The sequence below is a fragment of the Pseudomonas sp. GW821-FHT09C10 genome (assembly GCF_059418085.1).
Window position 1 is genome coordinate 56,698 of the sequence record NZ_JBWKPE010000005.1, and the last position, 55,001, is coordinate 111,698.

Here is a 55,001-nt window from a genome sequence, read left to right on the forward strand (position 1 = left end):
CTGTCACTTGAAGCCTGCAGCTGCTTCTATCAGATATCCAGCAGCAGACGAGCCGGGTCTTCCAGCAGGTTCTTGATGGTCACCAGGAAAGTCACGGCTTCTTTACCATCGATCAGGCGGTGATCGTAAGACAGCGCCAGGTACATCATTGGGCGGATCACGACTTGGCCGTTGATGGCCATCGGACGCTGGATGATGTTGTGCATGCCCAGGATCGCGGCTTGTGGCGGGTTAACGATCGGCGTCGACATCATCGAACCGAAGGTACCACCGTTGGTGATGGTGAAGGTACCACCGGTCATCTCGTCGATGGTCAGCTTGCCGTCACGGGCTTTCTTGCCGAAGCCGGCGATGCCGCCTTCGATTTCGGCCAGGCTCATCAGTTCGGCGTTACGCAGGACCGGGACCACCAGGCCACGGTCGCTGGACACGGCAACGCCGACGTCTGCATAACCGTGGTAAACGATGTCGCCGCCGTCGATGGAAGCGTTGACTGCCGGGAAGCGTTTCAGCGCTTCGGTGGCCGCTTTCACGAAGAACGACATGAAGCCCAGGCGCACGCCGTTGTGGGACTTCTCGAACAGATCCTTGTACTTCGAACGCAGGGCCATGACTTCGGTCATGTCGACTTCGTTGAAAGTGGTCAGCATCGCCATGTTCGACTGTGCTTCAACCAGGCGCTTGGCCACGGTGGCACGCACGCGGGTCATCGGTACACGCTTCTCGGTGCGGTCGCCGGCAGCGAACACAGGCGCAGCGGCAGCCGGGGCAGCAGCCTTGGCAGGCGCGGCAGCCGGAGCGTTTTTCTTGGCTTCAACAGCAGCGACCACGTCTTCCTTGGTCACACGGCCGTCTTTGCCGGTGCCTTTGATGGACGCCAGGTTGATGCCGTTTTCTTCAGCCAACTGGCGAGCAGCCGGTGCAGCGATTGGATCTTCTGCGCCAGCAGCCGGAGCGGCGGCAGGTGCCGAAGCGGCGGCCGGTGCAGCAGCGGCAGCAGGAGCAGCGGCAGCGCTGCCCTCTTCGATCGAGCCCAGTACCTGGTTCGACAGAACGGTGGCGCCCTCTTCGGCAACGATTGCGCCCAGCACGCCGTCAGCTTCGGCCAACACTTCCAGCACGACTTTGTCGGTCTCGATGTCGACGATCAGGTCGTCACGCTTGACGGCCTCACCTGGTTTCTTGTGCCAGGTGGCAACGGTGCCATCGGCAACCGATTCCGGGAATGACGGGGCTTTGATTTCGATAGCCATTATCTGTGGGTCCTTAAAATTCGGTTTCAGTCAGCGCGAAGGCGTTAAACAGTGAAAGCATCTTGCAGCAGTTTTTCCTGCTGCTCGGCGTGCATCGACGCATAACCACACGCAGGTGCAGCGGAAGCATCACGGCCGGCGTACTCCAGGCCCAGGGCCTTGTTGTGGTTACCGATGCTGCGACGCAGGTGATGCTGGCTGCTGTACCACGCGCCCTGGTTCATCGGCTCTTCCTGACACCACACCACGTTAGTGAGGTTGGTGTAAGGCGCGATGGCCTCCATCAGGTCGTCTTCCGGGAACGGATAAAGCTGCTCGATACGCACGATGGCGATGTCTTCGCGGCCTTCGGCACGGCGTTTTTCCAGCAGGTCGTAGTAAACCTTGCCGCTGCACAGCACCAGGCGAGTCACCTTGGCCGGGTCCAGCGTGTCGATTTCTGGAATAACGGTCTGGAACGAGCCATCGGCCAGATCTTCCAGGGTCGAGATGGCCAGTTTGTGACGCAGCAGCGACTTCGGCGTCAGTACGACCAGCGGCTTGCGCAGCGGGCGGATTACCTGGCGACGCAGCAAGTGGTAGATCTGTGCCGGGGTAGTCGGCACGCATACCTGGATGTTGTGCTCGGCGCACAGCTGCAGGTAACGCTCCAGACGAGCCGAGGAGTGCTCAGGACCCTGACCTTCATAGCCATGTGGCAGCAGCATGGTCAGACCGCACAGGCGACCCCACTTGTGCTCGCCGCTGGTGATGAACTGGTCGATAACCACTTGGGCGCCGTTGGCGAAATCGCCGAACTGGGCTTCCCAGATCACCAGCGCATTCGGCGTGGTGGTCGAGTAACCGTATTCGAACGCCAGTACCGCTTCTTCGGACAGGAACGAATCGTACAGGTCGAAACGTGGCTGGCCTTCGTAGAGGTGCTTCAGCGGAACGTAGGTGCTTGCGTCTTTCTGGTTGTGCAGAACCGCGTGACGGTGCGAGAACGTACCACGGCCGATGTCCTGGCCAGTCATGCGGATCGGGTGACCTTCGAACGCCAGGGTCGCGTACGCCATGGTTTCGGCATAGCCCCAGTTGATCGGCAGGCCGCCGGCTTGCATTTTCTGACGGTCTTCGTAGATCTTCGCAACCTGGCGCTGCACCACGAAGCCTTCCGGAATTTCCAGCAGCTTGGCGGACAGTTCCTGCAGGGTCTTCAGATCGAACGAGGTGTCGTGACGTGCCGTCCAGGTGTGACCCAGGTACGGACGCCAGTCAACGAACAGCTCTTTGTTCGGCTCCTTGACCAGGCTTTTTACGACATGCAGACCGTTGTCCAGCGCGTTGCGGTATTCATCGATCTTCGCCTGAACGCGCGCATCATCAACGATACCGGCCTTGGTCAGGCTTTCGGCATACAGCTCACGGGTGGTGCGCTGCTTAGTGATCTGCTGGTACATCAATGGCTGGGTGCCGCTTGGTTCGTCGGCTTCGTTGTGACCGCGACGGCGGTAGCAAACCAGGTCGATCACCACGTCACGCTTGAACTGCATGCGGTAGTCGACAGCCAGTTGGGTCACGAACAGCACGGCTTCCGGATCATCGCCATTCACATGGAGGATCGGCGCCTGGATCATCTTGGCAACGTCGGTGGCGTACTCGGTGGAACGCGCGTCCAGCGGGTTGCTGATGGTGAAGCCCACCTGGTTGTTGATGACGATGTGAACGGTACCGCCGGTCTTGAAGCCGCGAGTCTGCGACATCTGGAACGTTTCCAGGACCACGCCTTGACCGGCGAATGCCGCGTCACCGTGGATGGAAATCGGCAGGACCTTTTCACCGGTAGTGTCGTTACGACGATCCTGGCGAGCACGGACCGAACCCTCGACCACTGGAGAAACGATTTCCAGGTGGGATGGGTTGAAGGCCATGGCCAGGTGAACTTCACCGCCGGTGGTCATCACGTTGGACGAGAAACCCTGGTGGTATTTAACGTCACCGGAACCCAGCTCGACCTTCTTCTTGCCTTCGAACTCGTCGAACAGCTCACGCGGGTTCTTGCCGAAGGTGTTGACCAACACGTTCAAGCGACCACGGTGGGCCATGCCGATCACGATTTCCTTGGTGCCGTAGGAACCGGAACGCTGGATCAGTTCGTCGAGCATCGGAATCAGGCTCTCGCCGCCTTCCAGGCCGAAACGCTTGGTGCCCGGGTATTTGGTACCCAGGTATTTTTCCAGGCCCTCGGCTGCGGTCACGCGCTCAAGCAGGTGGCTGCGCACGTCGGCGGACAATACCGGACGGCCACGCACGCCTTCCAGGCGATGCTGGAACCAGTGGCGTTGCTCGGAATCGGTGATGTGCGTGAACTCAGCGCCGATGGTGCGGCAATATGTCTGCTGCAATGCTTCGTGAATTTCGCGTAGGCTCGCTTCCTCTTTGCCGATGAACAGGTCGCCGGCACGGAAGGTCGTATCAAGATCGGCATTGGTCAAGCCGTAATGATTGATCGACAGGTCTGCAGGTGCAGGACGCTGCCAGAGCCCCAGCGGGTCAAGCTGGGCTGCCTGGTGGCCACGCATACGGTAGGCCTGGATCAGTCGCAGTACTTCAACTTGCTTCTTCTCGTGCTCACTGCTCACGCTGCCGGCGGAAACCGGTTGGGCGCGGCGCTGGTTCTTTGCCAGCAGCACGAACTGATCGCGAATTGTTGCGTGCGATACATCGGTGGCAGCGTTGCCGTCTGAAGACAACGTCTGAAATTTGGTGCGCCATTCTTCTGGCACAGCGTTAGGGTCGTGCAGGTAGAGCTCATAAAGCTCTTCCACATAGGCAGCGTTACCACCTGAAAGATAGCCGCTGTTCCACATGCGCTGCATCACGCTTTCTTGCATGCTTGGTCACCCTCGATTTGGGGACACCACCGGCGAAAACACCGAGTTTGCTTGCAAAAGGCCAAGTGCAGCGACCAAAACAAGCCACTTAGGATCACGCTGATAGTTCGGGTACCAACCCGAATGCCCCTGCTTGTCTCATTTCTTCAAAATAAGAGCTGCGGCTTTGTAAGTCGCTGCTCAAGTTAAAACTACGGCGCCGGTTGAAGCCTGCGCCGTAGCATTTACGGGCACAACGGTCCTGCTTTGTTACAACGTCAGTTACACACCGCTTTGCAGCAGCATGTTACGGATGTGACCAATGGCCTTAGTCGGGTTCAGGCCTTTAGGACATACGTTGACGCAGTTCATGATCCCGCGGCAGCGGAATACGCTGAACGGGTCATCCAGCGAAGCCAGGCGCTCGGACGTCTTGGTGTCACGGCTGTCTGCCAGGAAGCGGTACGCTTGCAGCAGGGCAGCTGGACCCAGGAACTTGTCCGGGTTCCACCAGAAGGACGGGCACGATGTCGAGCAGCAGGCGCACAGGATGCACTCGTACAGGCCATCGAGCTTTTCACGTTCTTCAGGGGACTGCAGACGCTCGATGGCCGGAGCCGGCGTGTCGTTCTGCAGGAACGGCTTAACTTTCTCGTATTGCTTGTAGAAGATGCTCATATCGACGACCAGGTCACGGATAACCGGCAAACCTGGCAGAGGACGAACGATCAGCTTGTTGCCTTTGACAACGGCGGACAGCGGCGTGATGCACGCCAGGCCGTTTTTGCCGTTGATGTTCATGCCGTCGGAACCGCACACACCTTCACGGCAAGAGCGACGATAGGAGAAACCTTCGTCCTGCTCTTTGATCAGTGCCAATACATCCAGCACCATCAGGTCTTTACCACCGGTATCGACCTGGAACTCCTGCATGAACGGCGCAGCGTCCTGATCAGGGTTGTAGCGATAAACACTGACTTTCAACATGGCAGCCACCCTTAGTAAGTCCGAATCTTCGGTTCAAACGTCGGAACCGTCTTCGGCGAGAAGTTCACGGCACGCTTGGTTACGCGCTTGTCACCCGGGAAGTACAGGGTGTGGCACAACCAGTTTTCGTCATCGCGATCTTCAAAGTCTTCACGAGCGTGGGCACCACGGGATTCCTTACGAACCTCGGCGGCGATCGCAGTCGCTTCAGCCACTTCCAGCAGGTTTTGCAGTTCAAGGGCTTCGATACGAGCAGTGTTGAACGCCTGGCTCTTATCGTTGATCTTGACGTTGGCGATGCGCTTGCGCAGATCGGCCAGCTGGGCAATACCCTTCTGCATGTATTCGCCGGTACGGAATACACCGAAGTAGTTCTGCATGCAGCTTTGCAGCTCGCGACGCAGGGTTGCCACGTCTTCGCCATCAGTGCGCTCGTTCAGAGCGTTCAGGCGCGCCAGGGCGGCCTCGATGTTGGCGTCGGTGGCGTCATCGTATTCGATGCCGTCGGTCAGGGCTTTTTCCAAATGCAGGCCAGCCGCGCGGCCGAATACCACCAGGTCGAGCAGCGAGTTGCCGCCCAGACGGTTGGCACCGTGTACCGATACGCAAGCCACTTCGCCTACCGCGAACAGACCGTGGATGATCTCGTCCACGCCTTCGGCGTTCTGGGTGATCGCCTGGCCATGAATGTTGGTCGGAACACCGCCCATCATGTAGTGGCAGGTTGGAACAACCGGAACCGGAGCAACCACCGGGTCCACGTGGGCAAAGGTCTTGGACAGCTCACAGATACCCGGCAGGCGGCTGTGCAGCACTTCTTCACCCAGGTGATCGAGCTTCAGCAGTACGTGGTCGCCATTCGGGCCACAGCCGTTACCGGCGATGATTTCCTTGACCATCGAACGGGCAACGACGTCACGACCCGCCAGGTCTTTCGCGTTCGGAGCATAACGCTCCATGAAACGCTCGCCGTGCTTGTTGATCAGGTAACCACCTTCACCACGGCAACCTTCGGTGACCAGTACACCGGCGCCGGCGATGCCGGTCGGGTGGAACTGCCACATTTCGATGTCCTGCACCGGCACGCCGGCACGCAGTGCCATGCCGACGCCGTCACCGGTGTTGATCAGGGCATTGGTGGTGGAAGCGTAGATACGACCTGCACCGCCGGTCGCCAGAACGGTAGCCTTGGCGCGGATGTAGGTGGTTTCACCGGTTTCGATGCAGATGGCGATCACGCCAACGAATGCACCGTCGGCGTTCTTCACCAGATCCACTGCGTAGTATTCGTTCAGGAACGTGGTGCCGGCTTTCAGGTTGCCCTGATAAAGCGTGTGCAGCAGCGCGTGACCGGTACGGTCGGACGCGGCGCAGGTACGGGCAGCCTGGCCGCCTTTACCGTAGTCCTTCGACTGGCCGCCGAATGGACGCTGGTAGATGCGACCCTGTTCGGTACGGGAGAACGGCAGACCCATGTGGTCCAGCTCGAACACCGCGGCCGGGCCTTCCTGACACATGTATTCGATAGCGTCCTGGTCACCGATGTAGTCGGAACCCTTGACGGTATCGTACATGTGCCAGCGCCAGTCATCATTCGGGTCGGCGGACGCGATGGCGCAGGTGATGCCACCCTGGGCCGATACGGTGTGGGAGCGAGTCGGGAATACCTTGGTGATCACGGCAGTCTTGTGACCGCCTTGGGCCAGCTGCAGCGCTGCGCGCATGCCGGCACCGCCGCCACCAATAATGATGGCGTCGAAGGAAATAGTTGGAATGTTAGCCATGAATCAGATACCCCAAAGAATCTGCACACCCCAGACGAAGTAAGCGAACATCGCGACGCCGCATACTGCCTGGAAGAGGAAACGGACTGCGGTCGCGGACTTGCCCAGCGCCATCGGCGTCAGGTAGTCGGTCGCGATGGTCCACATGCCGACCCAGGCGTGAGCGCCCAGGGCTACAAGGGCCAGCAGGCTGAAGATTCGCATCGCATTGTGGGAAAACAGCCCGTGCCATTGCTCGTAGCCAATGCCCGGGTTTGCGACGAGGTATCCGATCAGGAAAATGAAATAAGCCGCGAGAACGACCGCAGACACACGCTGCGCCATCCAGTCATAGAGGCCCGAACGCGATAGGTTCGTAACGCTGGTTACCATATCCAAACTCCTGCCAGAACGATCAGCACCACGGAAATGGCGATGATGATTTTCGAGCCCAGGCGGCCGCCTTCCAGCGTCTCACCGATGCCCATGTCCATGATCAAGTGGCGCACACCGGCTACCAGGTGATACAGCAGAGCGGACAGGAGGCCCCATGCTACGAACTTGGCCAGCGGGCTGGTCAAGCATGCCTTCACCTCGGCGTATCCTTCCTCGGAACCCAGGGATTTGCTCAATGCATAAAGCATGATGCCCAAGCCCAGGAACAGGATGATGCCGGAAACACGGTGCAGGAACGACGTAACGCCGGTGATGGGGAGTTTGATGGTCCTTAGGTCTAGGTTTACAGGTCGTTGGCTATTCACGGCTTTTTTTCACACTGAAGAGCCCCTAACAATCAGGGCAAAGTTGTTGGGGAGTGCGACTGGTCAGGTAAGCACCACCCAGGGAGTGCGACCCCCAATGAAAGCAAGCCCAAAAGCCCTTGGCGGTCGGTGGCCGAGTATAGACAGTTAGGTTACTAATGACAACGCGCGCACCTCACCCTAATAGCGGATTGCGCTGGCGGGATAAAAGGCGTAAATGGCAGGCAATTTCGAGGAAAAAGTCCGGTTAAAGCCTTCTGGGGCAAGACTTTAGGCAAATTGACATCTGAATTTATCTCACTATAGTGGTGCGGGCCCTGCGTGGGGGGTCTGTCTGATGATTTGAAGCATAAATAGGAGGCCACATGGCTGACAAAAAAGCGCAGTTGATCATCGAGGGCGCAGCCCCCGTCGAGCTGCCCATTTTAACCGGCACCGTTGGTCCCGATGTTATCGACGTACGGGGCCTGACGGCCACGGGCCGTTTCACTTTCGACCCAGGCTTCATGTCGACCGCCTCTTGCGAGTCGAAGATCACCTATATCGACGGCGACAATGGCATCCTGCTGCACCGGGGCTACCCGATCGAGCAACTGGCGGAAAAATCGGACTATCTGGAAACCTGCTACCTGCTGCTAAATGGCGAATTGCCAACAGCCGAGCAAAAAGCCCAGTTTGTCAGCACCGTGAAGAACCACACCATGGTTCACGAGCAGTTGAAGACCTTCTTCAACGGCTTCCGTCGCGACGCCCACCCGATGGCCGTTATGTGCGGCGTGGTCGGCGCCCTGTCGGCCTTCTATCACGACTCCCTCGACATCAATAACCCGCAGCATCGCGAAATTTCCGCGATCCGCCTGGTTGCCAAGATGCCGACCCTGGCCGCAATGGTTTACAAGTACTCCATGGGCCAACCCATGATGTACCCGCGCAACGACCTGACGTACGCGGAAAACTTCCTGCACATGATGTTCAACACCCCGTGCGAGATCAAACCGATCAGCCCGGTGCTGGCCAAGGCAATGGACCGGATCTTCATCCTCCACGCCGACCACGAGCAAAACGCCTCGACGTCCACCGTGCGCCTGGCAGGCTCTTCGGGTGCCAACCCGTTCGCCTGTATCGCCGCCGGTATCGCCGCACTGTGGGGCCCTGCCCACGGCGGTGCGAACGAAGCCGTATTGACCATGCTCGATGAAATCGGCGATGTGTCCAACATCGACACGTTCATCGCCAAGGCCAAGGACAAGAACGATCCGTTCAAGTTGATGGGCTTCGGTCACCGGGTCTACAAGAACCGCGACCCACGCGCCACCGTCATGAAGCAGACCTGCGACGAAGTGCTGAAGGAACTGGGGATCAAGAACGATCCGCAACTCGAACTGGCCATGCGCCTGGAAGAGATCGCCCTGACCGACCCGTACTTCATCGAACGCTCCCTGTACCCGAACGTCGACTTCTACTCGGGGATCATCCTCAAGGCGATCGGCATTCCAACCAGCATGTTCACCGTGATCTTCGCCCTGGCGCGGACCGTGGGCTGGATCTCCCACTGGAAAGAAATGCTCTCCAGCCCGTACAAGATTGGCCGTCCACGCCAGCTGTACACCGGCTACGAGTCGCGTGACATTACCAAGCTGGAAGATCGCAAGTAAGCACCTTTCAGCAGCACCGAAAACGGCCTCCCTCAGTGGAGGCCGTTTTTATTTGTGTCGACTGATCTACCACCATCGGGGGCAAGCCCCCTCCCACATTTGAACGTGTTCATAGATCAAGTGTGGGAGGGGGCTTGCCCCGATGAGGCCAGTAGCAGCCCCCCCCATAAACCCAAGGCAAAAAAATACCCCGACCTTTCGACCGGGGCATTTCTTTATCCAGCTACAACCTTAGTGATTAACCGCCCCACTCGCCCCCAGGCCAGTCTGCGAACGCACAAACTGCGGGAAGTACAGCGCGCGCTCTTTCTCTGCCGCCGCCGACTTGTCGGTGATGGAGAAGAACCAGATACCGATGAACGCAATGATCATCGAGAACAGCGCCGGGTATTCGTACGGGAAGATGGCTTTTTCGTGATGCAGGATCGAGACCCAGATGGTCGGACCCAGGATCATCAGGCCAACGGCACTGATCAGGCCCAGCCAGCCGCCAATCATCGCGCCACGGGTGGTGAGGTTTTTCCAGTACATGGAAAGCAGCAACACCGGGAAGTTACAGCTGGCGGCAATCGAGAACGCCAGGCCGACCATGAACGCGATGTTCTGGCTTTCGAACAGGATGCCCAGGCCAATCGCCAGCACTGCCAGGGCGATGGTGGTGATCTTCGATACGCGAATCTCATCCTTCTCGTTGGCCTTGCCTTTCTTGATCACACTGGCATACAGGTCATGGGACACCGCCGAAGCACCGGCCAGGGTCAAACCGGCAACCACGGCCAGGATGGTGGCGAAGGCCACCGCCGAGATGAAGCCCAGGAAGATACTGCCACCCACCGCGTTGGCCAGGTGCACCGCCGCCATGTTGTTACCGCCCAGCAAGGCGCCTGCTGCATCCTTGAACGCCGGGTTGGTGCTGACCAGCAGGATCGCGCCGAAGCCGATGATAAAGGTCAGGATATAGAAGTAGCCGATGAAGCCCGTGGCATACAGCACGCTCTTCCGCGCTTCCTTGGCATCGCTTACGGTGAAGAAGCGCATCAGGATGTGCGGCAGGCCGGCAGTACCGAACATCAGTGCCAGGCCCAGGGAGAACGCGGAGATCGGGTCTTTCACCAGGCCGCCGGGGCTCATGATCGCTTCACCTTTAGGGTGAACCTTGATCGCCTCGGAGAACAGCGTGTTGAAGTCGAAGTTGACGTGCTTCATCACCATCAGCGCCATGAACGAAGCACCCGACAGCAACAGCACCGCCTTGATGATCTGCACCCAGGTGGTCGCCAGCATGCCGCCGAACAGCACATACAGGCACATCAGGATCCCGACCAGGATCACCGCCACATGGTAGTCGAGGCCGAACAGCAGCTGGATCAGCTTGCCCGCCCCCACCATTTGCGCGATCAGGTAGAACGCCACCACCACCAGGGAACCACAGGCCGACAGGCTGCGGATCTGGGTTTGCCCGAGGCGATAGGACGCCACGTCGGCAAAGGTGTACTTGCCCAGGTTACGCAGGCGCTCGGCGATCAGGAACAGAATGATCGGCCAGCCCACCAGGAAGCCGATCGAGTAGATCAGGCCGTCGTAGCCGGAGGTGAACACCAGTGCGGAAATACCCAGGAAGGACGCGGCCGACATGTAGTCGCCGGCAATCGCCAGGCCGTTCTGGAAACCGGTGATCTTGCCGCCGGCCGCATAGTAGTCGGCCGCCGACTTGTTGCGCTTGGACGCCCAGTAGGTGATGCACAGGGTGGCGCCGACGAACGCGACGAACATCACGATCGCCGAGATATTCAGCGGTTGCTTGTGCACTTCACCGGTCAATGCGTCCGCCGCCCAAACGGCAGGAGCAAACAGCGAAGCGCCGAATACAGCCAATAGACGCCGGATCATTGCGCAGCCTCCTTGAGAATCGCATTGTTCAGGTCGTCAAACTCGCCGTTGGCCCGGCGCACATAGATGCCGGTCAGGATGAAGGCGGACACAATCAGGCCGACGCCCAAGGGAATGCCCCAGGTAATCGACGAACCGGGACTGAGCTTGGCACCCAGTACTTGTGGCCCGTAGGCAATCAACAGGATGAATCCGGAGTACAGCCCTAGCATGATCGCCGAGAGAATCCAGGCGAACCTTTCCCTTTTTCTCACCAGCTCCTTGAAACGCGGGCTGTTTTGAATCGAGAGGTAAATGCTGTCGTTCATTGTTTTTATCCTCGCAGCACAGCTTTTTTATTATTGGTACGTATCCACTGTATGCGGCTACGGAACAGGTTCCAGACGACCTTAGTATTAGACGGAGTGTAGCGAGGGATTGAGAGGGCGCAGAAACATTTGCGGGTGACGAAAATAATGTGGGAGGGGGCTTGCTCCCGATAGCGGTGAGCCAGTCAGATCATTGACGACTGACGCACCGCAATCGGGGGCAAGCCCCCTCCCACTGGGGCTGTATCAAGGCATTGGGGAGTTATTTAGCGGTCCACTCGGCAACGCGCTCAGGGTGCTTGGCAACCCAGTCCTTGGCCGCTGCATCAGGCTTGGCGCCTTCCTGGATAGCGAGCATGACTTCGCCGATCTCATCCTTGGAGGCCCACTGGAATTTCTTCAGGAACGCCGCGACTTCCGGCGCTTTCTTCTCCAGGCCCTTGCTGCCGATGCTGTTGACGGTTTCAGCAGCACCATAAATCCCTTTTGGATCGTCCAGGAAACGCAGTTTCCACTTGGCGAACATCCAGTGTGGCACCCAGCCGGTGACCGCAATGGATTCCTGCTTGTCTTCGGCACGGGTCAGCTCGGCGATCATCGCCGCACCCGAACTGGCTTGCAGTTTGTAGTCGAGGCCGTACTGCTTGATGGCTTCGTCGGTCTTGAGCATCACGCCTGAACCGGCGTCGATGCCGACGATCTTGTTCTTGAAGGTGGTATCGGTCTTGAGGTCTTCGATGGACTTGGCCTTGACGTACTCCGGCACGATCAAGCCGATCTTCGCATCCTTGAAGTTAGGGCCGTAGTCGACCACCTTGTCCTTGTTCTTGGTCCAATACTCGCCGTGGGTCACGGGCAGCCAGGCGGAGAGCATGGCATCGAGCTTGCCGGTGGCCACGCCCTGCCACATGATCCCGGTGGCAACCGCTTGCAGTTTGACGTCATAACCGAGCTTTTCCCTGATCACCTCTGCCGCCACATGCGTGGTGGCAACGCTGTCGGACCAGCCATCTACATAACCGATGCTCAGGGTTTTGCTGTCGGCGCTGGCCAGTGTGGAGCTCATCGCAACTACCAGAGTGGCAGCTGCGCCCAAGAGTCGTCGCATCTTCATCGTACTTCCCCGAAAGTGCTGCGCCCGACGGATGTCGAGCGACGTCAACCTGTTGTTATGTGGTGCGCCGCGCCCCCTTCACGCGCATCGATCCGGCTGCTGCGACATCAGTGGAGTGCTGACACCTCGATCATCAACCTGCCGCAGCCTTCGACCTGCTCTGTCAGCGACCTCATGCAAGCAAGAAACGACATCACATCGCCAGTAGGACTTTTTGTAGGACTTAACCCCACGATCCCGCCTGAACTTTGCATGTCAAAATTATGCAGCCCCACTGGGATAGCGCAAATCCGGGTAAGATGCGCGCCTTTGCTCCCCCAGATAAGCCGACCATGCCCGCCACTGCCCGCTTCCCTGCCTTGCCCTATTGCTTCGCTTTGATCCTCGGCCTGCTGGCCCTTGTCGGTTACTGGTATGGCCTCGGCCGGCCGGTGGTGCTGCCGGATGTGGCCAGTGCCAGTCACAAACTGCAATGCGCGTCGTACACACCGTTCGACAAGGACCAATCGCCCTTCGACCAACCGTTCACACTGCGCCCCGCGCGCATGGACGCCGACCTCGCCCTGCTGGCCACCCGCTTCGAGTGCATCCGCACCTACTCCATGACCGGCCTGGAAGCCTTGCCGGACCTGGCGCGTAAGCACGGCCTGAAGGTGATGGCGGGCGCCTGGGTCAGCAGCGACCCGGTCGCAACCGAAAAAGAGGTCGACCAACTGATCGCCTCGGCGAATGCCAACCCCGATGTGGTTACCTCGGTGATCGTCGGCAACGAAGCGCTGCTGCGCAAGGAAGTCACCGCCAAACAGCTGGTGGCGCTGATCCAGAAAGTTAAAAGCCAGATCAAGCAGCCGGTTACCTACGCCGACGTCTGGGAGTTCTGGCTGCAGCACCCGGAAATCGCTCCGGCGGTGGACTTCCTGACCATCCACCTGCTGCCCTACTGGGAAGATGACCCCTCCGGTATCGACCAGGCCCTCAAGCATGTGGGCGATGTACGCCAGACTTTTGGCAACAAATTCGCGCCCAAGGACATATTGATCGGCGAGACCGGCTGGCCCAGCGAAGGCCGCCAACGCGAAACCGCGGTACCGAGTCGTGTCAACGAAGCCAAGTTCATGCGTGGCTTCGTGGCCATGGCCGAGGCCAATGGCTGGCACTACAACCTGATCGAAGCGTTTGACCAGCCGTGGAAGCGCGCCAGTGAAGGTGCCGTGGGCGGTTACTGGGGCCTGTTCGATGCCGACCGTCAGGACAAGGGCATCCTCGCCGGGCCGGTGACCAATGTGCCGCACTGGCCGCTGTGGCTGGGGGTCGGCGGGATTATCCTGCTGGGCACGCTGGTGCTCGGTGGTCGCGTCCGCACCACGCGCGCCGCGATGGCCCTGCCCATGCTGGGTGCAGTGGCGGCCTGTTCCATCGGCACCTGGGCCGAACTGACCCGCGTGACTGCGCGCTTCAACGATGAATGGGCATGGGCCGGTTTACTCGTGGCGCTGAACCTGCTGGTACTGGCCCACGCGGCCCTGGCCCTGAGTGCCCGTGAAGGCTTGCGCGAACGCCTGTTCAACTGGCTGGAACACCGTGCCGGCTGGCTGGTGGCAATCGCCGGGTTCGCCGGTGCGGTGATGATGCTGGCACTGGTGTTTGACCCACGCTACCGCAGCTTCCCGAGTGCGGCGCTGCTGCTGCCGGCGTTGGTGTATCTGATTCGTCCGGTGGCCGGGCCACGCCGGGAGATTGCCTTGCTGACCTTTATCATCGGGGCCGGCATTGCGCCACAGCTGTACCGTGAAGGCCTGCTGAACCAGCAGGCGTGGGGTTGGGCGGTGGTCAGTGGGTTGATGGTTGTGGCTTTGTGGCGGTGCTTGCGGATGCGCAAGGCTTAAGAGCGCCATCGGGGGCAAGCCCCCTCCCACCTTTGGACTGCGTTCTCATGTGGGAGGGGGCTTGCCCCCGATTGGCCTGATCAGGCGCGCCGCGACTGCCTGACCAACCGCAACCCCGCAATCACCACCGCAAACACCGCAAACGAGGTGTTGTACAACGCCAGGGCCGGCAGCCCGAACACCAGCCCCAGCACCGCCAAGCCCCATCCCGCACGGCCCGGTACGAAAAACGCCAGCACCGAGGTCACCAGCGCGGCCCAGCCCAGCACCTTGAAGTGAATCATCAAGCCCAGGTTCGAACGTACCTGGCATTCCCAGCGGCTGGCCTCGTCGGCACAGATGCCGACCCACTGGCCATCTTCCATAAAGCCGTAACGCGCGCCATAACTGGCAGCCAGCCATAACGGCAGGGCAATAAGCAGCAAAATCAACGGCAAGCGGCGGGACATGGAGCACTCCGATAGGCAAAAACGGCGCTCAGCTTAATGCGCCAGCGGCCGTTAGCAAGGTGCATACACACAATTAGTGTTCACTAATGCATGGCAAAGTGTATCGTCTCGCTACTATTACCCCGAATCCGACGTTATTTTCCGACTTTTCGTGCCGAGAGCTGGCACTTCGGTGGCAACGCGGTGGTCATAGCCTGCGAACTTCATTTAGCACGTTTCCTCTTAGGGATTAAGTCATGCTCCGTTCCTTGCGCTGTGCTGCCTTACTGGGCAGCCTTTTTTTGAGTGCGTCAGCACTGGCCGTCGATATCGACCAAGCCAGCTATGGCTACCCTTTGACCAACCCGTTCGAAGCGACCATCGCCACCACCCCGCCCGACCTTCGGCCGACATTGCCGACCGACGACCAGATCAACCAGTCCGACTACACCCTGAACATGCGCCCCGAGCGCGAGTTCAGCCTGCCGGACAATTTCTGGGCAGTGAAGAAGCTCACTTACCGCATCGCCAAGCAGGACCGCGCCGCGCCGCTGATCTTCCTGATCGCGGGCACCGGTGCGCGGTTTGACAGCAGCATCAACGAATACCTGAAAAAACTGTATTACCAGGCCGGCTACCACGTGGTGCAACTGTCGTCGCCCACCAGCTTCGACTTCATCGCCTCGGCATCGCGCTTCGCCACCCCCGGCATCAGCCAGGAAGATGCCGAAGACATGTACCGCGTGATGCAGGCCGTGCGTGCCCAGAATGCCTCGCTGCCGGTGACCGACTTCTATCTCACCGGCTACAGCCTCGGTGCGCTGGATGCGGCGTTTGTCAGCAAGCTCGACGAGACCCGCCGCAGCTTCAACTTCAAGAAAGTGCTGCTGCTCAACCCGCCGGTCAACCTCTACACCTCGATCACCAACCTCGACAAGCTGGTACAGACCGAGGTCAAGGGCATCAACAACACCACCACCTTCTATGAACTGGTGTTGAACAAGCTGACCCGTTACTTCCAGCAAAAGGGCTACATCGACCTCAACGACGCCCTGCTCTACGACTTCCAGCAATCCAAGCAGCACCTGACCAACGAACAGATGGCCATGCTGATCGGCACCTCGTTCCGCTTCTCAGCGGCCGACATCGCCTTTACTTCGGACCTGATCAACCGCCGTGGCCTGATCATCCCGCCGAAGTACCCGATCAGCGAAGGCACCAGCCTCACGCCGTTCCTCAAGCGTGCGCTGCAATGCGACTTCGATTGCTACCTCACCGAACAGGTGATCCCGATGTGGCGCGCCCGCTCCGACGGCGGCAGCCTGTTGCAACTGGTTGACCAGGTCAGCCTGTACGCCCTCAAGGACTACCTGCACGCCAGCCCGAAAATCGCCGTCATGCACAACGCCGACGACGTGATCCTCGGCCCGGGCGACCTCGGCTTCCTGCGCAAGACCTTCGGCGATCGCTTGACCGTCTACCCCCTGGGCGGCCATTGCGGCAACCTCAATTACCGCGTCAACGCCGACGCCATGCTGGAGTTCTTCCGTGGCTAAATATCTTCTGCTGCTTGCCGCCCTGATGTGCGCAGGCGTTGCCAATGCCGACAACAGCAAGGCTCACGCGCCTGTGGTGATGGACTCCGACGGATTCAAGGAGCCGTTGAGCAAACTCAAGTTCAACCCGGGCCTGGACCAACGCGAATTCGAACGCTCGTCGGTCAACGCCCTCAACGTGTATGACCCGCTCGAATCGTGGAACCGCCGCGTGTACCACTTCAACTACCGCTTTGACCAATGGGTGTTCCTGCCGGTGGTCGACGGTTACCGCTACGTCACGCCAAGCTTCCTGCGCACCGGCGTGAGCAACTTCTTCAACAACCTGGGCGACGTGCCCAACCTGTTGAACAGCCTGCTGCAACTCAAGGGCCACCGTTCCCTGGAAACCACCGGGCGCCTGCTGCTCAACACCACCGTCGGCATCGCCGGCCTGTGGGACCCGGCGACCGCCATGGGCCTGCCGCGCCAGAGCGAAGACTTCGGCCAGACCCTGGGCTTCTACGGCGTGCCCGGCGGTGCCTACCTGGTGCTGCCGATCTTCGGCCCGTCGAACCTGCGCGACACTGGCGGCTTGCTGGTGGACTACACCGCCGAGTCCCAGATCAACTTCCTCAACGTCTCCGAAGTCAGCTCCAACCACCCGGAAATCTGGGCCCTGCGCGCGGTGGACAAGCGCTACCAGACCAGCTTCCGCTACGGTCAGATGAACTCGCCGTTCGAGTATGAGAAGGTGCGGTATATCTATACGGAATCACGCAAGTTGCAGATTGCCGAGTAAATAACGCCGACAAAAAAGGCCATTCGAATGAATGGCCTTTTTTTGCGCGCAGTGGCGGTAACAGCAGCATGACGGGAACCAGCCGCACAGCCACGCCACACAGAGTCCAGGTCCCCCCACAGACAAGCCTGACAAATATCGGGCGGATGAGGCGGTTACCCACCTTGAACTTTGAGTGGATATTTCAATATGACGCAATCTATTTCCTCCAGCCCTTCCTCCACCCCTTCTGCGTATAGCCCTCAAGCAGCCGAACCGCAGGCATCGAAGAACGCTGGCACGGGCGCTCCCACAGGTGCTTATGGCAGGCCTGCCGGCGATCACCGCGGCGCAGAAAAAATCCTCAGTGATAATCCGGCGCTCAAAGACGTGCTCAAGCAGGACGGCCCTTTCTCCAACGACTTTCTTAACAAGCTCAAACAGCAGACCGGCGATTGGGGCCCTGCCAACGAAAATCCTGAATCCCGTGCGGATGCGGCCTATAACCTGTCGGAAGTGGTGAACCACATCGATGGTCGCGAAGGCCTCAAGCGGCAGGGCTCATCGCAACAAGGCGATCACCGCATGCAGGGCTTTGGCCAGTTCGGCAGTGTGTCCACCGGTTCCGAAGCGCAGTTGCTAAAGGCTTTCAGCGAAAAAGGTTACAGCGCCTTGCAATACCCCTCCTGAAGCAAACACGGCGGGGGTACCTCTGAACTCAAGCCTTCAGGGTACGCCTGGTGCCCGTGTACACCGATACTCACGAGCTTGACGTAAACCGGTAATTTCCCCGACACGCAGACCACTAGATTTCCTAGGTCTACGGGAACCGTTTCATTCGGGAAAACCACTTAAGGCGCGAACCCACGGGTTCCCAATCAGACGCCTAATCATTGAAAAACGGAAAACCTTGATGGATGTAAACAACTCCAGCGGCTCCAATCAATACAATACCGGATACGCCCAGGCAAACGGCCCGGCAGGCTCCCAGTCGTCGACAGGCCAGCAGGGGCACGCCTCTATCAGTGCGCCTACCGGCAATACGGGCAGGGCACCTGGCGATCATCGCAGCGTCGACGCCATTACCAACACCCCGCTTTTTGCGAGCGCGCGCGAAGCGCTCAAGGATGACAAACTGACGGGGATCAAGTCTCAGACAGGCGATTGGGACGACATGAATGCGTCGAACGATACTCGGGCCGACCGGGCCGCAAATGCCGAGCGCGTATTCCAATACGCCGATGCCAAGGGCGGCACCGAGTCGACACCCAATAACAACCAGATAGAAGGGACGCTTTACACCCGACCAATGACTGCAAGCGCCTCCTCTGACAGTAGCTATGACTACGTGAAAGGTTCAGAAGCAAACACGCTTTACAACTTCGAGCAGAATGGCTACAAGGCCTTCGCCCAGTAATCGGCAAGGTTGCAGGCGGCGGGCGTGACGACGCGCGCTGCGCTGATACACGTCGGTGGCCTGACCGAAATGTCAGGCCCTCGCAGTACGCCACAACCGACCGACCACCGACACCACCACCAATACCGCCGCCCCGGCGACAATCCCCACACCCGCGTTCAACAGGGTCGGCATCAGCCACGCCACCCCACCGACACTCTGGCTCACCGTTTCCACCCAATGATGCACCACCGGCACACCATGGGTAAGGATGCCACCGCCGACCATGAACATCGCCGCCGTGCCGATCACCGACAGGCTCTTCATCATGTACGGTGCCGCGCGCAGAATGCCGCCACCGATACTGCGAGCCATCTGGCCAGGCTTCTGGGTAAGCCACAGGCCCAGGTCATCCAGCTTGACGATGCCAGCTACAAGCCCGTAGACGCCGATGGTCATGACGATGGCGATGCCCGACAGGACAATCACTTGCTGCATCAACGGCGCATCGGCCACGGTGCCGAGGGTGATGGCGATGATTTCCGCAGAGAGGATGAAGTCAGTCCGGATCGCGCCTTTGATCTTGTCCTTTTCAAAAGCCACCAGATCAGTAGCCGGGTTAGCCACCGCTTCAACCAACTGCGCATGGTCGGCCTGGACTTCAGCCTTGCTGTGCAGGAATTTATGCGCGAGCTTCTCGAAACCTTCGAAACACAGGTAGGCGCCGCCGAGCATCAACAACGGTGTCACGGCCCAAGGAGCGAAGGCGCTGATCAACAACGCGGTGGGCACCAGGATCAATTTGTTGATAAACGAGCCCTTGGCAACGGCCCATACCACCGGGATTTCCCGCTCGGCACGCACACCGGAAACCTGCTGGGCGTTGAGCGCCAGGTCATCGCCCAGCACGCCGGCGGTTTTCTTGGCGGCCATCTTGGTCATCAGGGCGACATCGTCGAGGACGGTGGCGATGTCGTCGATCAACACCAGCAAACTGCTTCCTGCCATGAAACGCACTTCCGTAAGAGAAAAGATGACGCGAGCATAGCGCGGCGCAAGGCGTTGCGGACACATTGTTGAGGCTCGCGGATAGCCGGTGCTAACATGCCCGACCGCCTGCACTGGCAAGGAAAACCCTGGTTTATGAGCACCATTCGCGAGCGCAACAAAGAAAAGATCCTGCGGGCGGCAAGCGAGGAGTTTGCCGACAAGGGCTTCGCCGCGACCAAAACCAGCGACATCGCCGCCAAGGCCGGGCTGCCCAAGCCCAACGTGTATTACTACTTCAAGTCCAAGGACAACCTCTACCGCGAGGTGCTCGAAAGCATTATCGAGCCGATCCTGGCGGCGTCCACGCCGTTCAACCCCGAGGGCGAGCCTTCAGCGGTGCTGAGCAACTACATCCGCTCGAAAATCCGCATCTCCCGCGACCTGCCCTTCGCCTCCAAGGTGTTCGCCAGCGAAATCATGCATGGCGCACCGCACCTGAGTGCCGAGCAGGTCCAACAACTCAATGCCCAGGCCAAGCACAACATCGACTGCATCCAGAGCTGGGTGGATCGCGGGTTGATTGCAGCTATCGACCCTCATCACCTGATGTTCAGCATCTGGGCGGCGACGCAGACCTATGCGGATTTCGACTGGCAGATTTCCGCGGTGACCGGCAAAGCCAAGCTGGATGAGGCCGATTATGAAGCGGCGGCGCAGACGATTATTCGGTTGGTGCTCAAGGGCTGTGCGCCGGACTGATGCACCGAGATGCCTGTGCCAATCGGGGGCAAGCCCCCTCCCACCTATTGAACCGTGAATACGCTCAAGACTGTGGGAGGGGGCTTGCTCCCGATGAGGCCCTTACAGTCACACGCGACTCACGCTGACACCCCCGCATCCGCCCTCAGCCCCAGCCCCTCGATCGCCGTGATCGCACACTGCTCATCAATATCCGACGTATCCCCGCTGATCCCGATCGCCCCCAGTACCGCCCCCGCCTGATCCCGAATCAACACCCCACCCGGCGCCGGCACCACGCTACCCTGCCCCAGGCTGTTCAACGCCGCGATAAACGCCGGCCGTTGCTGTGCGTCCAGCGCCAGCAAGCGCGAGCCCTTGCCCAGCGCAATCGCGCCCCAGGCCTTGCCGATGGCGATTTGCGGGCGCAACAGGCTGGCGCCGTCTTCGCGCTGCACGGTGATCAAGTGGCCACCGCTGTCGAGCACCGCAACGGTCAGCGGTGCAGCTGAGATCGTGCGCCCTGCGCTGAGGGCCTGGCTGGCCAGTTGGGTGGCAATCTTCAAGGTTAAAGCGCTCATGGTGCCGTCCTTCTTTTGTTATTGGGAAAGCGGTGGAGGTCTGTTTGATCAGATGCTCGATCAAACAAATAGAACACAATGATATTTATTTTTGTATACAATATTTTCAAACAAAGGCTCCATACGTCGAAAAAAGCGGTTCCGACGAACGCAAAGACCAACCAATAAAATGGATTGACCTGTGCCTCCCGCCGTGAATACACTTTGGACAGACACCACTTGTATACAATTACAAAACGCAAGAGGCACCAAAATCATGAGCAAAATGAGAGCAATCGAAGCCGCCGTCCTCGTCATGCGCCGTGAAGGCGTGGACACCGCCTTCGGTATCCCAGGCGCTGCGATCAACCCGCTGTACTCAGCCTTGCAGAAGGTGGGTGGCATCGATCACGTCCTTGCTCGCCACGTTGAAGGCGCCTCGCACATGGCCGAGGGTTACACCCGCACCAAGGCCGGCAATATCGGCGTGTGCATTGGCACCTCGGGCCCGGCGGGCACCGACATGGTCACCGGCCTCTACAGCGCCTCGGCGGACTCGATCCCGATCCTGTGCATCACCGGCCAGGCACCACGGGCCCGCCTGCACAAGGAAGATTTCCAGGCCGTGGACATCACCAGCATCGTCAAGCCGGTGACCAAATGGGCGACCACCGTCCTCGAGCCGGGCCAAGTGCCGTACGCGTTCCAGAAAGCCTTCTATGAAATGCGCTCCGGCCGCCCTGGTCCGGTGCTGATCGACCTGCCGTTCGACGTGCAGATGGCCGAGATCGAATTCGATATCGACGCCTACCAGCCGCTGCCACTGGCCAAGCCATTGGCCACCCGCATCCAGGTCGAAAAGGCCCTGGCCCTGCTGGATCAGGCGGAACGCCCGTTGCTGGTGAGCGGCGGCGGCGTGGTCAACGCCGACGCCAGCGAGCTGTTGGTGGAGTTCGCCGAACTGACCGGCATCCCGGTGATCCCGACGCTGATGGGCTGGGGCACCATTCCCGACGATCACCCACAGATGGTCGGTATGGTTGGCCTGCAAACCTCCCACCGCTACGGCAACGCGACGCTGCTCAAATCGGACGTGGTACTGGGTATCGGTAACCGTTGGGCCAACCGCCACACCGGTTCGGTCGAGGTCTACACCGAAGGGCGTAAATTCATTCACGTCGACATCGAGCCGACGCAGATTGGCCGCGTATTCACCCCGGACCTGGGCATCGTGTCCGACGCCGGCTCCGCGCTGACGATGTTCATCGAAGTCGCCCGCGAGTGGAAAGCCGCCGGCAAGCTCAAGGACCGCAGCGCCTGGCTGCATGACTGCCAGCAGCGCAAGGCGACCCTGCAGCGCAAGACCCACTTCGACAACGTGCCGGTCAAGCCGCAACGGGTGTACGAAGAGATGAACCAGGTGTTCGGCAAAGACACCTGCTACGTCAGCACCATCGGCCTGTCGCAGATTGCCGGCGCGCAGTTCCTGCATGTGTACAAGCCCCGCCACTGGATCAACTGCGGCCAGGCCGGCCCGTTGGGCTGGACCATTCCGGCGGCGCTGGGCGTGGTCAAGGCCGACCCTAGCCGCAAGGTGGTGGCGCTGTCCGGCGACTATGACTTCCAGTTCATGATCGAAGAACTGGCCGTGGGCGCGCAGGTCAAGCTGCCGTACATCCACGTGGTGGTGAACAACTCTTACCTGGGGCTGATCCGCCAGGCCCAGCGCGGGTTTGAAATGGACTACTGCGTGCAGTTGTCTTTCGACAACCTCAACGCACCAGAGCTGAACGGCTATGGCGTCGACCACGTTGCCGTCGCTGAAGGCCTGGGTTGCAAGGCCCTGCGCGTGTTCGAACCGGGACAGATCGCGTCGGCGCTGCGCAAGGCCGAACAGATGATCGAAGAATTCAAGGTGCCGGTGATCGTCGAGATCATTCTGGAGCGCGTGACCAATATTTCCATGGGCACCGAGATCAACGCCGTCAACGAATTCGAAGACCTGGCCCTGGTCGGCAACGATGCGCCGACCGCCATTTCCCTGCTCGATTAAGGAGAACCCTATGCCACGCTTTGCCGCCAACCTGTCCATGCTGTTTACCGAGCAGGACTTTCTCGCGCGCTTCAAGGCCGCTGCCGATGCCGGCTTCCAGGGTGTCGAGTACCTGTTCCCCTACGAATTCAGCTCGGCTGAAATCAAGGCCCAGCTCGATACCCATGGCCTGACCCAGGTGCTGTTCAACCTGCCGGCCGGTGACTGGGCCAAGGGCGAACGCGGCCTGGCGTGCCACCCGGACCGGGTCGAGGAATTCCGCGCCGGGGTCACGCTGGCCATCGCCTACGCCCAGGTGCTGGGCAATACCCAGATCAACTGCCTGGCGGGGATTCGGCCCCAGGGTGTGGATGATGAAACCGTGGAGAGGACCTTTGTCGCCAACCTCAAGTACGCCGCCGGCAAGCTGCAGGCGGCGGGCATCAAGCTGGTGATGGAAGCGATCAACACCCGCGACATTCCGGGTTTCTACCTCAACAACACTGCACAGGCCCTGTCGATTCGCGAACAGGTGGGCAGTGACAACCTGTTCCTGCAGTACGACATCTACCACATGCAAATCATGGAAGGCGACCTGGCCCGGACCATGGCGGCGCACCTGGAGGAGATCAATCACATTCAGCTGGCGGACAACCCTGGGCGCAATGAGCCGGGAACCGGGGAGATCAACTACCGCTTCCTGTTCGAACATCTGGACCGCATCGGGTACGCGGGCTGGGTCGGCTGTGAGTACAAGCCGCTGACCACCACCGAAGCGGGTTTGGGCTGGCTTAAAACCCACAACGCCGTCTAACCGACACCACACAAAACCTTGTGGGAGGGGGCTTGCTGTGGTGAGGGGGGCTTGTCCCCCGACGGGTTTACCACTGACCCCATGGGGCTGCTACGCAGCCAGCGCGGGACAAGCCCGCTCACCACTGCAAGCCCAGCGCCCACAGAGCATAAAAAGAGGATTTCATCATGGCTAAAATCGGATTTATCGGCACCGGCATCATGGGCCAACCCATGGCCGCAAACCTGCAGAAAGCCGGTCATCAACTGTTGCTTTCCGAACACCACGGCAAGGCACCGGCCGAGCTGATCAGCGCCGGCGCAGTGGCCCTGGCCACCCCGCAGCAAGTGGCCCAGGAAGCCGAGTTCATTATCGTCATGGTCCCCGACACCCCGCAGGTCGACGACGTGCTGTTCCGCGCCGACGGTGTGGCGGCGGGCCTGTCGCCGAACAAGGTGGTGATCGACATGAGTTCGATCTCTCCCACGGCCACCAAGGCGTTTGCGGCAAAGATCAACGAGCACGGCGCGCAGTACCTCGACGCCCCGGTGTCCGGCGGTGAAGTCGGCGCCAAGGCCGGGACCTTGAGCATCATGGTCGGTGGCGAACCACAGACCTTCGAACGTGCCCTGCCGCTGTTCCAGAGCATGGGCAAGAACATCACCCTGGTGGGCGGCAATGGCGATGGCCAGACCGCCAAAGTGGCCAACCAGATCATCGTCGCGCTGAATATCCAGGCGGTGGCCGAAGCACTGCTGTTCGCCTCCAGGAACGGCGCCGACCCGGCCAAAGTACGTGAAGCGCTGATGGGCGGCTTTGCCTCGTCGAAGATCCTCGAAGTGCATGGCGAACGCATGATCAAGGGTACCTTCGATCCGGGTTTCCGCATCAACCTGCACCAGAAGGACCTCAACCTGGCCCTGGCCGGTGCCAGGGAACTGGGGATCAACCTGCCGAATACGGCCGGCACCCAGCAAGTGTTCAGCACCTGCGCGGCGCTTGGTGGCGGGAATTGGGACCACTCGGCGCTGATCAAGGGGTTGGAGCATATGGCGAACTTCTCGATTCGCGATAAATAACCCCCCTTTGAAATGGCTGCACCTCTAATAACAAAAATACCCGGGAGCCCGCTTATGTCGGTCGATCCGCAACACCTGCTTCGCGAGCTGTTTGCCACAGCCATCGACGCCGCCCATCCCCGGCACGTCCTCGAACCCTGCCTGCCCGCCGACCGCAGCGGCCGCGTGATCGTGATCGGCGCCGGCAAGGCGGCGGCCGCCATGGCGCTGGTCGTCGAGAATTGCTGGCAAGGCGACGTCTCAGGCCTGGTGGTCACCCGCTACGGTCACGGCGCCCCTTGCCAGAAAATCGAAGTGGTCGAAGCCGCCCACCCGGTGCCCGATGCCGCCGGCCTTGCAGTGGCCAAGCGCGTGCTGGAACTGATCAGCAACCTGAGTGAAGACGATCGCGTGATCTTCCTGCTCTCCGGCGGCGGCTCGGCACTCCTGGCACTGCCTGCCGAAGGCATCAGCCTGGCCGACAAGCAGGCCATCAACAAAGCCCTGCTCAAATCCGGCGCCACCATTGGCGAGATGAATTGCGTACGCAAGCACCTCTCGGCAATCAAGGGCGGTCGGCTGGCCAAGGCGGCCTGGCCGGCCACGGTCTACACCTACGCGATTTCCGATGTGCCGGGTGACCAGGCCACGGTCATCGCCTCCGGCCCCACGGTCGGCGACCCCAGCACCTCGCAACAGGCCCTGGCGATCCTCAAGCGCTACGACATCGACGTACCGGCCGCCGTGCGCAGCTGGTTGCAGAATCCGGCCTCGGAAACCGTCAAGCCCGGCGACCCGGTGCTCGCCCGCAGCCACTTCCAGCTGATCGCGCGCCCGCAACAATCCCTGGAAGCGGTGGCGGTGAAAGCGCGCCAGGCCGGTTTCAGCGCGCTGATCCTCGGCGACCTGGAAGGCGAAGCGCGGGAGGTGGCCAAAGTGCACGCCGGCATCGCGCGGCAAATCGTGCAGCACGGCCAGCCGTTGGCGGCGCCGTGCGTGATCCTCTCCGGTGGGGAAACCACCGTCACCGTGCGCGGCAATGGCCGTGGCGGGCGCAACGCCGAATTCCTGTTGAGCCTGACCGACAGCCTCAAAGGTCTGCCGGGCGTGTACGCCCTGGCCGGCGACACCGACGGCATCGACGGCTCGGAAGACAACGCCGGCGCAATCATGACCCCGTGCAGCTATGCACGCGCCGAAGCCCTGGGCCTGTCGGCCAGCGACGAGTTGGATAACAACAACGGTTATGGCTACTTCGCCGCCCTCGACGGCTTGATCGTTACCGAGCCGACCCGCACAAATGTCAATGACGTGCGCGCCATCCTGATTCTTGAGACTGCCCACCATGACGCCTGACAAGAAGGTCAAGATCCTCGCCACCCTGGGCCCGGCCACCGACGGTATCGACGATATCCGTGAGCTGGTGCAAGCCGGGGTGAATATCTTTCGCCTCAACTTCAGCCACGGTGAGCATGCCGATCACGCCCGGCGCTACCACTGGATTCGCCAGGTGGAGCGCCAGCTCAACTACCCGCTGGGCATCCTCATGGACCTGCAGGGACCGAAGCTGCGCGTCGGGACGTTTGCCGAAGGCAAGGTGCAACTGGTGCGTGGCCAGGCCCTGCGCCTGGACCTGGACCCGACGCCGGGTGACCAGCGCCGGGTCAACCTGCCCCACCCGGAAATCATCGCCGCCCTGGAACCGGGCATGGACCTGTTGCTCGACGACGGCAAGCTGCGCCTGCGCGTGATCACCCGGCACGCCGATGCCATCGACACCACCGTACTGAATGGCGGCGAGTTGTCCGACCGTAAAGGCGTCAACGTCCCACAAGCCTTGCTGGAACTCAGCCCGCTCACCGCCAAGGACCGTCGCGACCTGAGCTTCGGCCTGGAGCTGGGCGTGGATTGGGTGGCGCTGTCGTTTGTGCAGCGCCCGGAAGACATCCGCGAGGCCCGCGAGCTGATCGGCGACAAAGCGTTCCTGATGGCCAAGATCGAGAAGCCCTCAGCCGTACAACGCCTGCGGGAAATCGCCGAGCTGAGCGACGCGATCATGGTGGCCCGGGGCGACCTGGGCGTGGAAGTGCCGGCCGAGAGCGTGCCGCAAATCCAGAAAGACATCATCCGCACCTGCCGCCAGTTGGGCAAACCGGTGGTGGTGGCGACGCAGATGCTGGAGTCCATGCGCTTCTCGCCGGCGCCGACCCGCGCGGAAGTGACGGATGTCGCCAATGCAGTGGCCGAAGGCGCGGATGCGGTGATGCTGTCGGCGGAAACCGCGTCGGGCGAGTACCCGCTGGAAGCCGTGCAGATGATGAGCAAGATCATCCGCCAGGTGGAAAACGGCCCGGACTACCAGACCCAACTCGACGTCAGCCGGCCCAAGGCCGATGCCACGGTGTCGGACGCCATCAGCTGCGCGATCCGGCGCATCAGCAGCATCCTGCCGGTGGCGGTGCTGGTGAACTACAGCGAGTCGGGCAGTTCCAGCTTGCGCGCAGCGCGGGAACGGCCGGTAGCGCCGATTCTCAACCTCACGCCGAACCTGTCCACCGCGCGCCGCTTGAGCGTGGCGTGGGGCGTGCATTCGGTGGTCAATGATCGACTGAGGCAGGTGGATGAAGTGTGTTCCACCGCGCTGGAGATTGCCCAGGCCCAGGGCATGGCGCAGCGCGGGGATACCTTGGTGATCACTGCCGGGGTGCCGTTCGGGCAACCGGGGTCGACCAACTCCTTGCGCATAGAGACGCTGATCTAGCGCCTGTAGAGGCCCCATCGGGGGCAAGCCCCCTCCCACATTGGACGGCATTCACACCTCTAACTATGTGAACCCAATCAAGTGTGGGAGGGGGCTTGCCCCCGATGGGCCCAACTCGGTCCCACTGACTCACTAAAAATGCACACCCCAACCTGCCCCGACTGGGCCGAAGCCCTGCTCAACGGTTTCAGCCAGATCTTCCTGCAACGCCATCCGCTGTGCGGCCTGCTGTGCCTGTTGGCGATCCTGATCGGCGCTCCGGCCTTGCTCGGCGGTGCGCTGCTGGGTGGGGTCGCCGGGTTGCTCACGGCCCAGCGTCGCGACTATCCCAAGGCCGAGCGCCAGGCGGGTCTCTATAGCTACAACGGCGTATTGCTGGGCCTGTTGATCAGCCAGCATTTCACCTGGTCGGCCTTGTTGCCACCGCTGATCCTCGCGTGCGGCGGCTTGAGCGCGATCCTCACGCGGCAGTGGCTGAAACACGCCAGCCGGCCGCACGACCTGCCCGCCTACACCGCGCCCTTTGTCGGCCTGGGCTGGCTGCTGCTGGGCAGCGTCCCACACAGTGCCTTGGCCCTGGGCGAGCCCGAGACCCTGGCGGTGCTCGGCGCGCCGTTCACCGGCCTCGCGCAGATCATGCTGCTGGACCAGCCGCTGGCGGGCGCGCTGATTGCCCTCGGCCTGTGGCTGGCGAACCGGCGCGCCGCGGTCTGGGCCGTGATCGGCGCCAGCAGCGGCGTACTGATCGGATGGCTGCTGGACGACACCAGCGCCGCCCTCCTCGGCCTGCACAGCTACAACCCGGCTCTCGCGGCCCTGGCGCTGAGCCAGGCACGGCGCCCACCTTGGCTGCCGCTGCTCGGCATCCTGCTGGCGATCGCCCTCACGCCGGGCTTTGCCGCCCTGCATCTGCCCGCACTCACCGCGCCGTTTATCCTCGCCTGCTGGCTGGTACGCGCCGGCGCTCGAATACTCAGGAAACCCCGCATGGACAGCCCCTTCGAATCCCCCTAGGCTTGCTCGATATTCGATTCAGGCGGGCTTTATGGACAGCAACAACGACTGGCGTCAGCGGCTCTACGTCATGGTTTTTCAAAGCGACACGGTCGCCGGGCGGCGCTTTGACGGCATCCTGCTGTTGATCATCCTCGCCAGCCTGGTGATCGTGATGCTCGACAGCATCGACCAGGTCCACCAGAACTACGCCGATGTGCTGGCCTACATTGAATGGGGCTTCACCCTGATCTTCCTGATCGAGTACGGGTTGCGCCTGTACTGCTCACCCAAGCCGTTGCGCTACGCCTTCAGCTTTTACGGGCTGGTGGATCTGCTCGCCATCGTGCCCGGCATCCTTGCGCTGTACTACAGCGACGCGCAGTACCTGCTGATCATCCGCATCATCCGGATGCTGCGGATTTTCCGCGTGCTCAAGCTCAGCCCGTACCTCAAGCAGGCCAACTACCTGATGGCGGCGCTGCGCGGCAGCAAGCAGAAGATCGTGGTGTTCCTGGTGAGCGTGTGCACCCTGGTGACGGTGTTCGGCACCTTGATGTATGTGATCGAAGGCCCGGAGCACGGCTTCACCAGTATCCCCAAGGGCATCTATTGGGCGATCGTGACGCTGACCACCGTAGGCTTTGGCGATATCGTGCCCAAGACGCCGTTGGGCCAGGTGATTTCGTCGCTGGTGATGATCACCGGTTACTCGATCATCGCCGTGCCCACGGGTATTTTTACGGCCGAACTGGCCAGTGCCATGCGCGGTGAGCAACTGCAACACGACTGCCCGGTGTGCAGGAAAAACAGCCACGAGCCCAACGCGGCGTTCTGTTCGCGCTGTGGCAGCGCTCTTTTTAAGAAAGTGGAATAAGCAAAGTTCTTTTTAATCTTTAAGCGACTAAGTGCCCCCGGCTATAGTCGCTGGCAATGTGCCTCCCTCTTCTCCCGAACAACAAGGAATGAGCAGTGAAAAAACTCGTAAGCGCCTCTCTCCTGGCCGCCGGCCTTGCCCTCGCGGGCGCCGTCCAGGCCGCCCCGGTCACTCTGCTCAACGTCTCCTACGACGTGATGCGCGATTTCTACAAGGACTACAACGCCGCCTTCCAGAAGCACTGGGAAGCCGAGCACCCGAACGACAAGCTGACCCTGCAGATGTCCTTCGGCGGTTCCAGCAAGCAAGCGCGCTCGGTGATCGACGGCCTGCCGGCTGACGTGATTACCATGAACATGGCCACCGACATCAACGCCCTGGTCGACAACGGCAAACTGGTGCCGGACAACTGGGTCACCCGCCTGCCGAACAACAGCGCGCCGTTCACCTCGGCCACCGTGTTCATCGTGCGCAAGGGCAACCCGAAAGCCCTGAAAGACTGGCCGGACCTGCTCAAGGATGGCGTGCAGGTGATCGTGCCCAACCCGAAAACCTCCGGTAACGGCCGCTACACCTACCTGTCGGCCTGGGGTTATGTACTCAAGAACGGCGGCGACGAAGACAAGGCCAAGGCCTTTGTCGGCAAGCTGTTCAAACAGGCGCCCGTGCTGGACACCGGTGGCCGCGCCGCCACAACCACGTTCATGACCAACCAGATCGGCGACGTGCTGGTGACCTTCGAGAACGAAGCCGAAATGATCGCCCGTGAATTCGGCCGTGATCAGTTCGAAGTGATCTACCCAAGCGTCTCCGCCGAAGCCGAGCCGCCGGTGTCGGTGGTGGATAAAGTGGTCGAGAAGAAAGGCACCCGCGTGGCCGCTGAAGACTACCTGAAGTACCTGTGGTCGCCGCAAGGCCAGGAAATAGCCGCCAACAACTACCTGCGCCCGCGTGATCCGAAGGTGCTGGCCAAGTACACCGACCGCTTCCCGAAAGTCGACTTCCTGTCGGTGGAGAAGACCTTTGGTGACTGGCGCACCGTGCAGAAAACCCACTTCAATGATGGTGGGGTTTTCGACCAGATCTACTCCGGTCAGTAACTGACAAATGTGGGAGGAGGCTTGCCCCTCCCACATTTAGATCTGGGTTTTGCAGTTACATCGGCGGTGTCACGCCATCCTTGCCGGCTGAAATGGCTTGGGCAGTGATTTTCCCATCCGCCCCCTGCGCGGCAAACAACACCACCTTCACCCCCGGCTTGAGCAAGCTGCGGTCCCCCGGTTCCAGGTTGACGATCGGCACATCCTCCGGCACCACGATCTTCTGTTCGCCGCCTTTGTATTTCACGGTCAACGTCCGCCCTTTGCTGACCACCAGGTCGCCGACGGTGCCGTTGGTCATGCTGCTGCCTTCCTTCAGGTCAAACGCCCGATGCCCGTCGCCGGTGCCGGCCATGGCCGGTGGGAACACATGCACTTCCAGCGCCGTCAGGGTACCGTCGGCGTTGGGCATGGCGGCCGAGCCGATGTAGCTGCCCGGCTTGATTTCATCGATCCTGGCCAGGGTGACGGCGCGCACCTGGGTGTCCTTGGTCAGGTGCACGGTGACGTCTTCACCGCTGTTGACCTTGACCTGCATCGCATCACCGCCCATCGCGGTGATTGCCCCGCGTACGCCTACGCGCGGTGCATCGGCGGCATTGGCCAAGCCGATGGCCATTGCAACAGCGAGGCTTGAAGCCAGGAGCCTCTTGTTCAACGTGATTTTCATGACGCTGGATTTCCTATTTCAGCAGTTGTGTCTGAATGTATCATCACCCGGCATAAGTGATATCACCACAAACGGCCTACTCGCCGTTGAGCCTTGTCTTTACCCTCGCTCGCCATCTACCTTCGCTTTTATGAGAACACCATGAATGCTACCCCCCACGCTACGAGCACCATGACCCGCGCAATGGTGATGCTGTTTGCGTTTTGCTGCGGCGCCATCGTCGCCAACATCTACTACGCCCAGCCGATCATCGAACTGATCGCACCGGACATCGGCCTCACCCCCGCGATGGCCAGCCTGATCGTGTCCCTGACGCAGATCGGCTATGCCCTCGGCCTGTTCTTCCTGGTGCCTTTGGGCGACCTGCTGGAAAACCGCAAGTTGATGATCATCACGACCGTGGTGGCAATTGCCAGCCTGTTGGGTGCTGCCTTTACCGAACAACCGAACCTGTTCCTGCTGGTGTCGTTGCTGATCGGCTTCAGTTCGGTGTCGGTACAGATCCTGATCCCCCTGGCCGCACACCTGGCGCCCGCCGAGTCTCGGGGTCGGGTGGTCGGCAGCATCATGGGTGGGCTGCTGTTGGGCATCCTGCTGGCGCGACCCGTGTCCAGCGTCGTGGCTGACCATTTTGGCTGGCGCGCGATGTTCATGGCCGCCGCTGCGTTGATGGTATTTATCAGCGTGGTGCTGATGCTGACCATCCCCAAGCGCCAGCCGGACCACAGCGCCAGCTATGGCCAATTGCTGCGTTCCCTGGGCACCCTGTTGCGAGAACAACCGCTGCTGCGTCAACGTGCGTTTTACCAAGGCTGCATGTTCGCCACGTTCAGCCTGTTCTGGACCGCCGCCCCGCTGGAACTGGTGCGCAACCATGGCCTGAGCCAGACCCAGATCGCGATCTTCGCCCTGGTCGGTGCCATCGGCGCCATTGCCGCCCCCATCGCCGGACGCCTGGCCGATGCCGGCCACACCCACCGCGCGTCGCTGCTGGCCATGGTCTTTGCGGTGTTGAGCTTCCTGCCGGCCTTTGTGCACCCACTGTACAGCGTGATCGGCCTGGCGGTGACCGGCGTGGTCCTGGACTTCTGCGTGCAGATGAACATGGTCCTCGGCCAACGCGCCATCTATGCACTCGACGCCAACAGCCGCAGCCGCTTGAACGCGCTGTACATGACCAGCATCTTCATCGGCGGTGCCTTCGGCTCGGCGATTGCCAGCAGCGTGTACGAACACGGCGGCTGGCTGGGCGTGATGCTGGTGGGCAGCGCGTTCCCGCTGCTGGCCTTGGTGCGGTTCCTGAGCGCCTCGCGTCGGGAAGCCGTCGCCACTGCCTGATTGCTCTTAAGAACGCACCAACTTCTCCAAAGCCGCATCCGCCAGAAATGACGAGCGGCTTTTGACCTTGTGCTCGCGCACATAGCGGTCGATTCGCTGGATGACATAGCCGGGCAAGGTCACATTGACCTTCTCGGTCTTGCCCAGATAGGGCGAGATGTCCAGTTCGAGCATACCCCAGCCCATCCCGGCGTAATCTTCGTGGGTGTGATGATCGGCCACCGACGTTGGCATCGGAATCACCCCGCCCTCTGCGGCGATCTCCTGCAGCAGGATGTGCGCGACTTCTACCGCGGCGTTGTAGGCCTCTTCGAAACTGTCCCCGGCGGTGACTGCGCCTGGAATATCGGGGATCTGGATACCGGTGGCGGTGAAGTCATCGCCCCATTCGATACAGATTGGGTATTGCATGAATACTCTCCTTAAAACTGAAACAGCCCGGCACGTTTCCTGATGCTTCTGATGGTGCCCAGCGGCAGATCCTTCTTCGGATGCGGCACCGGGATCGTGTACGGGTTATAGCGGTGGGTAAAAATATGATGACTGCCCGTGACCCGATCCAGCACCCAACCCGCCTCTTGCAGCTCCTTGATCAATAGCCTGCTTTGCACCCCAGCCTCCTTGGCTTGGCCTAAACAAAAGTAACCCTAGAGTTATCTTCACTCAAGCACAAAATAGGTCAGGCTGACTGATGGTTGTTTTGCGCCATGTTGAAAACCACCAACCGGATGACACTCCATGGGCATTACCCTTAGGCTTGTACGCTGCGCTGCCTCGCGATGCGCTCAATCCAGCAAGGAACACCCGATGGACCGTCTCACCGCCATGGAAACCTTCGTCCACGTTGTCGAGACCGGCTCGTTCTCCGCCGCCGCCAAGCGCCTGGGCATCGGTCAACCGGCCGTGTCCAAGAGCGTCGCGCAATTGGAGGCACGGCTGGCGGTACGCTTGGTGATGCGTTCGACAAGAGGCCTGACGCCAACCGAGGCGGGGCTGGCGTTTTTCGATAAAGCCAAGCGCGCCATCGATGAGGCCAACGCGGCCGACGAAGCGGCGCGCGGTGCCGGCTCCGGACTCTCGGGGAACCTGCGGATCAGCGCGCCGGTGACCTTCGCCCGCCTGCACATCATTGCGCACCTGGGGCCGTTCCTGGCGCAATATCCCGGCATGAACGTGGACGTGGTGCTCGATGACCGCAGCCTCAACCTGGTGGAAGAAGGTATCGACGTTGCCCTGCGCATGGGCAACCTGAATGATTCAAGCCTCACGGCGCGCAAGATCGGCGAATCGCCCTGCGTCATCCTCGGCACCCCCGCCTACTTCGAACGCTTCGGCGAACCCGCTACCCCCGCCGACCTGCTGCAACACCAGGCGATCATCTACACCCGCGGCGAAGGCGCGCACTGGAACTTCACCCAAGGCGATACCCTCGCCCCCATCGTCGCCCAGGGCCGTGTGCGCGTCACTGCAGCTGAAGGTGTGCGCGCAGCCGTGCTGAGTCATTTGGGGCTGACCCTGTCGTCAACCTGGATGTTTTCTCCGGAGCTGGCCAGCGGCGAGGTCAAGGCCGTGTTGACTGACTGGGCATTGCCGTCGCGGGATTTATGGGCGGTGTTCCCTTCCGGGCGCATGGCAAGTGCCAAGGCGCGAGCGTTTGTCGACTATGTGCAGGCGCTGATCAAGGCCTGAGCCTGTCAGCGCCTCGTTATGTGGCAATGTTATCTGCGGGCATCCGACTGGACGATACCTTGCATCCATTGCAACAAGGCCGCCAACGCCTTGGCCATCACCTCCCGCAACGCGGCAATCGGGTCCGTATTGGTATCAAGCGGGGGCGCAGGGGCTGGTGTGGGGACAACCCTCGGTGCGGGGTTCACTTCCGGCTTTTGCCCCTGCCACTGCACATCGGCAGGTTTGATCTGGCCAATGCTCTTGACCACCAGGTCGGCGCTGCCGCTCCCCTTCAGATCTATCTCCAGGCTTGAACGCCCCGTGGCCGCGTCGTGCCTGAGCAATGCCTCGCCGGCGCGACCCGTGAACCGATCAGTGAACGTCAGGGCTCCGACGCGCGCCTCTCTCAATGCACCCGAGACGTCAATCTTGTCCGTCCCGCTGGTAAAGTCCTCGATCAGGTCAGGCTGCTGCGGTGTGGAGTCGCTGGCCTTGTCGTAGTCAAAAATATCCGCCCCGCCGCCGCCCCGCAGCCTGTCTGCACCCAAGCCGCCCTTGAGCCGATTGTCTGCCTCATTCCCCGTCAACACGTCACGTCCGGCCCCACCGATGGCGTTTTCAAGCACGCAGCCCTTGGCGATGGAAACATTGCCCTTCAAGCCGCCCACATCGGAAAACGACTCGGCGTTCAAATTGATGTTCTGGTTCTGGGAAAACCCGGAACAATCCAGGGTGTCGTTACCGCCACCATCCCATACGCAAAAGATAGGTTTATCCCTGGCGCTGGTGAGGGTCATGGCTTCGCAGCCGGTATTGGAATTGAAGCCGTAGGTGGTGTCGGTGTTGCGGGTCTTGTGATTGGCCCCATAGAGCCGCTGAACAGCAGCGATGTCATCCATCATCGGGGCAGAGGGATTCGAATACCGAAAGTCGTGACCAGCCTGGTTTTTCTCCGACCAGTAGCTCATCACACTGCGCGCCTTTGTATCGCCGGCGTATTTGGCACCATTGTTGTAATCAGCACCGCCGCCATTGTAATCCCCCGGATGTTGCAGGCCGATGGCGTGGCCGATCTCATGCACTGCAGTGACCGAAAAGTGGCTGCCCAGCGCAGGCGAACTACTTTCTCGCAGTGTGCCGACCGTGGCCGTGGTGGTGGTAATGCCGCGCGAGGGTGAGCTGGCGACGCCACGGTCACCGCGCGGGTTGTTTTTGATGTGAACCGTGCCATCGGCGCCGGCTGCCCGTTCCTTGAAACTGATGTTGGCCACCTCCTCCCAATGTTGCACCGCCTGGCGCACTCGGCGTTGCTGCGCGGCGCTGAACGTCGGGTCTACCGTATAGGAGAGGTCGATGCGCTTGTCGCCATTACGGTCGTGGAAGTGCAGGTTATTGCGAGTGATGTACTTTCCGGCCTGCTCCGTTGTGAAGGTTGGTTTGCGACCGGCGCCCACACCATAGGGGCCAGAATCGGAAGGCGGCAGGTTTTCAAGTGATACGTTGAGACGAGAAAACTCAGAGTTAATCATGAGATAGCGCTCCCTACAGTAAGTTAATGAGCCGAGTCAATCAGAATCGACGCAATAAGCTCCCATGTAGAAAACACTCAGGACAGCACTGATTTAGTTCCTACTGAAACACACTAAGGTGGCGCAACATGCGTTAAGACATGCAATAAACCGCTTGCACTTTAAACAACTGAACACACACTTTCGCGCCAAAAAACTTATTGGATTCTCAGAAAAAAAACAAAATCCTACACAATGACGCTGATTTGAATACACTAAATCCGCCCTCAGACAGATACATGCACTTAACTTTTTCCGCCGAGTTCACGGCCTGTCAGGATTTCGCCGCTTGACATGCCCCATGCCGCACTCGATCAATGCGCTGCGCGGTTGACGGCACAGGCTTGCATCGTTGGTCAGGCGCATACGGAGTGCCCCGAGTTCAGGCAACACAGCAGGCGCTCGACCGTGTGTTCCAGTGGCCCGGAGTTATCCAGCACAAACAACCCTGAGCCATTGCCGGCGATCAGTTCGGTGGTGAACCGCGCATTGCGCGCCAGGCGCTCCTCGATATCCGCCTGGGCCTCACGCCCCCGCGCCACCAGGCGCTGGCGCAATACGGCTTGATCCACCGTCAGCAACAGCACCCACATATCCGGGTAGCGCTCGCGGGTCTGCGCCAGGTGCGCGCGGGAACCATTGACCAATACGTCTTCCCCCGCCGCCAGCCATTCGTCGATGACCTTGGGGATGCCGTAGGACAACCCGTTGGCGTGCCAACTGAGGGCAAACGCGCCCTCGGCCTGCATCACGGCGAATTGCTCCGGGCTGACGCCCTGGGCCGCCTCACCCACCGCTTCCGCCGAGCGCGTGATCACGCGGCGCACAATCCGGCAACCGCGTTCGGCCAATCGTGGGCGTGCAGCCTCCAACAGGCTGTCCTTGCCCGAACCCGATGGCCCGATGAGATAGATCAACCTGCCCGCCATCAAAACACCCTCTTCGCTTGTCGCCAGACGTGTTGCACCACGGGAAGCCCTGCGCGGCTCCTGGCTTGGACCAGGTCGGCGCGCAGGCCAATGGCGATTTTCCCCGCACTGGAAAGTATATCCAGCAATCCCTCGGCAGAGACCACGTTACTGAAGTGCGCGCCGCCTCAATATTTGCTGGGCGTAGTGCTTGCTCAACCCTGACGGGTTGGTGAGTTTTTTGAAAGTCGCCTGTGGCGGTGATTCAGTGCGTTTCAAAGGGCGAGACAGCCGGAAGTATCTTCAATTGAAAATTTTCCAGGTCCAACATCGCCCCATTTGAAAGCTGCCAGGTGTAGAAATCCGAGAAGTCCCCTCTGGCCAATGCACGAATCACCTTTGCCACAAAACCATGTGCCACCAGCAAAACAGCCTGTGTTGGATAAAGCGACGTTAACTGGACCAAGCCTTGGTGTACTCGCGTGACCACATCAGCTATCGACTCACCACCGTCAGGCCCTGCCGCCCATTGGCGCGTGATGTCCTGTGCCCAAAGCGCTGGATGCATGGCCTTGGCCTCCGCCTGAGTCAACCCTTCGAACACACCCACATCGCGCTCGCGGAAGCTGTCAATCGTCACAGGTTCAAGGTTTAACACACGGTTAAGAATCTGCGCCGTTTGCCGCGCCCGCAAGCGTGGAGAAACGATCAACACCTCAATACCGCCGGGTAGTTTTTCGCTGAGCAAAACAGCCTGTTCCCGGCCCCGCTCGGTCAGTTCCGGGTCGAGTGCGCCGAGGTAGCGATGCTCCGCGTTGGCCCACGTTTCGCCGTGGCGTATGACGTAGAGGTTCATGAGGGTCCATCTCGTTGAAGGGTGGGGAGTTAATCTGGTCCTGATCATATTGCCGCCTATGCACAGAAGTGGCCTTAAGCAATGCCAGCAAGATGCTGGAGTCGGCGACTGTGTGTGCCTACGACTGTGCCGAGCATTTGGATGGTTCAAGCCGCAAGCAGGTGCTGGCGGTGGTACGGATAGTTGAAATTGCGCAATTGTTAGTGGGTGCGGCACTGGAGCGGGAGTGTACTGTGGCTTGATGGCTGAGGAGATCTCCTGTGGGAGGGGGCTTGCTCCCGATAGCGGTAGGTCAGTCAGACATTAATCAACTGAAACACCGCTATCGGGGGCAAGCCCCCTCCCACATTTGCCCTCCAGTGTTTGGAAGAATGGGTTTCACAGGCATGAAGAAGGCGACCCGAAGGTCGCCTTTTGTCATTGCGCGTACTGCTTGCTCAAGCCCGGCGGCACGCCGTGCACATCGGTGTCTTCCCATGGCCCGTTGGGGCTGATGGAGCGGCTCCAGCCGTTGCTCCAGCGGTAGTAGGTGCGCTGGCGGTAGAAGGTGTCGGGCTGGTCGTCGAGCACGTACACCTGCATCTTGCCGTCCCAGTGGCTGGCGGCGCCCGGTGGTGGGGCGAAGGTGGGCGATTTGGTCGGCAGTGGCTTCGGCGGCGGGGTCACCGGGCCAGAGGGCCTGGTGCTCGGCTGGGTTGAAGGGCCTGACGGCGGGATGGTCGGGCCGGTCGGCGCAGGCGGTGGGCGGTGGACCGCACAGGCGCTCAGGCCCACTACCAGGCTGAGCAGGGTGATGCGTGCAAATGCGGTCATGGGCTTTTCCTCGAAATTACTGGTCCGGACTGTCGATGGTCAGCTGCTGCAGCGCAGTGGTGCTGCTGGCCAAGGGTTGGCTGCGGCCGATCCACTCGCCGGTGGTCGGTTGACCGGCCCGGGATATGCGCGCAACCAGTTGGACTTCGGGGAAGTTGGACAGTTTCAACTGCGGCATCATCGCGTCGGCATCGCCGAGTTCAACGGTGACGGGCAGTTCGGCGACGGTGACGCGTTTGGCCGCCAGGGGGGCCGGCGGGCCTTTTACCGCGCGGGCGAAGATGAATACGCTGTCGCTGGGCAGGGCCTTGGCCTTGACCTCGGCGGACAGGTCCACGCGGACGTTCATCACCGCTTTCTGCGCCACGCTACCGCCACCTTCCTTGAGTTTTTCCGCAGCACGGTCAATGCCGCCTTGCAGCGCCACGCGGGAATTGTCTTGCGGTGGCAGTTGCGCCAGCAGGCGGCTCCAGTAGTCGATGGCCTCTTGATAACGCTGGCCTTCGAAGGCGGCGATACCGAGCAGGCCGAGGCTGGTGACTTCCTTCGGGTCAAGCTTCAAGGCTTCGTCGGTCAGCGCCTGGACCTTGGGCGACCACTGTTTGTTGTCGGCAAAGTACTGCGCCTGGGCCCACTGGCCGAGCAATTCCGGCTGGCGCCCGGCCAGCGCCACGGTACGCTCGAAGACCTTGGCGGCATCGGCGGAACGGTCCTGGGCCATATAGGCGCGACCGAGGAAGTACAGGCCTTCCGCCGAGTCCGGTTGGGCGGCGGCGGCGCGTTCCAGACGCCGGGTCATGTCTTCCATGGACACCGGCGGCTGGGAAAATTCGCGGGTCAGTTCAACCTTGTCGCTGGCACCGAAATGCATATACAGGCCCAGGCCAAGCACCGGCACAAGGATGGCGGCGAGCAACGGCAGCGGCTTGCCCAGGCGCGATTCGCGGGGCTTTTCCACGCCTTCGGTGTCGGCCAGCAGCTCGCGGGCGGCTTCGGCGCGGCCGCTGTCGAGCTGCGCGGCGTTGAGCACGCCTTCGTCCTGCTGCACTTGCAGCTCGGCCACACGTTCTTGGTAAAGCGCCACGTTCAGCGCGGTGCGATCCTCTTCACGCTGGGCGCGGCGGCCACGCAACACAGGGATCAACAGGAAACTCAGGGCAATCAGAAGCAGCAAGCCGGCTGCGAGCCAGAAATCAATCATCAGTCTTGGTGTCCAGCAATTGGTCGAGGCGTTTACGCTCTTCGGGGGATAGCGCGTCGGAACCATCGGTAGTCGCGGCGCGGCGACGGCGGACGATCACGGCCATCACCACCACGCCGGCCAGCAGCAGCCCGGCGGGGCCGAACCAGAGCAGCGCGGTCTTGCCGGTGAGGGCCGGTTTGTAGCGCACGAAATCACCGTAGCGGTCGACCATGAAGTCGATGATCTGCTGGTTGTCCTTGCCCTCCCCCAGCATGCGGAAGATTTCCTTGCGCAGATCGGCGGCGATGGGCGCGTTGGAGTCGGCGATGTCCTGGTTCTGGCACTTGGGGCAGCGCAGCTCCTTGGTCAATTCGCGGAAACGCTCGCGGTCACCGTCCTTGGCGAATTCGTAAGTGTCGATGGCAGCGTGGGCCATCCCGGCCAAGCCCAACGCCAGCACGGCAGCGGCTAACAGGCGCTTCATGGCTTGGCCTCGTCGACCAGGGCCTGGTACTTGGCGGCCAGTTGCTCGCGCCACACCACTTCGTCGATCACGCCGACGTATTTGTCGCGGATCACACCCTTGGCATCGATGAAGAAGGTTTCCGGTGCGCCATACACGCCGAGGTTCAAACCGAGGTTGCCGTCTTCATCACGGATATCAAGCTGGTAGGGATTATGGAATTCCGCCAGCCACTTCAAGGCCGCCGCGTTGTCGTCCTTGTAGTTGATGCCGTAGATCACCACGCCCTTCTCGGCCAGCTTGTTCAGCACCGGGTGCTCGACGCGGCAGGAGATGCACCAGGTGCCCCACACGTTGACCAGCGCCGGTTTGCCGAGCAGGTCGGCCTGGGTCAAGGTCTTGTCGCCCTGCACGGTCGGCAGGCTGAACGCGGGGAACGGCTTGCCGATCATCGCCGAGGGCAGTTCGGCCGGGTCCAGGTACAAGCCGCGATACAGGAATACCGCCACTACGAGAAACAGGGCCAGCGGCACGACCATCAACCAACGCTTCATACCGCCGCTCCTTGCAGGCCCAGCGCTTCACGCACCCGGCTCTTGACCTTGACCCGATACCGGCGATCCAGTGCCGCGAGCAAACCGCCAAAGCCGGTGAGCAAACCACCGAACCAGATCCAGCGCACGAACGGTTTCACATGCACGCGCACGGCCCAGGCGCCATCGCCCAAGGGTTCACCCAGGGCCACATAGAGGTCACGGGTGAAACCGGCGTCGATACCAGCTTCGGTCATCATCGAACTCTGCACGGTGTACAGGCGTTTTTCCGGGTGCAGCACGGCGATCTCTTTACCGTTACGGACTACGCGCACCGTGCCTTTGTCTGACGTGAAGTTCGGTCCTTCGAAGTGCTTGGCGCCTTCGAAGATGAAGTGGTAACCGGCCAGGTCCATGGACTCGCCCGGCGCCAGGCGCAGGTCGCGCTCGGCACTGTTCTGGCTGGAGAGCACCACACCAAGGGCGCACACGGCGATGCCGATGTGGGCGATCTGCATGCCCCAGTAGCTGCGGGTCAGGGTCGGCAGGCCTTTGACCAGGCCTTTGTGGCGGGTCTTGTCGACGATGTCACGCACACCGGCCAGCAGCACCCAGGCGGCGAGCAGGAACGTGGCGAGCACCGCCCAGTTGAAGTCGCCGTAGGCGATACCGGCGACCACGGCCAGGGCCACGCTGCCGAGCAGCACCGGCATCAGCATGCCGGCCAGCCATTTGACCGGGGTGTCCTTCCAGCGCACCAGCACACCGACCGCCATCACCACCATCAACAGCCCCATCAACGGAATAAACAACGCGTTGAAGTACGGCGGGCCGACGGACAGCTTGGCGCCGCTCAGGGCATCCAGCACCAAGGGGTACAAGGTGCCGAGCAGGATCATCGACGCGGCCACCACCAGCACCAGGTTATTGCCCAGCAGCAGGGTTTCCCGCGACCACAGGTTGAAGCCGACCTGGCTCTTGACCACCGGTGCGCGCAGGGCGAACAAAGTGAGGGAGCCGCCGACCACAAACAGCAGGAAGATCAGGATGAACACACCGCGCTCCGGGTCGGATGCAAACGCGTGCACCGAGGTCAATACGCCCGAACGCACGAGGAAGGTGCCGAGCAGGCTGAGGGAAAAGGCCGCGATGGCCAGCAACACGGTCCAGCTCTTGAACACGCCGCGTTTTTCGGTGACGGCCAAGGAGTGAATCAGTGCCGTGCCGACCAGCCATGGCATGAAGGACGCGTTTTCCACCGGGTCCCAGAACCACCAGCCGCCCCAGCCGAGTTCGTAGTAGGCCCACCACGAACCGAGGGTGATGCCGATGCCGAGGAACGCCCAGGCGACGATGGTCCACGGCCGCGACCAGCGCGCCCAGGCCGCATCGAGACGCCCGCCGAGCAAGGCGGCGATGGCGAAGGCAAAGGCCACGGAGAAACCCACGTAGCCCATGTAGAGCATCGGCGGGTGCACGATCAGACCGATGTCCTGCAGCAGCGGGTTGAGGTCGTGACCGTCCGCCGGGATCTGCGGCAGGATGCGGGTGAACGGGTTGGAGGTCATGATCAGGAACAGCAGGAAGCCGATGCTGATCATGCCCATCACCGCCAGCACCCGTGCCAGCATGACTTGCGGCAACTGGCGCGAGAACACCGACACCGCGAAGGTCCAACCGCCGAGGATCAACGCCCACAACAGCAGCGAACCTTCATGGGCGCCCCACACCGCGCTGAACTTGTAGTACCAGGGCAAGGCGCTGTTGGAGTTATTCGCTACATAGGCGACGGAAAAGTCGTCGGTCATAAAGGCGTAGGTCAGGCAGCCGAACGCGAACACCAGGAACGCGCACTGGCCCCAGGCGGCCGGCTGCGCCAGGCTCATCCACAGGCGGTCACCGCGCCAGGCACCGAGCAACGGCACCACCGCCTGGACGATGGCAAAGCACAAGGCGAGGATCATCGCCAACTGGCCCAGCTCCGGAATAAACAGTGCGGACGTCATGGCTTAGCCCTCCTTGGCGGGGGTAGGTGCGGACTGGCCGCTGTCCTTGAGGGCTTTGGTCACCTCAGGCGGCATGTATTTCTCATCGTGCTTGGCCAGCACTTCATCGGCCACCACCACGCCGTCGGCGTTGAGCTTGCCCAGGGCGACGATGCCCTGGCCTTCGCGGAACAGGTCCGGGAGGATGCCGCGATAAGTGATGGTCACGGCCTTGTTGAAATCGGTAACCACGAAGGTGACGTCGAGGGAATCGCCGGAACGCTTCAGCGAGCCCTTCTCCACCATGCCGCCGGCGCGGATGCGCGTGTCCAGCGGCGCTTCGCCGTTGGCGATCTGGGTCGGGGTGTAGAACAGGTTGATGTTCTCTCGCAGGGCGCTCATCGCCAGGCCCACGGCAATACTGACGCCGGCCAGGATGGCAAGGATGATCAACAGACGCTTTCTACGCAGCGGATTCACTTTTCGGTCTCCCGGCGCAGACGACGCGCCTCTTGTTGCAGGTAACGCTTGCGGGCCAGGATCGGCGCGGCGACGTTGAGGGCCAGCACGGCCAGGCAGATGCCATAGGCCGTCCAGACATACAGGCCGTGGTGGCCCATGGCGAGAAAATCACTGAAAGAAGCAAAACTCATCCGCGCGCTCCCAGGCAGCTTTGCACTTCGGCCTTGACCCAGCTGGCGCGGGCTTCACGCTTGAGCACTTCGAGGCGCATGCGCATCAGCAGCACGGCGCCGAAGAAGCAGTAGAACCCCAGCACCATCAGCAGCAACGGCGCCCACATTTCCACGGGCATCGCCGGTTTTTCGGTGAGGGTGAAGGTGGCGCCCTGGTGCAGGGTGTTCCACCACTCCACCGAGTACTTGATGATCGGGATGTTGATCACGCCGACAATCGCCAGCACCGCGCAGGCCTTGGCGGCGCTGTCACGATTGCTGATCGCGTTGCCCAGGGCAATAAGACCGAAGTACAGGAACAGCAGGATCAGCATCGACGTTAGTCGCGCATCCCACACCCACCACGAGCCCCAGGTGGGTTTGCCCCAGATCGCACCGGTGACCAGCGCCACGGCGGTCATCCACGCCCCGATGGGCGCGGCGCATTGCAGGGCGACGTCCGCGAGTTTCATCTTCCACACCAGGCCGACGACGCCGCACACCGCCAGCATCACATAGCAGGACTGGGCCAGCATCGCGGCGGGCACGTGGATGTAGATGATGCGAAAGCTGTTGCCTTGCTGGTAGTCCGGCGGCGCGAAGGCCAGGCCCCAGACCAGGCCGATGCCGATCAGCAACACGGCGGCGAGGCTGAACCAGGGCAGCAGTCTGCCACTGATGCCGTAGAACCATTTGGGCGAGCCGAGCTTGTGAAACCAGGTCCAGTTCATTGCTGTTTCCATCACGGTTGCTTCTTGTCTTGGCAAGAAGCGTAGGGTCTTTACTGACTATGCGTATACCGCCCAGTCAGACCTCATTATTCACCGACGCTGATCTTCAGGCCGGCGGCTATAGCAAAGGGTGTCAGGGTTACCGCCAGGGCGGTCAGGCTGCCAAGCCACAGGAGGTAACCGGTCGCCGGCATGCCCATGAGCGCGGCTTGCAACGCGCCGCTGCCCAGAATCAGTACCGGGATGTACAAAGGCAGAATCAACAGGGCCAGTAACAGGCCACCCCGTTTCAAGCCGACGGTCAACGCGGCACCCACCGCCCCCAACAGGCTGAGTACCGGGGTGCCGAGCAGCAGGCTCAGCAACAGGATCGGCAGGCATTCGCCGGGCAATCCCAGCATCATCGCCAGCAGTGGCGAGAGCAAGACTAGCGCCAGGCCGGAAAAAGCCCAGTGTGCCAGTACCTTGGCCAGGACCAGAAGTGGCAGGGGGTGCGACGAAAGGACCCACTGTTCGAGGGAACCGTCTTCGAAATCACTGCGAAACAGCCCGTCCAGCGAGAGCAGGACGGACAAAAGGGCCGCGACCCACACCAATCCCGGAGACAAGGTTTGCAACAGTTTAGTCTCCGGGCCGACCGCCAACGGGAACAATGCGATCACGATGGCGAAGAACACCAGCGGGTTGGCCAGTTCGGCCGGGCGACGGCACAGCAAGCGGGCTTCGCGGGCGACCAACAGGGCAAACACACTCATACCGACCACCGCCCCAGATCGAGGTCACGGTAACCGACGGGCATGCGCGCCAGGGTGTGGTGGGTGGTGAGCACCACCTGGCCGCCCTGCTCGCAGTGCTGCGCCAGGTGCTGTTCCAATTGGGTGACGCCTTGTTTGTCGAGGGCCGTGAAGGGTTCGTCGAGAATCCACAGCGGCGGGCCAGGCAGGTACAGGCGCGCCAGGGCCACGCGGCGCTGCTGGCCGGCGGACAGGGTGTGGCAGGGCACGTCTTCGAAACCCTTGAGGCCGACGGCGGCCAGGGCCTGCCAGATGGCGTCGCGGGTAGCAGGGTGATGCAGGGCGCTGAGCCAGCTGAGGTTTTCTTCGGCGGTGAGCACGTCCTTGATGCCGGCGGCGTGGCCGATCCAGATCAGGTTACGTGCCAGCTCGGTACGTTGTTCGTCGAGCGGCCTGCCGTTGAGTCGAACTTCACCGGCCGTGGGCTGCATCAGGCCGGCCAGCAGGCGCAGCAAACTGGTCTTGCCGCTGCCGTTGGGGCCGCTGATCTGCACCATGTCGCCGCCCGCCACACGCAGGTCGAGGTGCTCGAACAGCAGGCGCAGATCGCGTTCACAGGAGAGCGCTACGGCTTCAAGAAGAGGGCTGGTCAAGAGATCGCGGGCCTTTACGGTTCAAGTCGGCGGTGCAGCGGCCGTTATAGAAAGAAGCACAATAACGGCTTTGGCGACCGATTTTAGAGAGCTGGATCAAATAGTTGTGAGGTTTTTACCGCTCTCTTTGCAGACGGGCGGCATTATACATGCGATGCCCTACGCTAAAGAGGGCTATTTCCCAGAGACGATGCGCACGATGACCGGCGAGATCAACCTTCCTACGCTTCCTCCCACCCCGGCAGCCGGGCAAAGCCCTGCGCCTGCGCCCGGGGCTCTGCTGAAACTGCTGGAGCCGCAGATCGGGCTGATCGACCCGGGCAAAACCGTGAATGCCGAGGTGCTCGCCCTGAAACAAGGCGGTGAGGCGTTTCAGCTGTTGCTCAAGCTGACCCTTGAAGGCGGCCGCCAGACGCTGGTGCAAGCCAGCAGCCCACAACCCTTGCCGTTGGGCAGCAATGTGGCCGTGAGCCAGACGCCCGCAGGCAACCTGGCCATCAGCCTGCAACAAGCCCTGAGCGCCAACGTTGCCGCCCTCACCCGTATCGATACGGCCAGGATGCCGGAAGGTACCCTGCTGCAGGCCAAGGTGCTGACCACCCAGGCCCTGCCCCAAGGCACCACGCAGCCGGCGATCTACCGTTCGTTGGTGAGCGTACTCAATAGCGCCATGGCCGGTGCGACCCTGACGCTGGAAAGCCCGCAACCGTTGCGCGTGGGCAGCTTGCTCAGCGCCGTGGTGCAGAACGCGCAAACCCTGAATTTTGTGCCGTTGAGCGGGCTCAAGGATCAACTGGCCGTCACCCAGCAATTGTCGACCCAGCAAAGTCGCCAGGGCTCCCTGGATGCGGTGTTCACGGCATTGCAAAATCTGCCCCGCGGCGACAGCACCTCCGCCGACCTGCGCGCCGCCGCCGACCGTTTGCTGGCGGCCTTGCCCGACCTGGCACAGGTGAGCAACCCCAAGGTGCTGGCCCAGGTAATCCAGAACAGCGGCGCCTTTCTTGAAGCCAAGCTACTCGCCGGGCAAAACCCGCAGGTGCCACCGCTGGATATGAAGGGCGCGCTGCTGCGCCTGGTCGCCGACCTGCTGCCTGCTTTGCCCGCCAGCACCAATCTGAATGCCATTCTTGCCGCCAACACCCTGGCCCAAGTGCTGCCCAACTTCGTGCGCAGCCCATTGGGCACCCTCGGCCAGGTCGGCGCACGACAGGCGCCCGCAGGTTTCCCACTGCCGGAGCGGCTGATGGCGAAACTGGAGGGCGAAGGCGACCTGGAAAACCTGCTGCGCCTGGCCGCCGGGGCCATTTCCCGCTTGCAGAGCCACCAGCTGTCGAGCCTGGAGCAAACCGGCACCACCGCCGATGGCCGCCTGCAAACCACCTGGCAGCTGGAGATCCCCATGCGCACCCTGCAGGACATCGTGCCGTTGCAGGTCAAGTTCCAGCGCGAAGAGCCGGCGCCGGACAAGGACCAGCCCGAACGCAAGGATTCCAAGGAGCCCAAACAGATGCTTTGGCGCGTCGAACTGGCCTTCGACATGGAGCCCCTGGGGCCGTTGCAGGTCCAGGCGCAGCTGACCCAGGGCAAGCTGTCCAGCCAACTGTGGGCAACCCGCGCTTTCACCGCCAGCCTGATCGAAAGCCATTTGGGCAGCCTGCGCGAGCGCCTGGTGTCGTCGGGGCTGAATGTCGGCGACCTGGACTGCCACCTCGGCACCCCGCCACGCGGGCCCAAAACCGGACTGGAACAACGTTGGGTGGATGAAACCGCATGAACAACGCCAACCCGCAACGCCAGGCGATTGCCCTCAAGTACGACGGCCAGCAAGCGCCGACCCTGACCGCCAAGGGCGACGATGCCCTGGCCGAAGCCATCCTCAAGTTGGCGCGGGAAAATGAAGTGCCGATCTATGAAAATGCCGAGCTGGTGAAACTGCTGGCACGCATGGAACTGGGCGACAGTATCCCGGAGGAGTTGTACCGCACCATCGCCGAGATCATTGCATTTGCCTGGACGTTGAAGGGCAAGTTCCCGGTGGGCTATGACCCGGATGCGCGGCCGGTGGAGCGGGATGTGACCGAGCGTGGCGACGATTACTGAATCGTCGCACCGCCCCTCCCACATTTGGATCCGCGGTCAGTTGAGCAATTCGCTTAGCGGAATGAAACTGACCCGATCACCCACCTCCAGCGTCGCCCCTTCCAACACCTCCACAAACCCCTCCGCCCACGCCGCGCTGCGCAGCACGCCGGAGCTCTGGTTGCGGTAGATGATCGCCTTGCCCTGTTCGATGCGCCCGCGCAGATACTCGCGGCGGTTGCCCGGCTTGGGCCAGGTGAACCCCACCGGCACATCGAAACGCAGCGGCTCCACGTCTGCCACACCTTGGCGGCGCAGCAAGTAGGGGCGCGCCAACAGCGCAAAGGTCACCAGGGTCGAGGCCGGGTTGCCCGGCAGGCCGATCACCGGCACGCCACGGAAATGGCCAAAGGTCAGGGGTTTGCCCGGCTTGATCGCCAGCTTCCATAACGCCAGCTCACCCTCCTCGCGCAGGGCGATACCCAGGAAATCCGCCTCGCCCACCGACACACCGCCCGTGGACAAAATCAGATCAACCGCGCTCAAGCCTGCCAGTCGGGAACGGGTCTGCTCCAGGTCATCCGGCAGGATGCCTGCGTCGATGACTTCGCACCCCATGCGCTCAAGCCAGGAACACAACACGCGGCGGTTGCTGTTGTAGATCTGGCCCGGACCGAGGGGCAAACCGGGCTCGATCAGCTCATCGCCGGTGGACAACACCGCGACACGCGGGCGGCGGATCACGTCCAGCCGATCACGGCCAAGGGAAGCCGCCAGGCCCAGTTCGATCGGGCCCAGGCGCGTACCGGCCGCGAGCACCAACTCACCGACGGTGGTTTCCTGGCCTTGGGGGCGGATGTTCTGATTGAGCTGCAACGGTTCGCTGAAGCTCACGCGCTCATCGGCGTGGACCACGGCGTTTTCCTGCATTTCCACGCAGTCCGCGCCTTCCGGTACCGGCGCCCCGGTGAAGATGCGCGCACAGGTGCCGGCGGCCAGCGGCTGCGGCGCCTGGCCGGCAAAGATGCGCTGGCTGACGGGCAAGGGTTCACCGGTCCAATCCGCCAGGCGCACGGCGTAACCGTCCATGGCGCTGTTGGGCCAGGGCGGCAGGTCGAGGGTGGAGACCAGATCCTGGGCCAATACACGGCCGTCGCACTCGGCCAGGGGCAGCACGTGCTGATCGCGGATCGGTGCGGCTTCGGCCATCGCCAGCAGCTGTTGCAAGGCTTGTTCTACCGGCATCAGGGCGCCGGTCTTGCCGGGCTTACCCACGGGATTCACAGGGTTCGGCCAACTTCAGGTGCGGCACGAAGTTGCACGGCCGATGACGGTTATCCAGTTGCTCGGCGAGGATGCCATCCCAACCGGTGCGCACGGCATTGGTGGAGCCCGGCAGGCAGCACACCAGGGTGCCGTTGGCCAGGCCGGCCAGTGCACGGGATTGCACGGTGGAGGTGCCGATGTCGGCCACGGAGATCTGGCGGAACAGTTCGCCAAAGCCGTCGACTTGTTTGTCGAGCAGGCAGCCGACCGCTTCGGGGGTGCTGTCGCGGCCGGTGAAGCCGGTGCCGCCGGTGATCAACACCACTTGCACCACGTCTTCGGCGATCCAGTGGGCGACCTGGGCGCGGATCTTGTAGAGGTCGTCCTTGAGCAGCACGCGCTCGGCCAGGTGGTGGCCGGCGGCGGTGAGGCGGTCGACGAAGACCTGGCCCGAGGTGTCGGTGTCCAGGGTGCGGGTGTCGCTGACGGTCAATACCGCGATATTCAGGGGTACGAAGGGTGCATCGGCCTTGGCTTTCATGGCACGGTCCGGTTGTCGAAGGAACGGCCCGATGTTATATCACAGGCCCCTGTTCAGCTGCCTGCGCGGAACCCACATGCCACTCGATTCAATCCCCCTGCCCTGTTCGATCCTGCTGTTGGCCGGTGGCCGCGGCCAGCGCATGGGCGGCCAGGACAAAGGCCTGCTGGACTGGCACGGCCTGCCCTTGATCGCACACGTGCAGCGCCTGGTGCGGCCACTGACCGATGACCTGATCATCTCGTGCAACCGCAACCTGGCGCAGTACGCCGCCTATGCCGACCAATTGGTAAGCGACGACAGCCCGGATTTTCCCGGGCCATTGGCCGGTATCCGCGCAGGACTGGCCGCCGCGCGCCATGGGCACCTGCTGATCCTGCCATGCGATGTGCCCCATATCGACGCTCGACTCCTCGCCGACCTGCGTGAAACCGCACAACGCCATCCCTTGCTGCCGGTGATGGTGCGCCACGGTGAATTCTGGGAACCCTTGATCTGCATCATCCCCATCGGCCTGCGAACCGAGGTAGAACAGGCCTGGCATGCCGGTGAACGTAGCCCGCGAAAAATCCTCCTGCAATTGGGCGGCGTGGGCCTGGAATGCCCAACCGATGACCCGCGCCTGGCCAACCTGAATACACCAGAGCTGTTGCGCCCAAGGTCTGACGTGTCAGAATGAACCTTCGCACAAGGAACTTTGGCGACGTCTCACACGTCACAAGGTCAGCAATCAAAAAGTATTCTCTTGGAGACAACACCCATGACTCAACGGACCATCGCCGCTCTCATGCTTGCACTGGGCCTGGCTACCCTCGCCGGTTGCGCCTCGCCGACAGTGATCACCCTGAATGACGGTCGCGAAATCCAGGCCGTCGACACCCCGAAATACAACGAAGATTCGGGTTTCTACGAATTCGAACAGCTTGATGGCAAGCGTACCCGCATCAACAAAGATCAGGTTCGCACCGTTAAAGACCTGTAAGCCTCAGCGCTTGCACACAAGGCCCGCCTCGCGCGGGCCTTGTCGTTTCCGGAGGTTACCAGTCGAGGGTGATCTGGCTGCGGAAATGGCGTTCCTCACCGGTGACCGGGTCGATAAATCGCACGCCCTGGGCCAGCAGCTTGAGGGGATTGGCGTAATCGTCCACGGCATCCTTGGTCACGTCCGGGTAGAACGGATCGTTGCAGATGCTCGCCCCCAGCGCGGTCATGTGTACGCGCAACTGGTGCTTCTTGCCGGTCACCGGAAACAGGCCGTAACGCCATAAGTCGCCGTTCTTTTCTCGCACCTCCACCGCTGTTTCGGTGTTGCTGGCACCGGGGCCTTCCTGCATGCGGAAGAAAGGTTCGCCATCCACCAGGCGGCTTTTGTGTACCAACGGGAACGTCAGCCCAGGCAAAGCCGGGGCGATGGCTTCGTAGAATTTATCGATCCGGCGCGTGGGAAACAGCTGCTGATAGGCCGATCGGCTGGCCGTGTTGGCCGAGAACAGCACCAGCCCGGCGGTGTGTCGGTCGATGCGGTGCAGGGGCACCAGCGCCGGGTTGTCCAGGCGGCGAATCAGGCGGCGCAGCAGGGTTTGCTCGACGTACTCGCCGGCCGGGGTCACGGGCAGGAAGTGCGGTTTGTCCGCCACCACCAGGTGCTCGTCGGCGTAGAGGATGGTTTCCTGCACCGGGATGACTTTTTCGTTGGGAACTTCACGGAAGTAATAGATGCACAGGCCTTCCTTGTAGGCCAGGTCCAGGGGGATCGGGCTGCCAGTGACATCCAGCACCCGCCCGCGGGCGATGCGGTCCAGCCAATGTTCGCGACTGATCGCCGCGAAGTGGTCGCACAGGCACTCCAGCACCGTCGCCCAGGGGCCAGGTGGCAGGTACAGGGTGCTGGCTTGGTGCTGGGACGCGGAAAAAGCGGATGTGGACATGCTCGAAGCCTTGAAAAAACAGGCGGGCATTATCCCGCATCAAGCGGGATGAAACCTAGGGCGGATCTCAGGCCTTGGCCAATTCCGCGCGCAGGACCGGTGACGCACTCGCCGCCTCGGTGAACTCCTTGAGCCAGCGCAGCACGTCTACCGCTTCCCAGCGGCCGGGATCGTACAGCGCGTACAACAGGCCCTGGTAACCCACCACATCGAGCTGCTTGTGATAACCGGCGCGCTGGAACAACGCCTCGATCTCGGCAAAGCAGGTATTGAAATGCACTTTGTTAAACGGCGTCTTGCCTTCCGTGACCAGGCCGTCGAGGCGCAGCTCGTTCACCGCGTCGCGCACGACATCGGCAGACATGCGATTGACGCTGCTTTTCAGTTGTTCAACATTCACCACGGGCGTTCCCTCTATTCAATCGCTGTACAAACATACAGTAACGTAATATTCGGAAACCCGCCATCGCATAAACGTCAGCGCAGGAAGGCGACAACCTGATCCGCATCGAAGGGCCAATCCAGTTCAGCCCCCGTGTCCACCCGCCGAAGCACCGGAATCCTTAGGCCGTAGGCGTCGGTCAGGTCGTCGGGGTCGGTGATATCAACCAACTCGACCAGCAACCCGCGTTCGACGAGCGGCATGATTTCGGCTTCGGCAATCTCACAAAGATGGCAACCCAGGGTGCCGAACAACTGGCATTCAGGAAGCATGGCGAATGGCCCTGATCAGTAAGTAGACGAGCATTCTAAGCCTGACAAAAACCTGTGGCGAGCGGGCTAGCCACAGGTACAGCGCTCGCTCTCCGGAAATCCGCCGGCCACAATAAACCCTGACCCAGATCACCATGGCCTATAACTGATTCAGCGATTCTCGCGGCTTTTTGCCCGCTCACCCTGCAACGGAGATGCTTGTGTTCGCCAACCTGCTGATCATTCTGGCCTCATCCCTGGTGGTGATTGCGCTGTTTCGCCGGCTGCAACTGCCACCCGTGCTGGGCTACCTGTGCGTGGGCCTGGCCGTAGGGCCGACGGCCCTGGACTGGGTGAATGACAGCGAAGAACTGCCCGACCTCGCCGAACTGGGCGTGGTGTTTCTGCTGTTTTCCCTGGGCCTGGAGTTTTCCCTGACCAGGATGCTCGCCCTGCGCCGCGTGGTGTTTGGCCTGGGCAGCTTGCAGGTGCTGGGGTGCAGCGTGCTGCTGGGGGGCCTGTTGATGGCCTTCGGTGTGGCGCCGGGCATCGCCTTGTTGCTGGGTGCGGGGCTGGCGCTGTCGTCCACGGCGATCGTCAGCAAGGAACTGACCAGCCTCGGCGAAATCTTCAGCAGCCATGGCCAGAACGCGATCGGCGTATTGCTGTTCCAGGATGTGGTGGCGGTGTTGCTGCTGACGCTGGTACCGGTGTTCGCCGGCAGCAGCGAACAGGCCTGGTACTGGGCGTTGCCGCTGACGCTGGGCAAAACCGTGGTGTTGTTCGTGGGCCTGTTGCTCGCCAGCCGCTGGTTGCTGCCGCGCTTGTTTCATGAGGTCGCCGCTTCCCATTCGGCGGAGCTGTTTGTGCTGCTGGCGCTGGTGATCGTCTTGCTGACCGCCTGGCTCACCCACTTGCTGGGCCTCTCCCCCGCCCTCGGCGCCTTCCTGGCCGGCATGCTGCTGGGCGAAAGCCATTACCGCCATCAGATCGAAGCGGATATCCGGCCCTTTCGCGACATCCTGCTGGGGCTGTTTTTCGTCAGCATCGGCATGCTCATCGACTTGCAGTTGTTCGTCAGCCACAGCCTGTTGATCCTCGGCATGACCCTCGCGCTGATGCTGATCAAGGGCGGTGTGGTGGCCGCGCTGGTCAAGCTGCGCGGCAGCGACAGTGAAACCGCCTGGCGCAGCGGCCTGGCCCTGGCCCAGGGCGGTGAGTTCTGTTTCGCCCTGATGGCGCAGATGCAACAGAGCCGGCTGATACCCGATGAGTTCAACGGCCTGCTGCTCGCCGCCACGTTCTGTTCGATGCTGTTGACCCCACTGCTGCTGCGCGCCTCGCCGGCGATGGCCCTGCGCCTGCACCGCAAGCCCAACCAACAGGTACAACTTGAAGAAATTACCGCCCTCAATGCGCAATTACGCGGGCATGCGGTCATCTGTGGCTATGGCCGGGTCGGGCAATCCATCGGGCGCTTTCTGCGCAATGAGCAACAGGCGTTCATCGCCCTGGATGACGACCCGGAACGGGTCCAGGAAGCCGCCACCGAAGACAGCAGCGTGCATTACGGCGACTGTCGCCGTGGCGCCTTGCTCAGTGCCGTGGGCCTGGAACGGGCGCGCCTGGTGGTGATTGCCGTGGACAACAGTGAGGTGGCCCTGGCGGTGCTCAAGGAAGCCCGCCATATCAACCCCGAGGTGCCGATCCTGGTGCGCACCCGCGATGACAGCCAACTGGCTGAATTGAAAGCTGCGGGCGCCAGCGAAGTGGTGCCCGAGCTGCTGGAGTCGAGCCTGATGCTCGCCTCCCACGCATTGATCCTGTTGGGCCTGCCGGACCAACAGGTGCAGGCGCGGGTCGATGAAGTCCGGCATAACCGCTATCGCCTGCTGCACGGTTTCTACACGCACCCGAGCACCGACGAAGAGGCGCCGATCAATCCTGACTGACCGCACCGATCTTGTGGATCGACAGGTCTGCGCCGTAATACTCCTCTTCCTGGCTCAGGCGCAGCCCGTGTACGCGCTTGATCACGCCGTACACCAGCAGGCCGCCGCCGAGCGCGACGGCCACGCCGAGCCCCGTACCGATCAATTGGCTGATCAGGCTCACACCGCCCAATCCACCCAGCGCGGTCTGGCCAAAGATGCCGCAGGCAATCCCGCCCCATACACCGCACAGGCCATGCAGTGGCCACACCCCCAGCACGTCGTCGATCTTCCAGCGGTCCTGGGCAGCGATAAAGCACCACACAAACAGTCCGCCAGCGACGACACCGGTGACCAGCGCGCCCACCGGATGCATCAGGTCGGACCCGGCGCAGATCGCCACCAGCCCGGCCAACGGACCGTTATGCAGGAAGCCTGGGTCGTTGCGACCGATCACCAGGGCGGCGACGGTGCCACCGACCATGGCCATCAGCGAGTTCACCGCCACCAGGCCGCTGACGCCGTCCAGGGTTTGCGCGCTCATCACGTTAAAGCCGAACCAGCCGACAATCAGGATCCACGAGCCCAACGCCAGGAACGGAATGCTCGACGGCGCAAACGCCACCAGGCGCCCTTCGCGGTAGCGCCCATTGCGCGGGCCCAGCAGCAGCACCGCCGCCAGCGCCAGCCAGCCGCCCATGGCATGCACCACTACAGAGCCGGCAAAGTCATGGAAGCTGGCGCCGAACGTCTTGAGCAACCAGGCCTGCAGGCCGAAATTGCCGTTCCACACCATGCCTTCGAAAAACGGATAGATAAACGCCACGATCAACGCGGTGGCGCACAACTGCGGAGCGAACTTTGCACGCTCCGCAATACCGCCGGAGATGATCGCCGGGATCGCTGCCGCAAACGTCAGCAGGAAGAAGAACTTCACCAGGCCATAACCATGATCGGCGCTGATCACGGCCGCCGGTTGCATGAAGCTCACGCCGTAGGAGATCCAATAGCCTATAAAGAAATAGGCCAGGGTGGAGATGGCGAAGTCGCTGAGGATCTTCGACAGGGCGTTGACCTGGTTTTTCTGGCGCACCGTCCCGACTTCCAGAAACGCGAAGCCGGCGTGCATGGCCAGGACCATGACCGCACCGATCAGGATAAACAGGGTATTGGAGCTGTGGACCAGGGTGTCCACCGCACTTTGCAGATTTTCCATGGAGGTTGGCAGGCCTGCGTTAAAGGCAAAAAGCACCAAAGCGGTTCAAG

57 protein-coding genes and 1 pseudogene are annotated in these 55,001 nt (G+C 61.5%); 23 read left to right on the top strand and 35 right to left on the bottom strand.

All coding sequences use genetic code 11. From position 1 onward, the window contains the following. Positions 1-29: 29 nt before the first annotated feature. From odhB to sdhC, 6 genes are all read right to left on the bottom strand, one after another. Positions 30-1,253 carry a 2-oxoglutarate dehydrogenase complex dihydrolipoyllysine-residue succinyltransferase gene (gene odhB, locus AC07OT_RS11715; RefSeq protein WP_092490345.1) on the bottom strand — a complete coding sequence of 408 codons (1,224 nt, stop codon included), beginning with the start codon at positions 1,251-1,253 and terminating at the stop codon, positions 30-32. Between the two features lie 44 nt (positions 1,254-1,297). Beyond that, on the bottom strand, positions 1,298-4,129 hold the full coding sequence (locus tag AC07OT_RS11720; protein WP_495108127.1) for a 2-oxoglutarate dehydrogenase E1 component: 2,832 nt from the start codon (positions 4,127-4,129) through the stop codon (positions 1,298-1,300). Positions 4,130-4,390: 261 nt separating this feature from the next. Beyond that, positions 4,391-5,095, bottom strand: coding sequence for a succinate dehydrogenase iron-sulfur subunit (locus tag AC07OT_RS11725; RefSeq protein ID WP_003172807.1), 705 nt, complete (start codon positions 5,093-5,095; stop codon positions 4,391-4,393). Positions 5,096-5,106: 11 nt separating this feature from the next. Next, positions 5,107-6,879, bottom strand: a complete 1,773-nt coding sequence (sdhA, locus tag AC07OT_RS11730) for a succinate dehydrogenase flavoprotein subunit (protein ID WP_027607057.1) — start codon at positions 6,877-6,879, stop codon at positions 5,107-5,109. 3 nt (positions 6,880-6,882) lie between these two features. After that, on the bottom strand, positions 6,883-7,251 hold the full coding sequence (gene sdhD, locus AC07OT_RS11735; protein WP_003172805.1) for a succinate dehydrogenase, hydrophobic membrane anchor protein: 369 nt from the start codon (positions 7,249-7,251) through the stop codon (positions 6,883-6,885). Beyond that, on the bottom strand, positions 7,245-7,619 hold the full coding sequence (gene sdhC / locus AC07OT_RS11740) for a succinate dehydrogenase, cytochrome b556 subunit (protein ID WP_003172804.1): 375 nt from the start codon (positions 7,617-7,619) through the stop codon (positions 7,245-7,247). The genes sdhD and sdhC overlap by 7 nt, the downstream gene beginning before the upstream one ends. Before the next feature lie 365 nt (positions 7,620-7,984). On the opposite strand from sdhC, the gene gltA reads away from it, so the two are divergent. Beyond that, entirely contained in the window at positions 7,985-9,274 is a 1,290-nt protein-coding gene (gene gltA, locus AC07OT_RS11745; RefSeq protein ID WP_014717728.1) for a citrate synthase, read from the top strand. Between the two features lie 231 nt (positions 9,275-9,505). On the opposite strand, the gene AC07OT_RS11750 is transcribed toward gltA, so the two are convergent. From AC07OT_RS11750 to AC07OT_RS11760, 3 genes are all read right to left on the bottom strand, one after another. Then, a complete protein-coding gene (locus tag AC07OT_RS11750; protein ID WP_115488109.1) occupies positions 9,506-11,164 on the bottom strand; it encodes a cation acetate symporter in 1,659 nt (552 codons plus the stop codon). After that, a complete protein-coding gene (locus AC07OT_RS11755; RefSeq protein ID WP_049709234.1) occupies positions 11,161-11,472 on the bottom strand; it encodes a DUF485 domain-containing protein in 312 nt (103 codons plus the stop codon). Before AC07OT_RS11755 ends, AC07OT_RS11750 begins: the two co-directional genes overlap by 4 nt. A gap of 262 nt (positions 11,473-11,734) precedes the next feature. After that, positions 11,735-12,586, bottom strand: a complete 852-nt coding sequence (locus tag AC07OT_RS11760; RefSeq protein ID WP_495108128.1) for a glycine betaine ABC transporter substrate-binding protein — start codon at positions 12,584-12,586, stop codon at positions 11,735-11,737. Between the two features lie 332 nt (positions 12,587-12,918). Between AC07OT_RS11760 and AC07OT_RS11765 the strand changes: the two genes are divergently transcribed. Further along, positions 12,919-14,472, top strand: coding sequence for a glycoside hydrolase family 17 protein (locus AC07OT_RS11765; protein WP_495108129.1), 1,554 nt, complete (start codon positions 12,919-12,921; stop codon positions 14,470-14,472). An 80-nt stretch (positions 14,473-14,552) separates the two neighbouring features. On the opposite strand, the gene AC07OT_RS11770 is transcribed toward AC07OT_RS11765, so the two are convergent. Further along, the gene (locus AC07OT_RS11770; RefSeq protein ID WP_065924484.1) at positions 14,553-14,921 is read right to left on the bottom strand and encodes a hypothetical protein; all 369 of its coding nucleotides are present in this window, start codon (positions 14,919-14,921) and stop codon (positions 14,553-14,555) included. A gap of 236 nt (positions 14,922-15,157) precedes the next feature. Between AC07OT_RS11770 and AC07OT_RS11775 the strand changes: the two genes are divergently transcribed. The 4 genes from AC07OT_RS11775 (at position 15,158) to AC07OT_RS11790 (ending at position 18,633) form a co-directional block, all read left to right on the top strand. Continuing rightward, positions 15,158-16,456 (top strand): serine/threonine protein kinase, encoded by a 1,299-nt coding sequence (locus AC07OT_RS11775; protein ID WP_065939932.1) that lies wholly within the window; start codon positions 15,158-15,160, stop codon positions 16,454-16,456. After that, entirely contained in the window at positions 16,449-17,237 is a 789-nt protein-coding gene (locus AC07OT_RS11780; protein ID WP_027607049.1) for an MlaA family lipoprotein, read from the top strand. Before AC07OT_RS11775 ends, AC07OT_RS11780 begins: the two co-directional genes overlap by 8 nt. A 189-nt stretch (positions 17,238-17,426) precedes the next feature. Then, positions 17,427-17,906, top strand: a complete 480-nt coding sequence (locus AC07OT_RS11785) for a hypothetical protein (RefSeq protein ID WP_495108130.1) — start codon at positions 17,427-17,429, stop codon at positions 17,904-17,906. 223 nt (positions 17,907-18,129) lie between these two features. Further along, complete coding sequence (locus AC07OT_RS11790) at positions 18,130-18,633, top strand: hypothetical protein (protein ID WP_115488106.1); 504 nt, start codon at positions 18,130-18,132, stop codon at positions 18,631-18,633. A gap of 72 nt (positions 18,634-18,705) precedes the next feature. Here the strand turns inward: AC07OT_RS11790 and AC07OT_RS11795 are convergent, their stop codons facing one another. Further along, complete coding sequence (locus AC07OT_RS11795; RefSeq protein WP_495101305.1) at positions 18,706-19,620, bottom strand: DUF808 domain-containing protein; 915 nt, start codon at positions 19,618-19,620, stop codon at positions 18,706-18,708. Positions 19,621-19,755: 135 nt separating this feature from the next. Here AC07OT_RS11795 and AC07OT_RS11800 point away from each other — a divergent pair, with 135 nt between their 5' ends. Further along, positions 19,756-20,361 (top strand): TetR/AcrR family transcriptional regulator, encoded by a 606-nt coding sequence (locus tag AC07OT_RS11800; protein ID WP_065939935.1) that lies wholly within the window; start codon positions 19,756-19,758, stop codon positions 20,359-20,361. A 119-nt stretch (positions 20,362-20,480) separates the two neighbouring features. Here AC07OT_RS11800 and AC07OT_RS11805 read toward each other — a convergent pair whose 3' ends face one another. Further along, on the bottom strand, positions 20,481-20,921 hold the full coding sequence (locus AC07OT_RS11805; protein WP_281114376.1) for a GlcG/HbpS family heme-binding protein: 441 nt from the start codon (positions 20,919-20,921) through the stop codon (positions 20,481-20,483). A gap of 256 nt (positions 20,922-21,177) precedes the next feature. Here AC07OT_RS11805 and gcl point away from each other — a divergent pair, with 256 nt between their 5' ends. From gcl to AC07OT_RS11845, 8 genes are all read left to right on the top strand, one after another. Beyond that, positions 21,178-22,953 (top strand): glyoxylate carboligase, encoded by a 1,776-nt coding sequence (gcl, locus tag AC07OT_RS11810; protein ID WP_495108131.1) that lies wholly within the window; start codon positions 21,178-21,180, stop codon positions 22,951-22,953. A 10-nt stretch (positions 22,954-22,963) separates the two neighbouring features. Continuing rightward, positions 22,964-23,746, top strand: a complete 783-nt coding sequence (gene hyi / locus AC07OT_RS11815) for a hydroxypyruvate isomerase (protein ID WP_495108132.1) — start codon at positions 22,964-22,966, stop codon at positions 23,744-23,746. 167 nt (positions 23,747-23,913) lie between these two features. Continuing rightward, positions 23,914-24,804, top strand: coding sequence for a 2-hydroxy-3-oxopropionate reductase (locus AC07OT_RS11820; RefSeq protein ID WP_092358523.1), 891 nt, complete (start codon positions 23,914-23,916; stop codon positions 24,802-24,804). Positions 24,805-24,858: 54 nt separating this feature from the next. Continuing rightward, positions 24,859-26,139, top strand: a complete 1,281-nt coding sequence (locus AC07OT_RS11825) for a glycerate kinase type-2 family protein (protein WP_495108133.1) — start codon at positions 24,859-24,861, stop codon at positions 26,137-26,139. Then, positions 26,129-27,544, top strand: a complete 1,416-nt coding sequence (gene pyk, locus AC07OT_RS11830) for a pyruvate kinase (RefSeq protein WP_495108134.1) — start codon at positions 26,129-26,131, stop codon at positions 27,542-27,544. Before AC07OT_RS11825 ends, pyk begins: the two co-directional genes overlap by 11 nt. Before the next feature lie 138 nt (positions 27,545-27,682). Continuing rightward, on the top strand, positions 27,683-28,558 hold the full coding sequence (locus tag AC07OT_RS11835; protein WP_495108135.1) for an urea transporter: 876 nt from the start codon (positions 27,683-27,685) through the stop codon (positions 28,556-28,558). A 31-nt stretch (positions 28,559-28,589) separates the two neighbouring features. Next, positions 28,590-29,414 (top strand): ion transporter, encoded by an 825-nt coding sequence (locus AC07OT_RS11840; protein WP_115488098.1) that lies wholly within the window; start codon positions 28,590-28,592, stop codon positions 29,412-29,414. Positions 29,415-29,509: 95 nt separating this feature from the next. Continuing rightward, a complete protein-coding gene (locus AC07OT_RS11845) occupies positions 29,510-30,514 on the top strand; it encodes a sulfate ABC transporter substrate-binding protein (RefSeq protein WP_027607038.1) in 1,005 nt (334 codons plus the stop codon). A 55-nt stretch (positions 30,515-30,569) separates the two neighbouring features. Here the strand turns inward: AC07OT_RS11845 and AC07OT_RS11850 are convergent, their stop codons facing one another. Next, complete coding sequence (locus AC07OT_RS11850; RefSeq protein WP_495108136.1) at positions 30,570-31,184, bottom strand: DUF5666 domain-containing protein; 615 nt, start codon at positions 31,182-31,184, stop codon at positions 30,570-30,572. 141 nt (positions 31,185-31,325) lie between these two features. Here AC07OT_RS11850 and AC07OT_RS11855 point away from each other — a divergent pair, with 141 nt between their 5' ends. Beyond that, positions 31,326-32,522 carry an MFS transporter gene (locus AC07OT_RS11855; protein WP_495108137.1) on the top strand — a complete coding sequence of 399 codons (1,197 nt, stop codon included), beginning with the start codon at positions 31,326-31,328 and terminating at the stop codon, positions 32,520-32,522. A gap of 6 nt (positions 32,523-32,528) precedes the next feature. Here AC07OT_RS11855 and AC07OT_RS11860 read toward each other — a convergent pair whose 3' ends face one another. After that, positions 32,529-32,933: a type II toxin-antitoxin system HicB family antitoxin gene (locus AC07OT_RS11860; RefSeq protein WP_065924469.1), complete on the bottom strand. Its 405-nt coding sequence runs from the start codon at positions 32,931-32,933 to the stop codon at positions 32,529-32,531. Between the two features lie 11 nt (positions 32,934-32,944). Continuing rightward, positions 32,945-33,133 (bottom strand): type II toxin-antitoxin system HicA family toxin, encoded by a 189-nt coding sequence (locus AC07OT_RS11865; RefSeq protein WP_065947262.1) that lies wholly within the window; start codon positions 33,131-33,133, stop codon positions 32,945-32,947. Positions 33,134-33,329: 196 nt separating this feature from the next. Here AC07OT_RS11865 and AC07OT_RS11870 point away from each other — a divergent pair, with 196 nt between their 5' ends. Next, a complete protein-coding gene (locus AC07OT_RS11870; protein ID WP_495108138.1) occupies positions 33,330-34,211 on the top strand; it encodes a LysR family transcriptional regulator in 882 nt (293 codons plus the stop codon). A gap of 29 nt (positions 34,212-34,240) precedes the next feature. Here AC07OT_RS11870 and AC07OT_RS11875 read toward each other — a convergent pair whose 3' ends face one another. The 4 genes and pseudogenes from AC07OT_RS11875 to AC07OT_RS11890 all read right to left on the bottom strand — a co-directional run bounded on the left by AC07OT_RS11875 (position 34,241) and on the right by AC07OT_RS11890 (position 37,525). Further along, positions 34,241-35,722 carry a M10 family metallopeptidase C-terminal domain-containing protein gene (locus AC07OT_RS11875; protein WP_495108139.1) on the bottom strand — a complete coding sequence of 494 codons (1,482 nt, stop codon included), beginning with the start codon at positions 35,720-35,722 and terminating at the stop codon, positions 34,241-34,243. Between the two features lie 395 nt (positions 35,723-36,117). After that, positions 36,118-36,690, bottom strand: a complete 573-nt coding sequence (gene phnN, locus AC07OT_RS11880) for a phosphonate metabolism protein/1,5-bisphosphokinase (PRPP-forming) PhnN (RefSeq protein ID WP_495108140.1) — start codon at positions 36,688-36,690, stop codon at positions 36,118-36,120. Further along, positions 36,690-36,857, bottom strand: a pseudogene (locus AC07OT_RS11885) (alpha-D-ribose 1-methylphosphonate 5-triphosphate diphosphatase); the annotation flags it as partial. The gene phnN and the pseudogene AC07OT_RS11885, both read right to left, overlap by 1 nt. 77 nt (positions 36,858-36,934) lie before the next feature. Beyond that, positions 36,935-37,525 (bottom strand): histidine phosphatase family protein, encoded by a 591-nt coding sequence (locus tag AC07OT_RS11890; RefSeq protein ID WP_495108141.1) that lies wholly within the window; start codon positions 37,523-37,525, stop codon positions 36,935-36,937. A 68-nt stretch (positions 37,526-37,593) separates the two neighbouring features. On the opposite strand from AC07OT_RS11890, the gene AC07OT_RS11895 reads away from it, so the two are divergent. After that, the gene (locus AC07OT_RS11895; protein WP_495108142.1) at positions 37,594-37,767 is read left to right on the top strand and encodes a DUF6124 family protein; all 174 of its coding nucleotides are present in this window, start codon (positions 37,594-37,596) and stop codon (positions 37,765-37,767) included. Positions 37,768-37,942: 175 nt separating this feature from the next. Here AC07OT_RS11895 and AC07OT_RS11900 read toward each other — a convergent pair whose 3' ends face one another. The 10 genes from AC07OT_RS11900 to ccmA all read right to left on the bottom strand — a co-directional run bounded on the left by AC07OT_RS11900 (position 37,943) and on the right by ccmA (position 45,294). Continuing rightward, positions 37,943-38,338 (bottom strand): hypothetical protein, encoded by a 396-nt coding sequence (locus AC07OT_RS11900; RefSeq protein ID WP_141157138.1) that lies wholly within the window; start codon positions 38,336-38,338, stop codon positions 37,943-37,945. A 16-nt stretch (positions 38,339-38,354) separates the two neighbouring features. Next, positions 38,355-39,539: a c-type cytochrome biogenesis protein CcmI gene (gene ccmI / locus AC07OT_RS11905; RefSeq protein ID WP_495108143.1), complete on the bottom strand. Its 1,185-nt coding sequence runs from the start codon at positions 39,537-39,539 to the stop codon at positions 38,355-38,357. Beyond that, complete coding sequence (locus AC07OT_RS11910; RefSeq protein ID WP_495108144.1) at positions 39,532-40,005, bottom strand: cytochrome c-type biogenesis protein; 474 nt, start codon at positions 40,003-40,005, stop codon at positions 39,532-39,534. The genes ccmI and AC07OT_RS11910 overlap by 8 nt, the downstream gene beginning before the upstream one ends. Next, entirely contained in the window at positions 40,002-40,538 is a 537-nt protein-coding gene (locus tag AC07OT_RS11915) for a DsbE family thiol:disulfide interchange protein (protein WP_010211784.1), read from the bottom strand. The genes AC07OT_RS11910 and AC07OT_RS11915 overlap by 4 nt, the downstream gene beginning before the upstream one ends. Continuing rightward, positions 40,535-42,523, bottom strand: coding sequence for a heme lyase CcmF/NrfE family subunit (locus tag AC07OT_RS11920; protein WP_065939953.1), 1,989 nt, complete (start codon positions 42,521-42,523; stop codon positions 40,535-40,537). Before AC07OT_RS11920 ends, AC07OT_RS11915 begins: the two co-directional genes overlap by 4 nt. Positions 42,524-42,526: 3 nt before the next feature. Beyond that, positions 42,527-42,982: a cytochrome c maturation protein CcmE gene (gene ccmE / locus AC07OT_RS11925; RefSeq protein WP_027607026.1), complete on the bottom strand. Its 456-nt coding sequence runs from the start codon at positions 42,980-42,982 to the stop codon at positions 42,527-42,529. Further along, complete coding sequence (gene ccmD, locus AC07OT_RS11930; RefSeq protein ID WP_003172771.1) at positions 42,979-43,155, bottom strand: heme exporter protein CcmD; 177 nt, start codon at positions 43,153-43,155, stop codon at positions 42,979-42,981. Before ccmD ends, ccmE begins: the two co-directional genes overlap by 4 nt. Continuing rightward, positions 43,152-43,907, bottom strand: coding sequence for a heme ABC transporter permease (locus tag AC07OT_RS11935; protein ID WP_027607025.1), 756 nt, complete (start codon positions 43,905-43,907; stop codon positions 43,152-43,154). Before AC07OT_RS11935 ends, ccmD begins: the two co-directional genes overlap by 4 nt. A gap of 86 nt (positions 43,908-43,993) precedes the next feature. Next, positions 43,994-44,662, bottom strand: a complete 669-nt coding sequence (gene ccmB / locus AC07OT_RS11940) for a heme exporter protein CcmB (protein ID WP_065924458.1) — start codon at positions 44,660-44,662, stop codon at positions 43,994-43,996. Next, positions 44,659-45,294: a cytochrome c biogenesis heme-transporting ATPase CcmA gene (ccmA, locus tag AC07OT_RS11945; protein WP_065939954.1), complete on the bottom strand. Its 636-nt coding sequence runs from the start codon at positions 45,292-45,294 to the stop codon at positions 44,659-44,661. Before ccmA ends, ccmB begins: the two co-directional genes overlap by 4 nt. 199 nt (positions 45,295-45,493) lie before the next feature. Here ccmA and fliK point away from each other — a divergent pair, with 199 nt between their 5' ends. Next, on the top strand, positions 45,494-47,071 hold the full coding sequence (gene fliK / locus AC07OT_RS11950; RefSeq protein WP_495108274.1) for a flagellar hook-length control protein FliK: 1,578 nt from the start codon (positions 45,494-45,496) through the stop codon (positions 47,069-47,071). After that, positions 47,068-47,397, top strand: coding sequence for an EscU/YscU/HrcU family type III secretion system export apparatus switch protein (locus tag AC07OT_RS11955; RefSeq protein WP_495108145.1), 330 nt, complete (start codon positions 47,068-47,070; stop codon positions 47,395-47,397). Before fliK ends, AC07OT_RS11955 begins: the two co-directional genes overlap by 4 nt. Positions 47,398-47,433: 36 nt before the next feature. On the opposite strand, the gene AC07OT_RS11960 is transcribed toward AC07OT_RS11955, so the two are convergent. Together AC07OT_RS11960 and moaB are read right to left on the bottom strand one after the other, a co-directional pair. After that, the gene (locus tag AC07OT_RS11960) at positions 47,434-48,660 is read right to left on the bottom strand and encodes a molybdopterin molybdotransferase MoeA (RefSeq protein WP_495108146.1); all 1,227 of its coding nucleotides are present in this window, start codon (positions 48,658-48,660) and stop codon (positions 47,434-47,436) included. After that, positions 48,644-49,183, bottom strand: a complete 540-nt coding sequence (moaB, locus tag AC07OT_RS11965; RefSeq protein ID WP_027607019.1) for a molybdenum cofactor biosynthesis protein B — start codon at positions 49,181-49,183, stop codon at positions 48,644-48,646. The genes AC07OT_RS11960 and moaB overlap by 17 nt, the downstream gene beginning before the upstream one ends. A gap of 76 nt (positions 49,184-49,259) precedes the next feature. On the opposite strand from moaB, the gene mobA reads away from it, so the two are divergent. Then, complete coding sequence (gene mobA, locus AC07OT_RS11970; RefSeq protein ID WP_495108147.1) at positions 49,260-49,862, top strand: molybdenum cofactor guanylyltransferase MobA; 603 nt, start codon at positions 49,260-49,262, stop codon at positions 49,860-49,862. Between the two features lie 81 nt (positions 49,863-49,943). Then, complete coding sequence (locus AC07OT_RS11975; RefSeq protein WP_010211805.1) at positions 49,944-50,165, top strand: YgdI/YgdR family lipoprotein; 222 nt, start codon at positions 49,944-49,946, stop codon at positions 50,163-50,165. A 55-nt stretch (positions 50,166-50,220) separates the two neighbouring features. Here the strand turns inward: AC07OT_RS11975 and AC07OT_RS11980 are convergent, their stop codons facing one another. The 3 genes from AC07OT_RS11980 to AC07OT_RS11990 all read right to left on the bottom strand — a co-directional run bounded on the left by AC07OT_RS11980 (position 50,221) and on the right by AC07OT_RS11990 (position 51,825). Continuing rightward, positions 50,221-51,111, bottom strand: coding sequence for a pseudouridine synthase (locus AC07OT_RS11980; RefSeq protein ID WP_495108148.1), 891 nt, complete (start codon positions 51,109-51,111; stop codon positions 50,221-50,223). Positions 51,112-51,178: 67 nt separating this feature from the next. Then, positions 51,179-51,514 (bottom strand): hypothetical protein, encoded by a 336-nt coding sequence (locus AC07OT_RS11985; RefSeq protein ID WP_003209087.1) that lies wholly within the window; start codon positions 51,512-51,514, stop codon positions 51,179-51,181. A gap of 74 nt (positions 51,515-51,588) precedes the next feature. Beyond that, positions 51,589-51,825 (bottom strand): glutaredoxin family protein, encoded by a 237-nt coding sequence (locus AC07OT_RS11990; RefSeq protein WP_027607016.1) that lies wholly within the window; start codon positions 51,823-51,825, stop codon positions 51,589-51,591. 194 nt (positions 51,826-52,019) lie between these two features. Between AC07OT_RS11990 and AC07OT_RS11995 the strand changes: the two genes are divergently transcribed. Then, on the top strand, positions 52,020-53,756 hold the full coding sequence (locus tag AC07OT_RS11995; RefSeq protein WP_495108149.1) for a cation:proton antiporter: 1,737 nt from the start codon (positions 52,020-52,022) through the stop codon (positions 53,754-53,756). On the opposite strand, the gene AC07OT_RS12000 is transcribed toward AC07OT_RS11995, so the two are convergent. Further along, positions 53,743-54,951 carry an ammonium transporter gene (locus tag AC07OT_RS12000; protein ID WP_065940001.1) on the bottom strand — a complete coding sequence of 403 codons (1,209 nt, stop codon included), beginning with the start codon at positions 54,949-54,951 and terminating at the stop codon, positions 53,743-53,745. The genes AC07OT_RS11995 and AC07OT_RS12000 overlap by 14 nt on opposite strands. Between the last annotated feature and the right edge of the window lie 50 nt (positions 54,952-55,001).

Excerpts from the sequence above, each read along its gene's own strand:
- odhB (WP_092490345.1), bottom strand. The coding sequence starts at position 1,253 with ATGGCTATCGAAATCAAAGCCCCGTCATTCCCGGAATCGGTTGCCGAT.
- AC07OT_RS11720 (WP_495108127.1), bottom strand. The coding sequence starts at position 4,129 with ATGCAAGAAAGCGTGATGCAGCGCATGTGGAACAGCGGCTATCTTTCA.
- AC07OT_RS11725 (WP_003172807.1), bottom strand. The coding sequence starts at position 5,095 with ATGTTGAAAGTCAGTGTTTATCGCTACAACCCTGATCAGGACGCTGCG.
- sdhA (WP_027607057.1), bottom strand. The coding sequence starts at position 6,879 with ATGGCTAACATTCCAACTATTTCCTTCGACGCCATCATTATTGGTGGC.
- sdhD (WP_003172805.1), bottom strand. The coding sequence starts at position 7,251 with ATGGTAACCAGCGTTACGAACCTATCGCGTTCGGGCCTCTATGACTGG.
- gltA (WP_014717728.1), top strand. The coding sequence starts at position 7,985 with ATGGCTGACAAAAAAGCGCAGTTGATCATCGAGGGCGCAGCCCCCGTC.
- AC07OT_RS11750 (WP_115488109.1), bottom strand. The coding sequence starts at position 11,164 with ATGATCCGGCGTCTATTGGCTGTATTCGGCGCTTCGCTGTTTGCTCCT.
- AC07OT_RS11755 (WP_049709234.1), bottom strand. The coding sequence starts at position 11,472 with ATGAACGACAGCATTTACCTCTCGATTCAAAACAGCCCGCGTTTCAAG.
- AC07OT_RS11760 (WP_495108128.1), bottom strand. The coding sequence starts at position 12,586 with ATGAAGATGCGACGACTCTTGGGCGCAGCTGCCACTCTGGTAGTTGCG.
- AC07OT_RS11765 (WP_495108129.1), top strand. The coding sequence starts at position 12,919 with ATGCCCGCCACTGCCCGCTTCCCTGCCTTGCCCTATTGCTTCGCTTTG.
- AC07OT_RS11770 (WP_065924484.1), bottom strand. The coding sequence starts at position 14,921 with ATGTCCCGCCGCTTGCCGTTGATTTTGCTGCTTATTGCCCTGCCGTTA.
- AC07OT_RS11775 (WP_065939932.1), top strand. The coding sequence starts at position 15,158 with ATGCTCCGTTCCTTGCGCTGTGCTGCCTTACTGGGCAGCCTTTTTTTG.
- AC07OT_RS11785 (WP_495108130.1), top strand. The coding sequence starts at position 17,427 with ATGACGCAATCTATTTCCTCCAGCCCTTCCTCCACCCCTTCTGCGTAT.
- AC07OT_RS11790 (WP_115488106.1), top strand. The coding sequence starts at position 18,130 with ATGGATGTAAACAACTCCAGCGGCTCCAATCAATACAATACCGGATAC.
- AC07OT_RS11795 (WP_495101305.1), bottom strand. The coding sequence starts at position 19,620 with ATGGCAGGAAGCAGTTTGCTGGTGTTGATCGACGACATCGCCACCGTC.
- AC07OT_RS11800 (WP_065939935.1), top strand. The coding sequence starts at position 19,756 with ATGAGCACCATTCGCGAGCGCAACAAAGAAAAGATCCTGCGGGCGGCA.
- AC07OT_RS11805 (WP_281114376.1), bottom strand. The coding sequence starts at position 20,921 with ATGAGCGCTTTAACCTTGAAGATTGCCACCCAACTGGCCAGCCAGGCC.
- gcl (WP_495108131.1), top strand. The coding sequence starts at position 21,178 with ATGAGCAAAATGAGAGCAATCGAAGCCGCCGTCCTCGTCATGCGCCGT.
- hyi (WP_495108132.1), top strand. The coding sequence starts at position 22,964 with ATGCCACGCTTTGCCGCCAACCTGTCCATGCTGTTTACCGAGCAGGAC.
- AC07OT_RS11820 (WP_092358523.1), top strand. The coding sequence starts at position 23,914 with ATGGCTAAAATCGGATTTATCGGCACCGGCATCATGGGCCAACCCATG.
- AC07OT_RS11825 (WP_495108133.1), top strand. The coding sequence starts at position 24,859 with ATGTCGGTCGATCCGCAACACCTGCTTCGCGAGCTGTTTGCCACAGCC.
- pyk (WP_495108134.1), top strand. The coding sequence starts at position 26,129 with ATGACGCCTGACAAGAAGGTCAAGATCCTCGCCACCCTGGGCCCGGCC.
- AC07OT_RS11835 (WP_495108135.1), top strand. The coding sequence starts at position 27,683 with ATGCACACCCCAACCTGCCCCGACTGGGCCGAAGCCCTGCTCAACGGT.
- AC07OT_RS11840 (WP_115488098.1), top strand. The coding sequence starts at position 28,590 with ATGGACAGCAACAACGACTGGCGTCAGCGGCTCTACGTCATGGTTTTT.
- AC07OT_RS11850 (WP_495108136.1), bottom strand. The coding sequence starts at position 31,184 with ATGAAAATCACGTTGAACAAGAGGCTCCTGGCTTCAAGCCTCGCTGTT.
- AC07OT_RS11855 (WP_495108137.1), top strand. The coding sequence starts at position 31,326 with ATGAATGCTACCCCCCACGCTACGAGCACCATGACCCGCGCAATGGTG.
- AC07OT_RS11860 (WP_065924469.1), bottom strand. The coding sequence starts at position 32,933 with ATGCAATACCCAATCTGTATCGAATGGGGCGATGACTTCACCGCCACC.
- AC07OT_RS11870 (WP_495108138.1), top strand. The coding sequence starts at position 33,330 with ATGGACCGTCTCACCGCCATGGAAACCTTCGTCCACGTTGTCGAGACC.
- AC07OT_RS11875 (WP_495108139.1), bottom strand. The coding sequence starts at position 35,722 with ATGATTAACTCTGAGTTTTCTCGTCTCAACGTATCACTTGAAAACCTG.
- phnN (WP_495108140.1), bottom strand. The coding sequence starts at position 36,690 with ATGGCGGGCAGGTTGATCTATCTCATCGGGCCATCGGGTTCGGGCAAG.
- AC07OT_RS11890 (WP_495108141.1), bottom strand. The coding sequence starts at position 37,525 with ATGAACCTCTACGTCATACGCCACGGCGAAACGTGGGCCAACGCGGAG.
- AC07OT_RS11900 (WP_141157138.1), bottom strand. The coding sequence starts at position 38,338 with ATGACCGCATTTGCACGCATCACCCTGCTCAGCCTGGTAGTGGGCCTG.
- ccmI (WP_495108143.1), bottom strand. The coding sequence starts at position 39,539 with ATGATTGATTTCTGGCTCGCAGCCGGCTTGCTGCTTCTGATTGCCCTG.
- AC07OT_RS11910 (WP_495108144.1), bottom strand. The coding sequence starts at position 40,005 with ATGAAGCGCCTGTTAGCCGCTGCCGTGCTGGCGTTGGGCTTGGCCGGG.
- AC07OT_RS11915 (WP_010211784.1), bottom strand. The coding sequence starts at position 40,538 with ATGAAGCGTTGGTTGATGGTCGTGCCGCTGGCCCTGTTTCTCGTAGTG.
- AC07OT_RS11920 (WP_065939953.1), bottom strand. The coding sequence starts at position 42,523 with ATGACGTCCGCACTGTTTATTCCGGAGCTGGGCCAGTTGGCGATGATC.
- ccmD (WP_003172771.1), bottom strand. The coding sequence starts at position 43,155 with ATGAGTTTTGCTTCTTTCAGTGATTTTCTCGCCATGGGCCACCACGGC.
- AC07OT_RS11935 (WP_027607025.1), bottom strand. The coding sequence starts at position 43,907 with ATGAACTGGACCTGGTTTCACAAGCTCGGCTCGCCCAAATGGTTCTAC.
- ccmB (WP_065924458.1), bottom strand. The coding sequence starts at position 44,662 with ATGAGTGTGTTTGCCCTGTTGGTCGCCCGCGAAGCCCGCTTGCTGTGC.
- fliK (WP_495108274.1), top strand. The coding sequence starts at position 45,494 with ATGACCGGCGAGATCAACCTTCCTACGCTTCCTCCCACCCCGGCAGCC.
- AC07OT_RS11955 (WP_495108145.1), top strand. The coding sequence starts at position 47,068 with ATGAACAACGCCAACCCGCAACGCCAGGCGATTGCCCTCAAGTACGAC.
- moaB (WP_027607019.1), bottom strand. The coding sequence starts at position 49,183 with ATGAAAGCCAAGGCCGATGCACCCTTCGTACCCCTGAATATCGCGGTA.
- mobA (WP_495108147.1), top strand. The coding sequence starts at position 49,260 with ATGCCACTCGATTCAATCCCCCTGCCCTGTTCGATCCTGCTGTTGGCC.
- AC07OT_RS11975 (WP_010211805.1), top strand. The coding sequence starts at position 49,944 with ATGACTCAACGGACCATCGCCGCTCTCATGCTTGCACTGGGCCTGGCT.
- AC07OT_RS11980 (WP_495108148.1), bottom strand. The coding sequence starts at position 51,111 with ATGTCCACATCCGCTTTTTCCGCGTCCCAGCACCAAGCCAGCACCCTG.
- AC07OT_RS11990 (WP_027607016.1), bottom strand. The coding sequence starts at position 51,825 with ATGCTTCCTGAATGCCAGTTGTTCGGCACCCTGGGTTGCCATCTTTGT.
- AC07OT_RS11995 (WP_495108149.1), top strand. The coding sequence starts at position 52,020 with ATGCTTGTGTTCGCCAACCTGCTGATCATTCTGGCCTCATCCCTGGTG.
- AC07OT_RS12000 (WP_065940001.1), bottom strand. The coding sequence starts at position 54,951 with ATGGAAAATCTGCAAAGTGCGGTGGACACCCTGGTCCACAGCTCCAAT.